The organism is Blattabacterium cuenoti, from assembly GCF_014251955.1.
GTDB classification, from domain to species: domain Bacteria; phylum Bacteroidota; class Bacteroidia; order Flavobacteriales; family Blattabacteriaceae; genus Blattabacterium; species Blattabacterium cuenoti_L.
On record NZ_CP059203.1, the window covers coordinates 131,671 to 180,661 of the forward strand.

The 48,991-nt window shown below is 26.8% G+C and carries 42 protein-coding genes, 1 tRNA gene and 1 pseudogene; 31 read left to right on the forward strand and 13 right to left on the reverse strand.

Features of this window, described 5'->3' with window-relative positions; all coding sequences use genetic code 11:
• Positions 1-77 precede the first annotated feature (77 nt).
• Positions 78-452: a DUF4293 family protein gene (locus tag H0H53_RS00595; protein ID WP_238784284.1), complete on the forward strand. Its 375-nt coding sequence runs from the start codon at positions 78-80 to the stop codon at positions 450-452.
• A gap of 45 nt (positions 453-497) precedes the next feature.
• Entirely contained in the window at positions 498-1,619 is a 1,122-nt protein-coding gene (prfA, locus tag H0H53_RS00600) for a peptide chain release factor 1 (RefSeq protein WP_185870604.1), read from the forward strand.
• 36 nt (positions 1,620-1,655) lie between these two features.
• On the opposite strand, the gene accC is transcribed toward prfA, so the two are convergent.
• The 3 genes from accC to rpmF all read right to left on the reverse strand — a co-directional run bounded on the left by accC (position 1,656) and on the right by rpmF (position 3,770).
• Positions 1,656-3,026 (reverse strand): acetyl-CoA carboxylase biotin carboxylase subunit, encoded by a 1,371-nt coding sequence (accC, locus tag H0H53_RS00605; RefSeq protein WP_185870605.1) that lies wholly within the window; start codon positions 3,024-3,026, stop codon positions 1,656-1,658.
• A gap of 72 nt (positions 3,027-3,098) precedes the next feature.
• A complete protein-coding gene (gene accB / locus H0H53_RS00610; RefSeq protein ID WP_185870606.1) occupies positions 3,099-3,563 on the reverse strand; it encodes an acetyl-CoA carboxylase biotin carboxyl carrier protein in 465 nt (154 codons plus the stop codon).
• A gap of 21 nt (positions 3,564-3,584) precedes the next feature.
• Positions 3,585-3,770, reverse strand: coding sequence for a 50S ribosomal protein L32 (rpmF, locus tag H0H53_RS00615; protein ID WP_185870607.1), 186 nt, complete (start codon positions 3,768-3,770; stop codon positions 3,585-3,587).
• 98 nt (positions 3,771-3,868) lie between these two features.
• On the opposite strand from rpmF, the gene proS reads away from it, so the two are divergent.
• On the forward strand, positions 3,869-5,362 hold the full coding sequence (proS, locus tag H0H53_RS00620) for a proline--tRNA ligase (RefSeq protein ID WP_185870608.1): 1,494 nt from the start codon (positions 3,869-3,871) through the stop codon (positions 5,360-5,362).
• Positions 5,363-5,394: 32 nt separating this feature from the next.
• On the opposite strand, the gene H0H53_RS00625 is transcribed toward proS, so the two are convergent.
• Positions 5,395-6,339, reverse strand: coding sequence for a dihydroorotate oxidase (locus H0H53_RS00625; protein ID WP_185870609.1), 945 nt, complete (start codon positions 6,337-6,339; stop codon positions 5,395-5,397).
• Between the two features lie 85 nt (positions 6,340-6,424).
• On the opposite strand from H0H53_RS00625, the gene pyrF reads away from it, so the two are divergent.
• Together pyrF and H0H53_RS00635 are read left to right on the forward strand one after the other, a co-directional pair.
• The gene (gene pyrF, locus H0H53_RS00630) at positions 6,425-7,789 is read left to right on the forward strand and encodes an orotidine-5'-phosphate decarboxylase (protein ID WP_185870610.1); all 1,365 of its coding nucleotides are present in this window, start codon (positions 6,425-6,427) and stop codon (positions 7,787-7,789) included.
• Positions 7,790-7,980: 191 nt separating this feature from the next.
• A complete protein-coding gene (locus tag H0H53_RS00635; protein WP_185870766.1) occupies positions 7,981-8,565 on the forward strand; it encodes a MarC family protein in 585 nt (194 codons plus the stop codon).
• A gap of 44 nt (positions 8,566-8,609) precedes the next feature.
• Here H0H53_RS00635 and H0H53_RS03055 read toward each other — a convergent pair whose 3' ends face one another.
• The 3 genes from H0H53_RS03055 to fbp are packed head-to-tail and all read right to left on the reverse strand — an operon-like array spanning position 8,610 to position 9,998.
• Positions 8,610-8,759, reverse strand: coding sequence for a hypothetical protein (locus H0H53_RS03055; protein ID WP_238784278.1), 150 nt, complete (start codon positions 8,757-8,759; stop codon positions 8,610-8,612).
• 53 nt (positions 8,760-8,812) lie between these two features.
• A complete protein-coding gene (locus H0H53_RS00645) occupies positions 8,813-9,007 on the reverse strand; it encodes a hypothetical protein (RefSeq protein ID WP_185870611.1) in 195 nt (64 codons plus the stop codon).
• Positions 8,997-9,998, reverse strand: coding sequence for a class 1 fructose-bisphosphatase (gene fbp / locus H0H53_RS00650; RefSeq protein ID WP_185870612.1), 1,002 nt, complete (start codon positions 9,996-9,998; stop codon positions 8,997-8,999). The genes H0H53_RS00645 and fbp overlap by 11 nt, the downstream gene beginning before the upstream one ends.
• A 228-nt stretch (positions 9,999-10,226) precedes the next feature.
• Here fbp and H0H53_RS00655 point away from each other — a divergent pair, with 228 nt between their 5' ends.
• Complete coding sequence (locus H0H53_RS00655; RefSeq protein ID WP_185870613.1) at positions 10,227-10,994, forward strand: lysophospholipid acyltransferase family protein; 768 nt, start codon at positions 10,227-10,229, stop codon at positions 10,992-10,994.
• On the forward strand, positions 10,994-11,488 hold the full coding sequence (locus H0H53_RS00660; RefSeq protein WP_185870614.1) for a ribonuclease HI: 495 nt from the start codon (positions 10,994-10,996) through the stop codon (positions 11,486-11,488). The genes H0H53_RS00655 and H0H53_RS00660 overlap by 1 nt, the downstream gene beginning before the upstream one ends.
• Positions 11,489-11,531: 43 nt before the next feature.
• On the opposite strand, the gene H0H53_RS00665 is transcribed toward H0H53_RS00660, so the two are convergent.
• On the reverse strand, positions 11,532-12,320 hold the full coding sequence (locus H0H53_RS00665) for an RNA methyltransferase (RefSeq protein ID WP_185870615.1): 789 nt from the start codon (positions 12,318-12,320) through the stop codon (positions 11,532-11,534).
• Between the two features lie 23 nt (positions 12,321-12,343).
• Between H0H53_RS00665 and H0H53_RS00670 the strand changes: the two are divergent.
• The 6 genes and pseudogenes from H0H53_RS00670 to thrC all read left to right on the forward strand — a co-directional run bounded on the left by H0H53_RS00670 (position 12,344) and on the right by thrC (position 19,507).
• A pseudogene (locus tag H0H53_RS00670) lies at positions 12,344-12,768 on the forward strand (deoxycytidylate deaminase).
• Positions 12,769-12,899: 131 nt separating this feature from the next.
• Positions 12,900-12,981 (forward strand) — tRNA-Leu (locus H0H53_RS00675).
• A gap of 708 nt (positions 12,982-13,689) precedes the next feature.
• Positions 13,690-14,565, forward strand: coding sequence for an N-acetylmuramoyl-L-alanine amidase (locus H0H53_RS00680; protein ID WP_202983701.1), 876 nt, complete (start codon positions 13,690-13,692; stop codon positions 14,563-14,565).
• Positions 14,566-14,693: 128 nt separating this feature from the next.
• The gene (gene thrA / locus H0H53_RS00685) at positions 14,694-17,141 is read left to right on the forward strand and encodes a bifunctional aspartate kinase/homoserine dehydrogenase I (RefSeq protein ID WP_185870616.1); all 2,448 of its coding nucleotides are present in this window, start codon (positions 14,694-14,696) and stop codon (positions 17,139-17,141) included.
• 11 nt (positions 17,142-17,152) lie between these two features.
• Positions 17,153-18,115, forward strand: coding sequence for a homoserine kinase (locus H0H53_RS00690; protein ID WP_185870617.1), 963 nt, complete (start codon positions 17,153-17,155; stop codon positions 18,113-18,115).
• A 60-nt stretch (positions 18,116-18,175) separates the two neighbouring features.
• Entirely contained in the window at positions 18,176-19,507 is a 1,332-nt protein-coding gene (gene thrC, locus H0H53_RS00695; RefSeq protein WP_185870618.1) for a threonine synthase, read from the forward strand.
• 30 nt (positions 19,508-19,537) lie between these two features.
• Here the strand turns inward: thrC and H0H53_RS00700 are convergent, their stop codons facing one another.
• Complete coding sequence (locus H0H53_RS00700; RefSeq protein ID WP_185870619.1) at positions 19,538-20,335, reverse strand: thymidylate synthase; 798 nt, start codon at positions 20,333-20,335, stop codon at positions 19,538-19,540.
• Between the two features lie 71 nt (positions 20,336-20,406).
• Here H0H53_RS00700 and H0H53_RS00705 point away from each other — a divergent pair, with 71 nt between their 5' ends.
• The 3 genes from H0H53_RS00705 (at position 20,407) to H0H53_RS00715 (ending at position 22,525) form a co-directional block, all read left to right on the forward strand.
• Positions 20,407-21,342, forward strand: a complete 936-nt coding sequence (locus H0H53_RS00705) for a ribose-phosphate diphosphokinase (RefSeq protein WP_185870620.1) — start codon at positions 20,407-20,409, stop codon at positions 21,340-21,342.
• A gap of 51 nt (positions 21,343-21,393) precedes the next feature.
• Positions 21,394-22,029 carry a 50S ribosomal protein L25 gene (locus tag H0H53_RS00710; protein ID WP_317168599.1) on the forward strand — a complete coding sequence of 212 codons (636 nt, stop codon included), beginning with the start codon at positions 21,394-21,396 and terminating at the stop codon, positions 22,027-22,029.
• A gap of 73 nt (positions 22,030-22,102) precedes the next feature.
• A complete protein-coding gene (locus H0H53_RS00715) occupies positions 22,103-22,525 on the forward strand; it encodes a nucleoside deaminase (RefSeq protein ID WP_185870769.1) in 423 nt (140 codons plus the stop codon).
• 16 nt (positions 22,526-22,541) lie between these two features.
• On the opposite strand, the gene H0H53_RS00720 is transcribed toward H0H53_RS00715, so the two are convergent.
• Entirely contained in the window at positions 22,542-23,183 is a 642-nt protein-coding gene (locus H0H53_RS00720) for a DedA family protein (protein ID WP_185870621.1), read from the reverse strand.
• A gap of 261 nt (positions 23,184-23,444) precedes the next feature.
• Here H0H53_RS00720 and aroB point away from each other — a divergent pair, with 261 nt between their 5' ends.
• On the forward strand, positions 23,445-24,548 hold the full coding sequence (gene aroB, locus H0H53_RS00725; protein WP_185870622.1) for a 3-dehydroquinate synthase: 1,104 nt from the start codon (positions 23,445-23,447) through the stop codon (positions 24,546-24,548).
• Between the two features lie 168 nt (positions 24,549-24,716).
• The gene (gene gyrA, locus H0H53_RS00730; protein WP_185870623.1) at positions 24,717-27,179 is read left to right on the forward strand and encodes a DNA gyrase subunit A; all 2,463 of its coding nucleotides are present in this window, start codon (positions 24,717-24,719) and stop codon (positions 27,177-27,179) included.
• On the opposite strand, the gene H0H53_RS00735 is transcribed toward gyrA, so the two are convergent.
• Positions 27,163-29,274: a carboxy terminal-processing peptidase gene (locus H0H53_RS00735; protein WP_185870624.1), complete on the reverse strand. Its 2,112-nt coding sequence runs from the start codon at positions 29,272-29,274 to the stop codon at positions 27,163-27,165. The genes gyrA and H0H53_RS00735 overlap by 17 nt on opposite strands.
• A gap of 55 nt (positions 29,275-29,329) precedes the next feature.
• Between H0H53_RS00735 and surE the strand changes: the two genes are divergently transcribed.
• From surE to guaA, 13 genes are all read left to right on the forward strand, one after another.
• Positions 29,330-30,133 (forward strand): 5'/3'-nucleotidase SurE, encoded by an 804-nt coding sequence (gene surE / locus H0H53_RS00740; protein ID WP_185870625.1) that lies wholly within the window; start codon positions 29,330-29,332, stop codon positions 30,131-30,133.
• Between the two features lie 233 nt (positions 30,134-30,366).
• Positions 30,367-31,344, forward strand: a complete 978-nt coding sequence (gene ruvB, locus H0H53_RS00745) for a Holliday junction branch migration DNA helicase RuvB (protein WP_185870626.1) — start codon at positions 30,367-30,369, stop codon at positions 31,342-31,344.
• Positions 31,345-31,401: 57 nt separating this feature from the next.
• Positions 31,402-32,700 carry an adenylosuccinate synthase gene (locus H0H53_RS00750; RefSeq protein WP_185870627.1) on the forward strand — a complete coding sequence of 433 codons (1,299 nt, stop codon included), beginning with the start codon at positions 31,402-31,404 and terminating at the stop codon, positions 32,698-32,700.
• Positions 32,701-32,713: 13 nt separating this feature from the next.
• On the forward strand, positions 32,714-34,150 hold the full coding sequence (gene purB / locus H0H53_RS00755; protein ID WP_185870628.1) for an adenylosuccinate lyase: 1,437 nt from the start codon (positions 32,714-32,716) through the stop codon (positions 34,148-34,150).
• Between the two features lie 59 nt (positions 34,151-34,209).
• The gene (locus tag H0H53_RS00760) at positions 34,210-38,016 is read left to right on the forward strand and encodes a phosphoribosylformylglycinamidine synthase (RefSeq protein WP_185870629.1); all 3,807 of its coding nucleotides are present in this window, start codon (positions 34,210-34,212) and stop codon (positions 38,014-38,016) included.
• A gap of 18 nt (positions 38,017-38,034) precedes the next feature.
• Entirely contained in the window at positions 38,035-38,526 is a 492-nt protein-coding gene (gene purE / locus H0H53_RS00765) for a 5-(carboxyamino)imidazole ribonucleotide mutase (protein WP_185870630.1), read from the forward strand.
• A gap of 16 nt (positions 38,527-38,542) precedes the next feature.
• The gene (gene purC, locus H0H53_RS00770) at positions 38,543-39,280 is read left to right on the forward strand and encodes a phosphoribosylaminoimidazolesuccinocarboxamide synthase (protein WP_185870631.1); all 738 of its coding nucleotides are present in this window, start codon (positions 38,543-38,545) and stop codon (positions 39,278-39,280) included.
• 134 nt (positions 39,281-39,414) lie between these two features.
• Positions 39,415-40,830 (forward strand): amidophosphoribosyltransferase, encoded by a 1,416-nt coding sequence (gene purF, locus H0H53_RS00775; protein ID WP_185870632.1) that lies wholly within the window; start codon positions 39,415-39,417, stop codon positions 40,828-40,830.
• Between the two features lie 70 nt (positions 40,831-40,900).
• A complete protein-coding gene (purM, locus tag H0H53_RS00780; protein ID WP_185870633.1) occupies positions 40,901-41,893 on the forward strand; it encodes a phosphoribosylformylglycinamidine cyclo-ligase in 993 nt (330 codons plus the stop codon).
• Between the two features lie 19 nt (positions 41,894-41,912).
• The gene (locus tag H0H53_RS00785) at positions 41,913-42,482 is read left to right on the forward strand and encodes a formyltransferase family protein (RefSeq protein ID WP_185870634.1); all 570 of its coding nucleotides are present in this window, start codon (positions 41,913-41,915) and stop codon (positions 42,480-42,482) included.
• Between the two features lie 84 nt (positions 42,483-42,566).
• The gene (purH, locus tag H0H53_RS00790) at positions 42,567-44,084 is read left to right on the forward strand and encodes a bifunctional phosphoribosylaminoimidazolecarboxamide formyltransferase/IMP cyclohydrolase (protein ID WP_185870635.1); all 1,518 of its coding nucleotides are present in this window, start codon (positions 42,567-42,569) and stop codon (positions 44,082-44,084) included.
• A 23-nt stretch (positions 44,085-44,107) separates the two neighbouring features.
• Positions 44,108-45,349, forward strand: a complete 1,242-nt coding sequence (gene purD / locus H0H53_RS00795) for a phosphoribosylamine--glycine ligase (protein WP_185870636.1) — start codon at positions 44,108-44,110, stop codon at positions 45,347-45,349.
• 33 nt (positions 45,350-45,382) lie between these two features.
• Complete coding sequence (guaA, locus tag H0H53_RS00800) at positions 45,383-46,927, forward strand: glutamine-hydrolyzing GMP synthase (protein ID WP_185870637.1); 1,545 nt, start codon at positions 45,383-45,385, stop codon at positions 46,925-46,927.
• Positions 46,928-46,935: 8 nt separating this feature from the next.
• On the opposite strand, the gene accD is transcribed toward guaA, so the two are convergent.
• Positions 46,936-47,775: an acetyl-CoA carboxylase, carboxyltransferase subunit beta gene (accD, locus tag H0H53_RS00805; protein WP_185870638.1), complete on the reverse strand. Its 840-nt coding sequence runs from the start codon at positions 47,773-47,775 to the stop codon at positions 46,936-46,938.
• A gap of 4 nt (positions 47,776-47,779) precedes the next feature.
• Entirely contained in the window at positions 47,780-48,850 is a 1,071-nt protein-coding gene (gene fbaA / locus H0H53_RS00810; protein WP_185870639.1) for a class II fructose-bisphosphate aldolase, read from the reverse strand.
• Positions 48,851-48,991: the final 141 nt, after the last annotated feature.

The window sequence follows — 48,991 nt, forward strand, 5'->3', positions numbered from 1 at the left end:
ATATTAATTTGAACTTCAAAAATTATTAATTAAAATTATATTTTATGTTATATAGAATACAAACTATTTATTTACTTATGTCTATATTGATTTCTTCTTTTTCTTTACATTTTTATCCTTCTTTACAACAGAAAAAAGAAATTCAATATCCATATTCATTTATTGATAAAGTTATTTTTATTTTTTTAATTGTATGTTTAATTTTATCTATTTGTAGTTTTCTCTCTTTTAAGATGAGAAAACTACAAATAGTTCTTAACTCTATAAATATAGTTTTCAATAGTGCTACTTTTATATTGATTCTTTTTTTTTCATTTTATCATAAATCCTTTCTTGTTTTCAGAAAAACGAATCTTTTTCTTATCTTATTTTCTGTATGTATTTTCTATTTTTCTAATAGATCCATAAAAAAAGATATAAAGTTAATTAATTCTATAAATAGAATAAGATAAATAATTGAAGAGAAGAGAAGAACTTGAAACAATAATAAAATAAAAATGAAAAAAACTTCATTGATTAAAAAGTTTGAAGTTTTTGAAAAAGAATTTCATGAAATTTCAAATTCTATTATGCATACCAACATATTATCTAATCAATATAAAATATTATTAAAAAAGTATAAAAAACTGGAAAAAATAGTTAATATTTATAATAGTTACAAAGAAAAGTTAATTTCTCTTCAAGAAGCAAATTCTATTTTAGAGACCGACTCTGATCCTGAAATGAAGGAAATGGCTTATTTAGAAAAACATAAAATTTTAGAAGATTTATCTTTTCTTGAAAAGAAATCGCAAGATATTCTTTTTCCTATTTTTTCTTCTTCTACTACAGATACAGAAGAAAAAAAAACAGAAGATTATAGAAATGCAATTGTAGAATTACGTTCCGGAACAGGAGGAGATGAAGCATGTCTTTTTGTAGAAGATATATTACGAATGTACGTTCTTTATTTCAAACAAGTAGGTTGGAAATATGAAATTATACATGCTCATAAAGGAAGTACTAATAAAGGATATAAAGAAATTATCTTAGATGTCAGGGGGAAAAATGAAAGAAAAGAAGTTTATGGAAATCTAAAATTTGAATCTGGAGTCCATAGAGTACAAAGAATTCCAAAAACAGAATCTCAAGGAAGAGTTCATACATCTGCTATTACAGTGGCAGTTTTACCTGAAGTAGAAGATATAGATGTCAATCTCAATTGTTCTGATATAAAAAAAGAAACATTTCGATCTAGTGGAGCTGGAGGTCAACATGTTAATAAAACAGAATCTGCTGTCAGACTGACTCATATTCCAAGTAAAATAACAGTAGAATGTCAAGAAGGACGTTCACAACATAAAAACTTTGAAAAAGCAATGAATGTTTTACGATCACGTATTTACCAAAATGAAAAGGAAAAAAAATTAAAAGAACGATCCATAAAAAGAAAATGTTTGGTTTCTACAGGAGACCGTTCTGTAAAAATACGAACTTACAATTATCCTAAAAATAGAGTGACAGATCATAGAATTCATAAATCTATTTATGATCTTGTCGGATTTATGAACGGAAATATTCAAAAAATGATTGATCTTTTAAAATTAGATTTAGATGAAAATAATAAAATTCATAAATGATTGATTCTATGTTTACAGATTTTTTATAAAATAAATCTAATTAGATTTTTTAGAATTATAAAAATGAAATGTAAATGTATCTAAAAAATTTGTATGATATTCTCCTTTCAAAAAATCATCATTTTGCATGATCTGTTTATGAAAAGGAATGGTCGTACGAATTCCTTCGATAATAAATTCATCTAATGAACGACGCATTTTTTCAATAGTTTCTTTTCTAGTTTTTGCTGTAGTAATAATTTTTGCAATCATAGAATCATAATAATGTGTAACCCTGTATCCAGCATAAATATGTGTATCTATACGGACTCCTCTTCCTCCTGGAAAATGCATTTGAGTTATTTTTCCGGGCATGGAACGAAAATTTTTATCAGGTTCTTCTGCATTAATTCTACATTCTATTGAATGCATTTTTGGGTAATAATTCTTTCCAGAAAGTTTTTTTCCACTAGCTAAAAAAATTTGTTCTTGTATAAGATCTAACCCTGTTATTTCTTCCGTTATAGGATGTTCTACTTGAATTCTAGGATTCATCTCCATAAAATAAAAATTCTTATTTTTATCTACTAAAAATTCTACAGTTCCTACTCCTTCATAATGAATAAATTCAGCTGCTTTTACGGCTGTTTCTCCCATTTTTTTTCTTAAAGATGGAGTTAAAAATGGAGAAGGGGCTTCTTCCACAAGTTTTTGATTTCTTCTTTGAATAGAACAATCTCTTTCGGATAAATGACATATTTTTCCATATTGATCTCCAATTATTTGTATTTCTATATGTCTTGGATTAAAAATTAATTTTTCTATATACATTTCCTTTTTTCCAAAACATGCTAAAGACTCTTGTTTAGCTTTTTCCCAAGAATTTTTTAAACAATTTTTATCTAAAACAGATCGTATTCCTTTTCCTCCACCTCCAGAAACAGATTTAATTATAATGGGATATCCTATTTTTTCTGCAGTATTTTCTATTTCCTTATAAGAAGAAGATTCATCAAAAAAAGAATCAGATCCAGGTAAACAAGAAATTCCAGCTTTTTTCATAGTATTTTTAGCTGAAATTTTGTTTCCTATTTGAATCATATGATTGGGAAGTGGCCCTATAAACTTGATTCCATGTTTTTTGCACATAGATGAAAAATATGGATTTTCAGATAAAAATCCATATCCAGGATGAATAGCATCTGCATTTGTGATTTCAGCTGCAGATATTAAATTTGGAACATTTAAATACGATTGATATGGAGAAGGAGGCCCTATACATACTGCTTCATCCGCAAAATAAACATGAAGACTCTTTTTATCTGCTGTAGAATAAACAGCTACCGTTTTTATTCCCATTTCTTTAGCTGTTCGTAGAATACGTAAAGCTATTTCTCCTCTATTAGCAATTAATATTTTTTTAAACATAATTTTTAAACAAAAATTGTTTTTTGTATTTTATGAAATGAAAATTCAACAATTGTTATACTACTAACTTAACTATAATAGAGGATTTAATAGAAATAAAGGTTGATCATAATCAACTGGAGAAGCGTTTTCAACAAGAATTTTAACGATTTCCCCATCTACTTCAGATTCTATCTCATTGAATAATTTCATTGCTTCTATAACACAAACTTTTGTTCCTTTTTTGATTTTATCCCCTATTTTAACAAAAGTCTCTTGATCTGGATGAGGTTTACGATAAAATGTTCCAATCATAGGAGATTTAATTGTTAAATACTCATCTGATTCCTTTTGATTTTTTTTATTATTATAAAATCTATCTGAAAAATCAGAAATAGAAGGATGAATTTTATTTTTCTCATTTAAAGATGAGATTGGATTCAAAAATTTTTTTTGATTTTTTACCTGAATTTTAGTATTTCCTATTTGTATTTTGATTTCATGAATGTCAGATCCAGAAATAAATTCTATAAGGGATTGAATATCTTTTAAATTCATAAGAAAACCCAATCAAATGGATTATTTTTTTTTGAATAAAATTTTTCCTCTATAACAAAGTTCATCGTCATTATTCCAATAAGCATGATGATATAAATGTTTTTCTTTGGTTAAAGAACATTTTATTAATAAAGGTTCTTTTATTTTCAAATGAGTCCTTCTTTTATTTTTTCTAGATTTAGATTGTCTTCTTTTAGGATGTGCCATGTGATTTATTATTTTTTTTAAAAATTAAAATTTTATTCTCTATAATGCCAAAAATAATTTTTTTATCTTTATTTTTTGTATGAACTTTTTATTTTTTTATGATTCGTCAATTCACTAAACGGAATAAGGATTATTCTAAATGGTATAATGAAATTGTCATTAAATCTGGGTTAGCAGAATTTTCCGGAGTTCGTGGTTTTATGATTATTAAACCATATGGGATTTCTATATGGGAAATCATAAAAACAAAATTAGATAAAATGTTTAAAGAAACAGGACATAAAAATGTTTATTTTCCTTTACTAATTCCTAAATCTTTTTTTTCAAAAGAAAAACAACATATTAAAAGTTTTTCCAAAGAATGTGCAGTAGTTACGCATTGCAAATTGATAAAAAAAGAAAAAAATAAAAAAGAATTGGTGATAGATCCACAATCTAAATTACAAGAGGAATTAATTATACGACCTACTTCTGAAAGTATTATATGGAAAACTTATAAACGTTGGATTCAATCTTATAGAGATCTTCCGATTCTTTTAAATCAATGGGGAAATGCTGTTAGATGGGAAATGCGAACTCGTTTATTTTTAAGAACTTCTGAATTTTTATGGCAAGAAGGACATACAGCTCATTCTACTAAAAATGAAGCGATAGAAGAAACGAAAAAAATATTAAATATTTACACCCGTTTTTTAGAAAATTTTATGGCTATTCCTGTTTTACAAGGGGTTAAACCCTATATGGACAAATTTTCTGGATCTGAAACCACATATTGTCTTGAAGCTCTTATGCAAGATGGAAAAGCTTTGCAAATAGGAACTTCTCATTTTCTTGGTCAAAACTTCTCAAAAGCTTTTGATGTTAAATTTACCAATATTAATGGAAAAAAAGAACATGTGTGGTCCACATCTTGGGGAATTTCTACAAGATTAATAGGAGGATTAATTATGTCGCATTCTGACGATCGTGGGTTAGTTATTCCTCCAAAAATAGCTCCTATTCAAACTGTTATAATTCCTATCTACAAAAACAGAAAAGAATTAAATCAAATTAGTGAAATTACAGAAAAAATTAAAAATATACTTGAAAAACAAGGAATCAGTGTTCAATATGATGACAGAGATATTTTTACTCCTGGTTGGAAATTTAATGAATACGAAATGAAAGGAATTCCCATAAGAATTAGTATTGGATCATATGAAATAAAACATGAAAAAGCAGAAGTTTTTAGAAGAGATACATACGAAAAAATGGATGTTTCTTGGAATTGTTTAAAAAAATTTATTCCAGAACTCCTTGAAAAAATACAAAATAATATTTATCAAAAAGCTTTACAAAGAACAAATAAAGGGACTCTAACATTAGATCATTATGATGATTTTAAAAAAAAAATCAATGAAACTGGAGGTTTTATTCTCGCTCATTGGGATGGAACAATAAATACAGTGAAAAAAATTCAAGAAGAAACAGAAGCAACTATACGTTGCATTCCAATTCACATTCAAAACAATGTGAATGTGAAAGAAACAGGAAAATGTATTTATTCTGGAAAAACTTCTAATCAACGTGTGATTTTTGCAAAATCTTACTAAACTTTTGTAGTAGTATGAATAATATGAATAAATTAAATCACGTTTAATTGCCCTTTGAAATTTTCTATAGAAAAATAGTTTTTTTTTCGTAAAATGGAAATAAATTCTTTTTTCAGTCTATCAAACACTTGAATCCCTTCTTGAAAAAACTGTGTTCCTACTTGAACAGCAGAAGCTCCACATAAGATATGTTCAAAAACATCTTTTCCGGAACAAATACCCCCACATCCAATTATAGAAATATCTTTTCTAAGATAAATGTAAAACTTACGAATATTAGCTAATGCAAATGGTTTTATAATACTTCCTCCTATTCCTCCAAATCCTTTTTTTGGATGGATGACTGTTGTTTCATGATTTATATCAATAAAAAGACCATTTGGTAAACTATTAATGCAAGTCACAAAACAAATAGGGAATTGATTTAAAATAAAAGCCATTTTTTTTATATGAAAATCTTCAAAATAAGGAGGTAATTTGACTCCTAAAGGTTTTTTATAAAATTTAAATAAATTATCTAGAAAATCAGAAGTTTTATAAAAATCATATCCTAATAATCCTTGATCTTTTTTTTCAATAAGATTTGGACAAGATAAGTTTAATTCTATCGCATTAATATTTGGAGAAAGATTTGCTTTACGGATAAGTTGATAATTTTCTTCTATAGAAAGTCCTGATATAGACAAAAAAAAAGGTTTTTTAGGTTTTTTTTTTTCTAAAAAATTTAAATAAAAATCTATACCAAGATTTGGTAATCCCATAGAATTAATACTCCCCATATTCCATTTAAAATATCTTGGTTCCAAATTTCCTTCTCTTGGAATCATTGTACAGCTTTTTGTGACCACTGCTCCAGAAGAACTCATCATAATTTCAGAAAGTTCTTTTTCCGTACAACAAAGAACCCCTGATGCGTTCATAATGCAAGAGGTGAGTTTGATTCCATTAATATTAGAAGAAATATCTATTTTTTTCATATTCTAAATAGAAATTGTTAATAAATATACGAATTCCAAAAGGATAAAATTTTTAACTTTACAAATACAGGTTTTTTATGATGCTATGGAAGAAAAAGAACAGTTTTTTTTAAAAATTTACAATTTAGGAATTATTAAGTTTGGTGATTTTACTTTAAAAAGTGGAATAATTTCTCCTATATATATCGATTTTCGTCCAATTGCTTCTAGACCAGATTTATTGATTAAATTATCTGATTTACTTCTTCATGAAGTCCCATATCATACATTTGAACTAATTTGTGGAGTTCCATATGCCGCTTTACCTATAGCAACTACTTTATCGTTAAGATCAAATATTCCTTTGATCATTAAAAGAAAAGAAAATAAAGGTTATGGAACAAAACGAATGATAGAAGGTATTTACAAAAAAGGACAAAATTGTCTTCTTATAGAAGATGTGATTACTAGTGGAGATAGTTTATTAAAAACTATCATAGATATTGAAAAAGAAGGATTGATCATAAAAAATATTCTATCTATTCTTGATCGTGAACAAGGTGGAATCGAAAATATAAAAAAAAAAGGATATCACATACGAACTCTGTTTTGTATCGGAGAAGTTTTAAAAATGCTAGAGAAAAAACATCTTTTAAAAAAAAAAGAAATACATATCATTCAATTTTTTCAAAAAAATAATTTTAAAAACTTCCAAGAAAAACGTATTTCTTATGAAGAAAAAAAAGAAAAAATTTCTCATCCTATAGGAAAAAAACTTCTTGATATAACATTAAAAAAAAAAACTAATTTAATCGTTTCAGCAGATTTAATCTATACGACACACATTTTAAAATTGGTAAATTCTATTGGAGATAAAATTTGTGGATTGAAACTTCATGTAGATATTATTAATGATTTTTCTCTTTCATTCATAACATCTCTTAAAAAGATTTCTATAGAAAAGAAATTTTTATTATTTGAAGATAGAAAATTCTGTGACGTTGGTCCAACAAATTCCCTTCAACTACATCATGGGATACACAAAATTTCTTCATGGGCGGATATTATTACTGTACATGTCATTGCGGGAAGTGCAAGTATACAAAATTTGAATGTTCCTTCTAATATGGGATTAATTACTGTATCTGAAATGTCTTCTTATGGAAGATTATTTGATGATAATTATATCAGAAAAGCATTAAATATTTCTTTAAAAAATACAAAAGTAATTGGAACTGTGGCGCAAAGAAAAGTCGATGATCGATTATTATTGTTTACTCCTGGAATCCATTTTTCTGAATCAAAAAAAAATAATAAAGGAAATATATACATTCATCCTAACCAAGCTTTTGAGAAAAATAAAAGCGATTTTATCATAGTTGGAAAAGCAATTTATCAATCAAATAATCCAAAAATAGCAGCAGAAAAATATAGAAATGCAGGATGGAAAGCTTATGAAAAAGGACTTTAAAAAAAACAGATATTATTCAATTAAAAAAAATACATCAAAGTTTTTTTTTGAGAAAAAATTAATGATACTGATTGTATTTTTGTTTAATTTGTTGTATAGATAGAACTTTGTATTTTTTTTATCTTTATCATCAAAAAAAACTCTCATGTTATAAATTGAGTGAAAAAAAAATTTTTGAATAAATTTTGAATATGGAATGGATCAATTCATTAATCAGTTGTTTTATGATTCTTTTTAGCATTATAGATATACTAGGAAATGCTCCTATTATTATGGGATTCAAATCCAAAGGAAACATCATAGAAACTAAAAAAGTAATAGTGACTTCTCTTGTAATTTTTTTATCTTTTTTATTCTTAGGACAACCTATGCTAAAAATTATTGGAGTTGATATTAACTCCTTTTCTGTTGCAGGATCTATCGTATTGTTTCTAATAGGATTAGAAATGATATTAGGAATAGATATTCATAAAGTAACAGAAAACGCACAAACTTCCATTGTTCCAATAGCTTTTCCACTGATAGCTGGACCAGGATCTTTAACTACTTTAATTTCATTAAGAACAACTTATAATGTCTATATCATTCTTTTATCTCTTATTCTCAACATGATAGTCGTTTATTTTGTGATAGATAGATGTGATTTTATAGCAAAAAAAATAGGAAATAACGGTTTGGATGTGTTAAAAAAAATATTTGGAATTATTTTATTGGCATTTGCCGTAAAAATTTTTGGAGCTAATGCAGGTCAATTATTCCAACAACAAGGATTATAATAAAATAATGATCTAATAAAAAAAAATAAAGTAGAAGATTATTATTATTTCAATTCTGTTTCTGTCATTTTTTCTTCTAGTATTTCATAAAATATTTTTTTTATAGATTGATTTATATCTTGAAATTTTGGTAAAAAAATTCCTATATAAACAAAAAGAATCTGATAAATTTTATTGATATGGATATATTCCATTTTCCTTTCTAAAATAGATTTGTTTAAAAAAAATGAAGCTCTTAATAAACGTTTTATTCTATTTCTATGAACAGCTTTTTTAAACTTTTTTTTTTAACTAAAGTTCCAATTAAATTTATTTTTTTTATTCCTTTAAAATTCGTTTTTTTTTCATCAGATAAAAGCACAAAAGCGGAAATAGGAAATTCTGAAAAATACTGACCGTATTTAATTATTGTTGTATAATACACATCTTTTTTATTTTTCATTCTTAATAAATTCTTCTAATTTAGATACCATTTCTACCGGACCACAAATAAACGGGGTTCTCTGATGTAAATTGATTGGTTTTATATCTAAAATACGTTTTTTCCCATCAGATGCTTTTCCACCAGCTTGTTCTGTTAAAAATGCTATAGGATTACATTCGTAAAGCAATCTCAATTTTCCACAAGGAAAATGAACTGTTTTAGGATAAATGTATATTCCTCCTTGTATCATGTTTCTATGAAAATCTCCTACTAAAGATCCAATATATCGTGCTGTATAAGGATAAGGACGCCTTTTCTCTTGACAATATCTTATATAATTTCTAATTCCTTCAGGAAATCTAGCATAATTTCCTTCATTTATAGAATAAATTTTTTCCCTTTTAGGAAAATGAAGATTAGGATGGGATAAATAAAAAGTTCCAACAGAAGGATCCAAAGTAAATCCATGGACTCCATTTCCTGTAGTATATACTAAAATTGTAGAAGATCCATAAATAATATATCCTGCAAGAATTTGTTTATTTCCTTTTTGCAAAAAATCTTCTATTGTTAACTCCATTTGAATAGGAGTCTTTCTAATGTAAACTGAAAATATAGTCCCTATCGGAATATTTACATCTATATTAGAAGATCCATCAAGTGGATCTATTAAAACAACATATTTATTTTGAAATATATTCTCTTTTTCTCCTTTTATAACTATAAAATCTTTACTTTCTTCCGAAGCTATTCCACAAACCACATTTCTACTTTTAAATGACTCAATGAAAGCTCTATGTGCAAAATGATCCAATTTTTGTTGGGGTTCTCCTTGTATATTCGTAAAACCAGAACTACCTATAATCTCTTCTGTCAATCCTGCTTTATTGATTTCCTTATTAATAGATTTAGAAGCTAACTTAATAGAACTAAATAATCGTAATAAGGCCTCTGTGGAATATAAAAATTTATCCCTATTTTCTATAATAAATTCTCCTAATGTATACATGATGATGTAAATCAATAATAATAAAAAAAAATAAATAATAAATCCAACATATTGTGTATGAAATCATAAAAAACAAAACAATTGTTATGTTTCCTTTTCTTATTCTTATTCTTTCTTCTGTCTGATAAGAAGATAAAAAATCAAAATTTTTTGTAGTCAATAAAAACTAAATCAATCGCACATTATGAATTTTATATATTTTTAATAATTTTATCATCTTATTAATTGATGAAAATCATACAAATATTATTAATATTATTATGGAGAGCATGGTTTTTTATAATAAATATTTTTTTAATTCCACTATGGGCTGGCGCATCTATTCCATTTCTTTTTAAAGAAAAATATTATCCAATCGCATATTGGTTTCACCAAATGTGGGCTAGAAGTAATTTGTTTCTCATGGGTTTATGGTATGTATTAGAAAAAGATGAAGAAGTATTAGATAAAAATAAACAATACGTGATTATTAGTAATCATACTTCTATTATGGATATTATGTTGATTTACTCTTTAATGAAAAATCATCCTTTAGTTTTTGTAGGAAAAGCAGAATTAGCCAAACTTCCTTTTTTCGGATTTGTTTATAAAAAAAGTAATATATTAATCAATAGAAATAGTTTATCCAGTTGCATTCAAGTATTTAAAAAAATACAGGAAAAAGTAGATTCTGGAAAAAGTGTTTGTATTTTTCCAGAAGGTGGTGTTCCTAATCCATCTATTTTTTTAGGTCATTTTAAAAGTGGAGCATTTTTTATTGCTATAAAAAAAAAAATATCTATTATTCCATTTACTATAGCTGATATCAAAACAAAATTTCCTAGTTATTCTTTCATAAAAGGGTCTCCTGGAAAAATAAGAATTAAACAACATTATTCTATTTCAACAAAAAATTTATCTTTAAAAGATAAAAATCTTTTAAAAGAAAAATGTTTCAATTTAATTAAAAATCAATTGAAAAAATTTGAACGTGAAAAAATAAAAATAAATCAATAATGATTTTTTATCATAAGAAGAAAAAAACAATTCATATTTACACTGACGGATCTTCTAAAGGAAATCCTGGTCCTGGTGGATATGCCATTTTTATAGAAATGGTTGGAACTTCTTATAGAAAAGTGATTTCTGAAGGATTTCGATATACTACTAATAACAGAATGGAACTCTTAGCAGTAATAGTTGGATTAGAAAAAGTTACAAAAAAAAAACAAGATATAATTGTATTTACAGACTCTAAATATATAGTAAATCCTATTCAAAACAATTGGATTTCCAAATGGAAAAAAAATAATTTTTATAAAAAAAAAAATGTAGATTTATGGACTAGATTTTTGGAAATATTTTCCAAACATTTTATTATATTTCAATGGATTAAATCTCATAACAATCACTATATTAATGATTATTGTGATCAGTTATCTGTGATAGCTTCAAAAAATAAAAATCTAAAAATAGATTATGTATATGAACAACAAAAAAATATCAACTAGTAGTAGTTTTTTTTCATACTAATAGTAGTTTAGTAGAAGAGGATTATTGAGTTGTTCTTTGTCTAATAACTTCATAAATAATAATAGACATGGCATGACTGACATTCAAAGAATCTATATGACCAAACATAGGAATAGTTATAATTTTATGAGCTTTTTTTAACCAAAAATCCGATACTCCTTTGTTTTCAGAACCTAAAATAATTGCTAAATTCGAAGAAAATTGGGTTGTATATAATTTGATGGATTTTTTTTGATGAAATCCTGCAACTACGATTTCTATTTTTTTTTCTTTTAACCAAGAAAAAATTGATTTTGGTTCTTCTATAAAAATTTTTGTTGTAAAAATACTTCCTAAACTAGACCTAATTACATTAGAATTAAAAATATATGTTTTTATATTGCATAATATAATAAAATGAACTCCTGCAGCCTCTGCTATTCTTAAGATAGCTCCTAAATTTCCAGGTTTTTCTATTCCATCTAATATAATAATAAATGGATGATTAGGAATTTTTATCATATTTTTCAATTTTTTTTCAGTAGAATGATTTTTAAATAAAGCAACAATCCCACCTGTATTTTTTCTATAAACTAATTTTTTAAATATTCTTTTGCTGATGAAAAAAACAACATTTCTAAACGATTTAATTATATTGTATTGATGAAATATTTTTTTATATATAAATATTTTTATAGGAAGGTATTTCCCTTTTACAGCCATTTCAAATTCTTTAACTCCTTCTACAAGGAACGTTTCCATAGAATTAGTTTTATAAATTTTTATAAAATTTTTAATGGCTATATTTCGTAAACTATATATTTTTTTCATTTTTAATGAAAATATTTGATATGATGAATTATAATAATCATATTTGTCAATATGATAGAGATTATATGAACATAGCCATGGTATGGTCTCAATTTTCTTATTGTAAAAAAAAAAAGTAGGGGCTATTATAGTTAAAAATCATCGTATTATATCTGATGGATATAACGGAACTCCAAGTGGATTTGATAATATATGTGAAGATAAAAACGGAGAAACAAAATGGTATGTTTTACATGCAGAAGCAAATGCCATATTAAAAATGGCCTCCTCTTCAAAATCTTGCAAAGGAGCTTCTTTATACATAACACATGCTCCCTGTAAAGAATGTAGTAAATTAATTCATCAATCTAAAATTAAAAGAGTTGTATATTTATATACAACAACAAAAAATGATGGATTGAATTTTTTGAAAAAATCTAAAATAGTTATAGAACAACTCATTTTTTAATGAGTTAAAATAACTCAGTTTTTTTGATTTTAATGATTATTTATTGAATTGAATTTCAAACAAAAAAAATATATTTTTTTTCAGTTTTTCATTATTCAAAAATGGACCAATTAACTTCTTTTTTGAAAAGAACCCAGGTGGCGAAATAGGTATACGCGCTGAACTCAAAATTCAGTGATTTTTATCATGCGGGTTCGAATCCCGCTCTGGGTATTTTTTTTATGAAAAAAATATAATTAAAATAAAAAATATCTTTGGAAAAGCGGCAAAATCTCTTATGGATTAGAGAAAATTTTCTCTCCATCTATTTATTATAATAATAATCCATCTATAGAAGAAACATTCTCGTTTTTTGGATCCACTTTTAAATACGTAGTTTCTCCATTTAAGATCATATCTTTTTTAGATAGACATCCTTTTATTATTTGAATTTTCTTCTTTCTTTCATTTTTTTCATCAATGAATCCATTTTTTATTCCAATATTTGCCTTTTCAATTTCATATGGATTTCCTAAACTAAACGGATTTTATCTCCTTTTGTAGAGACATACATTTTTGCATAAGATTCTCTATCTATTTTTTTCATTTTCATCTCGCATTTTTTTTTTTTTCCTTAAAATCCATAAATTTAATGTAACTTCTTTTGTTTCTCCTGGATCAAAACGAACAGACCTTCCTGAAGGAAATATCTAAGTTTAGAGTTCCATTTCTATAAAAATGAAGTGAAGTGCAAGATTGGTTTCATGAAAAACAGAATTGGAAACCACTCTTTCTATAAGAAGATCTACCAGGGGATAAAACAATATCATATCCTATCTATAATAATATCGTATTCTCCTGGAATCATAGAATTTTTATTATTTTTTTTTGTTTTTTCTATTCTTTCAAAGAATTATATTTATTATATAATTGAACTATAAATTGAATCTCAATTGTAAATTCATATACATTTTTATAATAATTCTGTTTTCATCTTGTAATAAAGATTTTTACAAAAAAAAAAATTACACTTATTATGATGCAGTAGCTTATCCTTTTATTATTGATAATAGACATTCTTCAAAAAATTTCAATAAAAGAATTCGTTTTTTAGTTTTACATTATACTGCAGAAAATTTTGAATCCTCTATAAAGACTTTAACAGAAAAAGAAAAAAAAGTGAGTTCTCATTATCTAATTCCAGAGACTCCTATAAATGGGGAAAGAAAAATATTTTTATTAGTTAGTGAAAATTTAAGTGCTTGGCATGCTGGAAAGAGTTATTGGCAAAATAGAACAAATTTAAATGATACTTCTATTGGGATTGAAATGGTCTATTTAGGATATAGATATGAAAATGGGCTTCATAAACGACGAATATGGATTCCGTTTACAAATTATCAAATTAATATTTTGATTCATCTAGCGAATGATATTATTCATAGATATGATATTCAACCAACAGCTATTGTTGGACATTCTGATATTTCTCCTGGAAGAAAAATGGATCCTGGTCCATTATTTCCTTGGAATAAGTTAGCGAATCATGGAATTGGAGCTTGGTTTGATAAAGAAAAAGTTGAAAAAATAAAAAAAAGAATTCATAATAAGAACATTAATATTTTATCTATGCAAAAAAAACTAAAAAAATATGGATATAAAATTAAAGAAACTGGAAAACTTGATATTCAAACAAAAAAAGTTTTATCTGCTTTTCAAATACATTTTAGACCAAATAATTATTCTGGAGAACCAGACGAAGAAACAATCGCTATATTAAATAATTTAATAGAAAAATACTTTTTTTTAAAAAAATAAAATATATTGTTTATTCCATAATAAAAAACATAATAAAAAGAACACTTCCTCTATAAATTATCATTATTTTTGTGTCCTCATTTATCTTTAATGGTGGTAAAATTTTTAAAAAAAAATTAATCTAAAAAATGCAAGTTTTAAAATTTGGGGGAAGTTCCGTCGCTCATTCTGATTCCATAAAACGTATTTGTTCTTTCTTAGAGAAGAAACCAAAAGGAAGGTATGCTATCGTTGTCTCTGCATTAGGAAATATTACCGATCAATTAATTCAATGTGGTCAATTAGCTTCTGAAAGGAAAAACATTTATAAAAATATTCTAGAAGAAATAGAAATTCGTCATCTTAATATTATAAGAGAGTTGTTTCCAATAACTGATCAAAGTTATTTAATCAGTTGGATAAAAAAAAATATTAATGATTTAGAAAGTTTATGTGATGGAATTTTTCAAGTGGAAGAACTTTCAAAACGTTCTTTAGATAAAATAATGAGTTTTGGAGAACTTAGTTCTTCTTTTCTTATTGCAGAAAAATTAAAACAGTCTGGATTAGATGCTATTTGTAAAGACAGTAGAGATTTAATTATCACCGATTCTCAATTTGGATGTGCACAAGTTGATTTTATTACTAGTAATCATCATATTATTCAATTTTTTCGTGAAAAAACATCAAAATATATTGTTTTACCGGGTTTCATAGGTTCTACTTTAGAAAATGAAACAACGACTCTAGGAAGAGGGGGGTCTGATTATACTGCATCTATTTTAGCTGCGGCAATATCTGCCAATATACTTGAAATTTGGACAGATGTAAGTGGAATGATGACAGCTAATCCAAAAATAGTCAATCAATCTTTTCCTATTAAAGAAATTTCTTATGAGGAGGCAATGGAATTATCCCATTTTGGAGCAAAAGTTATTTATCCCCCAACGATACAACCTGCTATGAAAAAACACATTCCCATACAAATTAAAAATACTTTCTCTCCTTTAGATCCGGGAACCTTAATTTATGTAAGAAAAAAAACAAATATCAGTCAACCTGTTACAGGTATTTCTGGAATTCAGAACTTAGCTTTATTAACTCTTGAAGGAAGTGGAATGGTCGGGGTCCCAGGTTATTCCAAACGTTTATTTGAAGCTTTGTCACGTGAAAAAATAAATGTAATTTTTATCACACAAAGTTCTTCAGAACATTCAATTACTACAGGAATACATGAAATGGACATTATCAAAGCAAAAATTGTAATAGATAGTGAATTTGCTCAAGAAATACATCAAAAATGTATTGATCCATTAAAAATAGAAAAAGATCTTTGTATTATTGCCGTAGTAGGAGATAACATGAAAAATCTTCATGGAACAAGTGGAAAAATGTTTTCTTCTTTAGGAAGAAATAGTATTAATGTTAGAGCTATAGCACAAGGCTCTACGGAAAAAAATATATCAGCAGTTATTCAGAAATACGATTTTAAAAAAGCTTTAAATACTTTACATGAAGTCTTTTTTGAAAGTCCTCCAAAGCAAATTAATCTTTTCATTTGTGGAGTTGGAAAAGTAGGAAGTAAATTACTTGAACAAATTGACCAACAAAAGAATTATTTACTTGAAGAATTAAAACTTCAAGTTAGAGTGATTGGATTAGCCAATAGTAAAAAAATGTATTTTAACGAAAATGGAATCAATTTATGTCAATATATTGATCATTTAAATAAAAATGGTCACAAAATGAATATTTCCGATTTTATGGAAAAAGTATGGAAATTTAATCTAAGAAATAGTTTATTTGTAGATAATACAGCGAGTGAAAAAATGGCTATGACTTATGAAAAATTCTTGAAAAATGGAATTGGTGTTATTACTTGTAATAAAATAGCTTGTTCTTCTGATTATGATCATTATAAAAAATTAAAAACTCTTTCTAGACATTTTAAAGCTCCATTTTTTTTTGAAACAAATGTAGGAGCAAGTCTTCCTGTGATTAGCACTCTTAATGATCTTATAAATAGTGGAGATAAAATTAATAAGATAGAAGCTGTATTATCTGGAAGTTTAAATTTCATTTTTAATCATTTTATTGGAAAAAAATCCTTTTTAGAAGTGGTCAAAGAAGCACAACATAAAGGATATACAGAACCGGATCCTAGAATAGATTTGATTGGATTAGATGTAATGCGAAAAATATTGATTTTAGCAAGAGAATGTGGAGCCCCTTTAGAATTATTTGATATTCAACAACAATCATTTCTTCCTCCAAGTTGCTCAAATGCAATTTCTATAGAAAATTTTTATCAAGAATTACATCAACACAGAGATTATTTTTTCAATATAAGAAAAAAAGCAGAAAAAGAAAAAAAACGCTTGCGTTTCATAGCTCGTTATGAAAAGAGAATTGCTTCTGTAGGTTTAGAATCGGTTCAACAAAACCACCCATTTTATCAATTGGAAGGAAAAGATAATATGGTTTTATATAATACATATCGTTATTCTGAACAACCTCTGATTATAAAAGGTGCTGGAGCTGGATCAGAAGTAACTGCATCTGGAGTATTTTCTGATATTATTAAAGCGACTAAGTAAAAATTATGAATATGAAGGGGATTAAAATTTTTTCACCAGCCACTGTCGCGAATTTATCTTGTGGTTTTGATGTTATTGGATTAGCTTTAGAAATTCCAGTAGATGAAATTTTCTTATACAAATCAAATAATCCAGGAATACGTATCAATAAAATAATACATGGAACTTCTTTTTCATTACCTAATGATCCAAAAAAAAACGTTGTTTTTGTTGCTTTACAGTCTTTATTAAAAAAGTATCAACAACAACAAAAATTTGATAGAGAAAAAAAAATAGGATTTGAAATAGAATTAATTAAAAATATACATCCAGGCAGTGGAATAGGTTCTAGTGCGGCTAGTGCTGCTGGGATTGTTTTTGGAGCTAATATTTTATTAGGAAAACCATTTAGTACAATGCAATTGATTCGTTTTGCTATGGAAGGAGAACGTTTAGCAAGTGGAACTGCTCATGCGGATAATGTTGCTCCTGCTATTATGGGAGGAGTAACATTAGTAAGAAGTTATAAACCATTAGATATTACACGATTACATACTCCTAATGAATTATGGATTAGTATTATCCATCCTCAAATTGAAATAAAAACATCGGATGCTAGAGAAATATTAAAACAAAAAATATTGATGACGGATGCAATACGACAGTGGGGAAATATTGGAGCATTAGTTGCAGGATTATATCAAGAAAATTATGAATTGATTAGTAGATCTCTAGAAGATGTTATTGTAGAACCGATTCGTGCTATGTTGATTCCAGCTTTTTATGAATTAAAAATAAGATGTAAAGAAATAGGGGCTTTAGGTGGAGGAATATCTGGATCTGGGCCTTCTGTTTTTATGTTAAGCAAAGGAAATCATACTGCAAAAGCAGTTACTCAGGTCATGAATCATGTTTATTCTCCATTAAAAGTTGATTATAAAACTTATACTTCTCCTATCAATAAACAAGGAGTAAAATGGGATGAAATTTTTTAATGATTCAATTAAAATAAAAAATAAGAAAAAAACATTCAATAAAAAAAGAAAATTTTTTTTATGTTATATCACAGTTTAGAAAACCATAAAAAACTCGTTTCTTTTGAACACGCGGTTTTAAAAGGATTAGCTCCAGATGGTAGTTTATATTTTCCAGAAAAAATTCCTATACTAAAACGTAAGTTTATTCAAAATTTGATAAAATATGATATCTATACCCTTGCAATGGAAATCATCGCTCCTTATCTTGGAAAAGATATTCCTGAAGAATCTATTTATAGTATCATTTATAATACTTTAAATTTTTCTTTTCCACTACAAAGAATTCATGAAAATATCTATGTTTTAGAACTTTTTCATGGACCTACTTTATCGTTCAAAGACGTAGGAGCAAAATTTATGGCAGAATGTTTAAGTTATTTTTCTAAAAAAATAGAAAAACAAGTGACTGTTTTGGTAGCAACCTCTGGAGATACTGGAGGAGCTGTAGCAAAAGGATTTCACAAAAAATCTGGAATAGAAGTTATTATATTATATCCATATAAAGGAGTAAGTTCTCTACAAGAAAAACAGATTACTTCTTTAGGAGATAATATATACGCTTTAGAAATAAAAGGAGATTTTGATGATTGCCAAAATATGGTAAAAAAAGCTTTTTTGGACAAAGAAATTCTGAAAAAATATATATTGACTTCTGCAAATTCTATTAACATAGCAAGATGGCTTCCTCAAATGTTTTATTATTTTTTAGCTTATAGACAAATAGAAGAGGAAAATAAAGAATTAATTTTTTCAGTTCCTAGTGGAAATTTTGGAAATATTTGTGCAGGAATGATGTCTGAAAAAATGGGATTACCTGTAAAGTATTTTATAGCTTCTACAAATAAAAATGATACAATTCCTAGGTTTTTAAAGACTGAAAAATATCATCCCATTTCAGTTCAAAGAACAATATCAAATGCAATGGATATATCCAATCCAAGTAATTTTTCTCGTATATGGTATTTATATAAAAAAAATATGTTTCAATTACGTAAAAAATTATCCTCTTATAGATTTACAGATGAGGAAACGCTAGCTATTATAGAAATGGTTTGGAAAGAACACAAATATATCTTAGAACCGCATGGAGCCATTGGATATTTAGGTCTTAGACAGTATTTGAAAAAAATAAAGGATCCTTTTTTAGGAACTATGGCAGTTTTTTTAGAAACGGCTCATCCTATTAAATTTATAGATCATCTACCACTTTTTTTACGAGAAGAGATTTCTGTTCCTGAACAAGGAAAAATACTTTTAAGTTCAAATTCAAAAAAAATAAAAACAATTCAAATACCCAATGATTATAATATTTTAAAAAACTGGTTAATAGAAAGACAAAGACATCAATAAAATAAAATAATTTTTTTTTCAAAAAATTATTTAAATAGCAATATCTCCTTTAATGTGAGGAAAGGGATTGTAATTTTTTAATTCAAAGTCTTCAAAACGAAATTCAAAAATATTTTTTACTGAAGGATTTAAAATCATCTTAGGTAAGGATCTTGGGCCCCGTTGCATTTGTAATTTAACTTGTTCTATATGATTATTATAGATATGCGCATCTCCTATAGTATGAATTAATTCTCTCGCTTTCAAATTGAGTACTTGAGATATCATTGTAAGTAATAAGGCATAAGAAGCAATATTAAAAGGTAATCCAAGAAAGATATCTGCACTTCTTTGATACAATTGTAACGATAATTGTTTTTTTTCAAATACATAAAATTGAAAAAGCAAATGACAAGGTGGTAATCTCATATCTTGAATCATTCCTACATTCCAAGAAGAAACAATTAAACGTCGTGAATGTGGATTCAACTTGATTTCTTGTAAAACATTCTCTATTTGATCTATAAAAGAACCATTATAAGTAGGCCATTTTCTCCATTGAAATCCATAAATAGGTCCCAGGTCTCCATTTTCATTTGCCCATTCATTCCAAATAGATACTCTATTTTTTTTTAAATAACGTATATTCGTATTTCCTTTCAAAAACCATAACAACTCATAAATAATAGACCTGATACTTAATTTTTTAGTAGTTAAAAGAGGAAATCCTTTTTCTAAATCAAATCTCATTTGATATCCAAATATACTTCTTGTCCCTATCCCAGTACGATCCATTTTTTTTATTCCATTTTTTAATACGTATTTTAATAAACTTAAATATTGTATCATAAAATCTTAATTTTTCATAAGAAAATTTTTTCTTAGAAGTATTTTTGTATTTAAAAAAATAAACAATAACTATGAATCAAAAAGTACTCTTCTTTTCTACAAGAAGCGGATTAAAACTCTCAGAGAGTATAGCTGATCATTATGGTAATTTTTTAGGAAAAATTCGTTTTTTGGAATTTAGTGATGGAGAATATACTCCTTGTTTTGAACAATCTGTTCGTGGATCACGAGTATTTTTGATTGGATCTACTTTTCCTCCAGTGGACAATTTAATGGAATTACTTTTAATGTGTGATGCAGCTCGTAGAGCTTCTGCTCAGAATATAACACTTGTAATTCCATATTTTGGATGGGCAAGACAGGATCACAAAGATAGACCTAGAACTCCTATTGCATCAAAATTGGTAGCTAATCTTATGGTTGCATCAGGTGCAACCCGAGTGATGACTATGGATTTACATGCAGATCAAATTCAAGGATTTTTCGATATTCCTGTAGATCATTTATATGCATCTAGAATCTTTATTGATTATATTAAAAAATTGAACATGGATCAATTAACTATTGCTTCTCCAGACATGGGAGGAGCAAAAAGAGCTAGGAGTTATGCCGGGTATTTAGGAACAGACGTTGTCATTTGTTATAAGGAGAGAAAAAAAGCAAATGAAATAGAGTTTATGAATCTTATTGGAAATGTCAAAGAAAAAAATATCATACTTATAGATGATATGGTGGACACAGCTGGAACTTTAACAGAAGCAGCTAATTTAATCAAAAAACAAGGAGCTAAAAGTGTGCGTGCAATAGCAACTCATCCAGTATTATCTGGAAATTCATATGAAAAAATAAAAAAATCAGTTCTTGAAGAATTGGTTGTAACTGATACTATTCCTATCAAAAAAACTGACAATAATAAAATTAAAGTTTTATCTTGTGCATCTCTATTTGCAGAAGTTATGCAATCTGTACACAATGATGAATCAATAAGCAGTAAATTTATAATTTAATTTTCCAAAAAAATAATCAAAAATATATTACTAAACTAACAAAATATACATATGATGCATCAATATGTCAATATATATGGAAAAAAAAGAAGAATAGGAAAAAAAGCGATACACACTATTCGACTTTCTGGAGGAATTCCTTGTGTTTTATATGGAAAAAATGTAAATATTCCATTTTGGACTTCATTAGAAAAAAATCTAAAAAAATTGGTCTATACATCGGAAGTCTGTTGGGTTTCTATTCAAATAGAAGGATATGATAAAAATATCAATGCAGTTCAAAAAGAAATTCAATTTGATCCTATTAGTGAAAAAATATTACATGTTGATTTTTGTCAAATAGAAGAATCTAAACCGATCACATTGGAAATACCTGTAAAAACTTTTGGAAGACCTATTGGTGTTTCTAAAGGAGGAGAATATCATTCTCCGATTAGAACCCTAAAAGTGAAAGCTATTCCTTCTTATTTTCCAAAATATATAAATTTAGATATCAGTAAATTAGATATAGGAGATAAAATAAAAGTTAAAGATTTGTCTCTTACAAAAGAGTATACCATTTTACATCCTTTAAATACTCTTTTAGCAAGAGTGAACTCATCTCGTGCAATTATTAAAGAAAAAGAAACTCAAGAAGAAAAAGAAATTAAAACTCAAGAAAAAGAAAATAGAAAAATAAAGAAATAATATTCTTATAATAATCAAAAATAAAAATAAGATGAAAGATCTTACTTGTTTTTGTTTAGAAGATATAAATTTTATGAAAATAGCTTTAGAAGAAGCTTTTTCCGCTTTTCATCAAAATGAAGTTCCCATAGGAGCTGCTATCATATACGAAAATACAGTTATAGCTAGAGCTCATAATTTGACTGAAACATTCAGAGATATAACTGCACATGCAGAAATGTTGGTGATTAATTTAGCATCTAATTATTTAGGAAAAAAGTATATACGAGAATGCACTTTATATGTTACTGTAGAACCATGTATTATGTGTGCAGGAGCATTATTTTGGTCTCAAATTGGAAGAGTCGTATGTGGGACAAATAATTATAAAAGAGGATTTTTATATACAGGGATAAAATTGCATCCTAGAACTCAATTTTTATCTGGAATTATGAAAAAAAAATGTAGAAATCTTATGCATCAGTTTTTTCTTTTAAAAAGAAAAAATCATCCATAAAACATACAAATTATGATCAAGATTTTTTGCTTATTTTTAATTTAATGAAAATAGGTAAAGTTGTAGTCAATATAATCAGTAAAATGATCCATTCCAGATGATTTTTTAATTCAGGAAAAGTTTTATCTAGATAATGTCCAGCTAGCATGATAGAAAAAGTCCAAGACAATGCTCCAATAATATTGTAAATCATAAATTTTTTAAAATCAACACGAATAGCTCCTGCGACTATAGGAGCAAAAGTTCGAAACATTGGAAGAAAACGGCTTATGATCAGTGCAGTGGTTTTATATTTATTATAAAATAATTTTGCGATAATCAGATGTTTTTTTTTAAAGAAAAAAGAATCTTTTTTTCTGTATAATAAATTTCCAGATTTATATCCTAACCAGTATCCTTGCATATTTCCAAGAATAGCAACACATGCAACAATTAAAATAATTACAAAAAATGGAACATTATAAAAATTTTTACATAAATCTTTTCCGAAGATTCCAGCAGTGAATAGTAAAGAATCTCCGGGTAAGAAAAAACCTATAAAAAAGCCTGTTTCTGCAAAAACAATTGCTAAAAGAATAAATAACGCTGTGTTCCCAAAATAGAAAAAAATCCATCTAGGATTAAACAAATGCTGAAAAAAATCCCAAAAATCTGACATTTTATTATATTGTGTCCGAATATGATATTCTAACAAAAGGTAAAAGTAAAATAAATGCTTAAAATATTTATTTTTACACAAAAAAAATTATTTATCATCAATATGGAGTATTTTTTCAAGTTTATTAACATCTTAGGATGGAATGCTAATATTTTTTTCATAATAATATTTTTCATGATTTTAATTTTTTTATTGTACCAAATATTTCATTTTATTGATTAATAATTTTAATCAATTTATTTTGTTATTACTTTAGCGAGTATGGATGATCATCATAATAGAAAAATTCTCTTTAATGAAGAGTCTTATAAAAAATTAAAAAATTATTTATTTGATAATCAAATAGATATAGGAAATTTATTTATTTTAGTAGATAATTGTACCAATAAACATTGTCTTCCAATTCTTTTCTCTCATTTGAATTTTTTAAAAAAATCTAAGATTATAAAAATTCAATCAGGAGAAAAAGAAAAAAATATTTCTACATGCATTCAGATATGGAAGAATCTGGAAATTTTTAAGGCAAATAGAAAAAGTTTAATTATTAATTTGGGAGGAGGGGTCATCACAGATATTGGTGGGTTCGTTGCTTCTGTTTTTAAAAGAGGAATTCGTTTTATAAATATTCCTACAACATTATTGGGAATGGTAGACGCTTCTATAGGATGCAAAACAGGAGTCAATTTAGAATCTATTAAAAATGAAATAGGTTCATTTTATTGTCCAGATCTTTTGATTATAGATCCTCATTATTTAAAAACTCTTCCTAAAAAGGAAATTATTTCAGGAATGTCAGAAATGTTCAAACATGGATTAATAGCAGATAAAAACTTTTGGATAAATATGAAAAAATATTATTATCAAATGGATAATAAAAAAAAAAACGAAAATCAATGGAATCATTTAATATATCAATCTATATTGATAAAAAATAAAATCGTGAAAAAAGATCCAAAAGAAAAAGGATTAAGAAAAACACTTAATTTTGGGCACACTATAGGTCATGCTTTAGAGAGTTATTTTATGAATGATTCTTCTCAAGAAAAACTTTTACATGGTCTAGCTATATCTATAGGAATGATATGCGAATCTTGGATATCATATAAAATAAATGGATTATCAATAGATGATTATGAAGAAATTAAATCTATACTTTCTGTATTATTATATCCCAATCCAATAGAAAAAATTTCTAATTTAGAAATTGATATTGATAAAATATTCTTAATTATGGAACATGATAAAAAAAATGAAAAAAATAAAATTCAATTTTCTTTATTAAAGAAAATAGGAATTTGTTCTTACAATTGTCAAGTTCCTTATTCCTTAATCAAGGAAAGTATTTTACAAATACAAAAATTGTAATTGTTTTTGATTCCATTTATTATAAAAAAAAATATGTATTTTCACATATCTTTTCATAATTCATAGTAGTAGTGTGTTATGAGTTTTTTTTCTATTTCTAATATTAGATACTGCTGCTAACTCTCTATATGCTAGATATATATCTATATTATATAATAAAAAAATCAAATGAATGAAGGAAAAAAAGAAAAATTAATTCCTATTAATATTGAAGATGAAATGAAATCATCTTACATAGATTATTCTATGTCTGTTATTGTATCCAGAGCTCTTCCTGATGCTAGGGATGGATTAAAACCTGTCCATAGAAGAGTTTTGTATGGGATGTATCAATTAGGAATCTTTTCTAATAATCCTTATAAAAAGTCAGCTCGTATTGTTGGAGAAGTGTTGGGAAAATATCATCCACATGGAGATATTTCTGTTTATGAGACTATGGTTCGTATGGCACAAAAATGGACGTTTCGTTATCCATTAATAGATGGACAAGGGAATTTTGGATCTTTAGATTCAGATCCTCCTGCTGCAATGCGTTACACAGAAGTCAGAATGAAAAAAATATCTGAAGAGATGTTATTGGATATAAAAAAAGAAACGGTAGATATGCAACTTAATTTTGATGATTCCTTAGAAGAACCTGCTGTATTACCTACACGAATTCCTAATTTGTTGATAAATGGTTCTTCTGGAATTGCAGTTGGAATGGCTACTAATATTCCTCCTCATAATTTAAAAGAAACTATCAAAGCAATTTGTGCTTATATTGATAATAATAATATATCTGTAGAACAGATAATGGAATCTATTAAAGCCCCAGATTTTCCTACAGGAGGAATTATTTACGGATATGATGGAGTTAAAAAAGCATTTCATACAGGAAGAGGACGTATTATTTTACGTGCAAAAGTTCATTTAGAAGAAATTCAAGAAAGACAATGTATTGTTGTCGATGAAATTCCTTATCAAGTGAATAAATCAGAGATGATTACTAAAACAGTTGAATTAATGAAAGAAGGAAAAATGGAAGGAATTTATCAAATTCGTGATGAATCGGATAGAAAAGGATTACGTATAGTATATATTCTTAAACAGAATACGAATCCAAATATACTTCTAAATAATTTATTCAAATATACTTCTTTGCAAACTTATTTTAATGTTAATAACATAGCATTAGTTAAAGGGAAACCTGTTCAATTAAATATAAAAGATCTCATTCAACATTTTGTATCTCATAGACATGATGTAATTATTCGTCGTACTAAACATGAATTGAAAAAATACAAAAATCGTGTTCATACTTTGACAGGATTTTTAACAATATTAGATCATTTAGATAAAATGATTGAATTAATCAAAGAATCTAAAGATCATAATGAAGCTTGTGACAAATTGATTGAAATATTTCAATTATCTAAAATACAGTCTAAATCTATTTTAGATATGCGATTGCAAAGTCTTACATCTTTAGAGCTTGATAAAATTAAAAAAGAATATGAAGAACTAGTTAAAAAGATAGAATTTTTAAAAAATGTTTTAATCCACCATTCTATAAGAATGGAAATTATTAAAAAAGAACTTTTAGATATAAAAAAAAAATATCAAGATGAACGTCGTACAGAAATAGATTATTTGGGATATGAAGCGAGTATAGAAGATTTTATTGAGAATGAACAAGTTGTTCTTACCATTTCCCATGCGGGATATATAAAAAGAACTTCTTTGTCTGAATACAAACGTCAAGGAAGAGGAGGGATAGGAAATAGAGGAGCTAGTGCTAGGGAATACGATTTTTTCAAACATCTTCTCATAGCTACAAATCATCAGTATTTACTTTTTTTTACAGAAAAGGGAAAATGTTTTTGGCTAAGAGTTTATGAAGTTCCAGAAGGATCTAAAATTTCTAAAGGAAGAGCGATACAAAATATAATTCATCTTCAACAAGATGATAAAGTAAATGCTTATATTCTTTCTGGAGATATTACAAATAAAAACTATGTTAAAGATCATTATGTTATGATGGTGACTCAAAAAGGTATTATTAAAAAAACATCTTTGGAAAACTATTCACGTCCCAGAAAATATGGAATTAATGCCATTATCATTCGTAAAGGAGATTCCTTATTAGAAGCGATTTTAATCCAAGGAGATAGTCATGTTTTTATCGCTTTAAAAAGTGGAAGAATCATTCGTTTTTCAGAAAAAAAAGTTCGTTCTACCGGAAGAACTTCTTCTGGAGTAATAGGTATCAATTTTACAAATCCAAAAGATACTGTGATTGGAATGATATGTGTTGAAAAAAATGAAAAAGGACATTTATTGGTAGTCTCTGAAAAAGGATTTGGAAAAAGATCAAATCTTAAAGATTATCGTATTACTAATCGTGGAGGAAAAGGAATAAAAACAATAAATATTACTAAAAAAACAGGGAATCTAATTTCTATCAAACATGTGACAGATGAAGATGATCTCATGATTATTAAAAAATCAGGAATCATCATTCGTATATCTGTATCAGATATACGAGTGATGGGGAGAGCAACTCAAGGAGTTCGATTAATTAATATCAAAAAAAATGATGAAATAGCGGATGTTGCAAAAGTTTATAAAAAACCTATTGCGACTCATTAAAATCTCGTAAAATATTTATACTTTCTGCTATATGTAAATCTTTTAATAAATTTTTTTTCCATTTTTTTTCTTCCAAACTATCAGATTTGGAAATAATTCTGTAGGAAGGATGAAGAATTCGCAATCCATATTCATTTAAGTAATTTTTCAAAATTTGAAAATTTTCGTTTCTTTTTTTTGCTTTTAAATTTTCATAAAAAAATTCTTTCCAATTGAGAGGAACAGATTTTTTCTTTAGAAGTTGGGATTCTATCCGTTTTGTAATTTTATCAGCATTTATTAAAAAATTATGATTTTTTTTCAAACGATTTATGCTTTTTAACTTTATTTTTTCCAAGTTTACTTTTCCTTTCCAAATTTGATAAGAAATAGGATATACATTATCCCATGACATAGGATTTTGTTGATCTTTTTCCATTTTTTTGAAAAAACGACTATTGCTTGGAATAACTATGTCTGAATTGACTCCTTTTAACTGAGTAGAACTTCCATTGATACGATAAAACTTATTTATGGTCATTTTTAATGTTCCCAATTCCCTAAAAAAGGGAAATTTGTTTAATGACAACAAAATTTGGACAGTTCCTTTTCCATATGTTTGAAAACTTCCAACAATAATTCCTCTTTTATAATCAGATATAGCAGCAGCAAGAATTTCTGAAGCAGAAGCGGATAACTCATTGACAAGAAGAACTAGGGGGCCTTCCCAAAGAACTGAATGGATGTTATTTTTTAATATCTTTTTTTTACCAAAAGGTAACCCTACTTGTACAATTGGAACTTTTCCTAAAAATAAACTAGCTATTTCTACTGCAGATTCTAAAGATCCTCCTCCATTATTTCTTATATCTAGAATAATTCCTTGAATCTTTTCTTTTTTGAGTTCTTGAATGATTTTTTTTATATCTTGAGCTGCATTTTTTCCTTTTTTATTTTCAGGATTAAAATAAAATTCTGGTAAATAGATTAATCCATATTTTTTATCCTTATTTTTATTATCCAATATTGTCACGCTTTTTGCGAATATTTCTTTGTTTTCAATAACATCTCTAATAAGAATAACATCTTCTAATGATCCATTTTTTTTTTGAATTGTTAATTTTACTTTGCTTCCTTTTTTCCCTCTTATAAGACGAATAGAATTTTCCAACAACATTCCTATAATATTTTTGGATTCTGAATTTGGATATTTTGCTACTTGAATAATTTTATCTCCTATTTCTATTTTCTTACTTTTCCATGCTGGACCACCTACTATGAGTTTAACAATGGTCGCATATCCTTTATGATCTTGTAATTCTACTCCTATTCCTTCTGTTTGTCCAGAGATATATAAATCAAAATTCTCTTTTTCTTTAGAAGAAAAATAATTAGTATGAGGATCATATTGCGAAATGATAGTATTTACGTACATAGAAAACCAATCTGATTTTTTTTTCATTTTTAATTTTCTAAAAGATTCCTGAATAGTTTCTTCAACTTTTTTTCTGCATTCTTGTTCTTTTTTTAGGAATAATTTTTTCCAAGTATTTGAATTTTTTAAAATGTTTTTTTGTTGATTTTGATTTATCGTTGTTCCTATTTCTATCAGAGTCAAATATTTTAGATATTTTCTCCATTCTTCATACCATTCTTTTTTGTTTTTAGGATAAAAAGGCTTCAGTTCTCCAGGAATAAATATTTCTTTTTTATTAAAATCAAAAGGTTTTTTTAATATTGTTAAACACAAATTTTCCCCTTCTTCTATTCTTTGATAAAAACGTTTCATTGTGATGTTAAAAAAAGTTGGATCTCCATTGATCCAATCATCATCTAGTTTTTCTCTATAAAAAGAAATATCATCCATATCTTTTTGTAAAAAGAAACGTTTTTGACGGTCTAAATTTTCAAAATATTTTCTATATACTTTTTTTGAAAAATCATTATTGACTTGAACAGGATTAGGATATAAAAAATAAAGTGTTTGATATATTTTTTTTAATATAAAACGATGTGTTTTTTGTTCACTTTTTGGAGAACAAAAACTCAATAAAAAAGTAAGAATAAAACCAATTACTATATATTTTAAACTTCTGAATTTAAAATCTGAAATCATATTATTTTTTATTATTATATAAATATAATTTTTATCATTAGTACAAAGAAAAAAAATGAAAACAAAACCAATTATTCTAGTCACAAACGATGATGGAATAATAGCTCCTGGGATTCGAGCTCTTATTCATGCTATGAATTCTTTAGGAGATGTATATGTCGTTGCTCCAAATAAACCTCAATCTGGAATAGGACATGCGATAACTATGGATGCTGTTTTGTATTGTGATTCCGTAAAAATTGATAATGGAATTCAAAAAGAATGGAAATGTTCAGGAACTCCTGTGGATTGCGTCAAATTAGCCATTAATCAAATTCTTCCAAAAAAACCTGATATTTGTGTATCAGGAATTAATCATGGATCGAATTCTTCTATAAATATTATGTATTCTGGAACAATTTCTGCAGTTATAGAAGCTGGAATAGAAGGAATTCCATCAGTGGGGTTTTCACTTTTAGATTTTGATTGGAACGCAAATTTTGAACATTCAAAAGAATATGTATGTCAAATTGTAAAGAAAATTCTTCATAATCCTACTCCAAAAAAAATTATTAGTCTTAATGTTAATATTCCAAAATTGAGAAAAGAACAAATCAAAGGAATTAAAATATGTAGACAAGCAGAAGCTAAATGGAAAGAAAGTTTTGATCGTCGTTATAATCCAAAAGGAAGATCTTATTATTGGTTAGTAGGAGATTTTGTTCATTTTGATAAAAAATTAGAAGATACTGATGAGTGGGCATTAAAAAATGGATATATTTCTATTGTACCTATTAAATTTGATTTAACAGATTACACTCTATTAAATATTTTAAAATCATGGAATTTTATATTGTTTTATCTCGTTTTGTATTCTTAATTCAAAAAAAATTCTTTGATTGGATAAAAAATAATCGATATTATACATAGAAGAAAATTGCAATGTTACTACTATATATTTTTTTATATATATTCTGTGTACTTAGTTTAGTGTTGCATCACAACATTATTTTAAACTATTGGGAGTAGTAGTAGTAATGATGAAATATGAACATGAATCAATAATAAAAATAAAAATAAGAATAAATAAAAATAATAATAAATCATGATATTGTGTCATCTCTTTTAGAAGAAGCTACTTTGAATCCAAAAAAATTTCAAGATTTTTTTGGACAACATGATGTTTTAGAAAATTTAAAAATTTTTATTCAGGCAACTAAAAAAAGAAAAGAGGCCTTAGATCATATTTTATTTCATGGACCTCCAGGATTGGGAAAAACAACTTTAGCTCATATTGTAGCTAATGAATTATGTGTTAATATTACTGTAACTTCAGGTTCAGTTTTGGATAAACCTGGAGATTTAGCAGGATTATTGATTCATATGAACTCAAATGATGTTTTATTTATTGATGAAATCCATCGTCTTTCTTCAATAGTTGAAGAATATCTATATTCAGCAATGGAAAATTATAAGATAGATATTATAATAGATTCTGGATCTAATGCTAGATCTTTACAAATTGATTTATCTCCTTTTACTTTAATAGGATCAACAACAAGATCTGGATTATTAACAGCTCCGATGCGTTCCAGATTTGGAATAAATTGCCGTCTTACCTATTATCAAAAAGAATTATTAAAACATATTGTACAGAGAAGTGCAAAAATATTAAATATTCCAATCACGGAAGAGGCTTCTTATGAAATAGCGAATAGAAGTCGTGGAACTCCACGTGTTGCGAATTTTTTACTTCGTAGAGTTCGTGATTTTGCTCAAATAAAAGGAAACGGAATTATAGATATTAACATTTGTGATTTAGGATTAAAAGCTTTGAATGTGGATAAACATGGATTAGACGAAATGGATAATAGAATATTGACATATATTATTGATCATTTTAAAGGAGGCCCTGTAGGAATCAATACGATAGCAACAGCTGTTAGTGAAAATTCAGAAACTATAGAAGAAGTTTATGAACCTTTTCTTATTCAAGAAGGATATTTAATAAGAACACCTAGAGGAAGAAAAACAACAATGTTAGCTTATAAACATATTAAACAAAATTTTTCTAAAAAAATAGAAAAATAATGAAAAAATGTCATATATTTTTATGATTATCATCAAATAAATAATAAAAGAAATATTATGCCTTCAAATGTAATTGTCGGCCTCCAATGGGGTGACGAGGGAAAAGGAAAAATCACAGACTTACTTTCTAAGAATTCGGATTATGTAATCCGTTATCAGGGGGGGAACAATTCAGGTCATTCTATTCATATTAATAAAAAACATTTAATACTTCATCTAATTCCATCTGGAGTTGTATATCCGTATATTAAATGTATTATTGGTCCAGGAGTGGTAATTGATCCGAAATATCTATTGATAGAAATAAAAAAAATAGAATCTATAGGGATAAATACATCTAAAGTGTTTTTAGCAAAACGTGCGCATATCACTATGCCTTATCATCGTTTGTTAGATAAATACAAAGAGGAATCTTTAGGAGATCAATCTATTGGAACAACACATTGTGGAATTGGTCCTACTTATGAAGATAAAATAGCAAGGGTTGGAATTCGTGTATTAGATTTCTTAAATCTAAAAATTTTTCATAAAAAATTAAAAGATAATCTTGATTACAAAAATCAAATTATAACAAAAATATATAAAAGAGAACCTCTTTCTTTTGAATCTATATATGAAGAATATATAGAATATGCTAAATCCCTTTTACCTAGAATTATTGATTCTGTTCATGAGATTCATGATGCTTTTCAGAAAGAAAAAAAAATTCTATTTGAAGGAGCTCAAGCAATGCTTTTAGATATCAATTATGGAACATATCCATATGTAACTCCTTCTTCTACTTCTACAGGAGGAGTCTGTATAGGATCCGGAATTCCTCCTATTTTTTTGAAAAATTTTATTGGAATAGCAAAAGCTTATTGTACGCGTGTAGGATATGGGCCTTTTCCTACAGAAATTAAGAGTCATATCAGTGATATGATTCGTCAAAAAGGAAATGAATATGGAGCGACTACAAAACGTCCAAGACGATGTGGATGGTTGGATCTTTTATCTTTGAAATATTCTTGTATGATTAATGGAATTAATTATTTAATAATTACAAAACTAGATGTTTTAAGCGAATTAAAATTTATAAAAGTGTGTATAGGATACAAAAGCAATGGAAAAGAAATACAATATTTTCCAGCCAATATAGTAGAAGAAGATATAGAAATAATTTATGTAGATTTTCCAGGTTGGAAAAAAGATATTTCACATATTAAAGAATATGAAGATTTACCAAAAAATTGCAAAAAATATATTACCTTTATTGAGAATTTTCTAAATTTAGAAATTTTATTAATTTCTATTGGATCTGAAAGAAATCAAAATATTATAAAAAATAAATCTTCCTTTTTTAAAATTTTTTCCTAAAAAAAATCTTTTTGTGAAAGAATATCAAAATCCTTTAGTAGAAAGATATAGCAGTAAAGAAATGTTGTATAATTTTTCTCCTAAAAAAAAATTTACTACTTGGAGAACCCTTTGGTTAGCTTTAGCAGAAGGACAAAAAGAATTAGGGTTAAATATCAATGAAGAACAAATCAATGATTTAAAAAAACATTTACATGATATAGATTGGGAAAGAGTTTCTTTTTATGAAAAAAAATTCCGTCATGATGTTATGGCGCATTTATATGCTTTTGGAGAAAAAGCCATTTTAGCTAAACCGATTCTTCATTTAGGAGCAACAAGCGCTTTTCTAGTAGACAATACAGATCTTATTTTAATTCGTGATGGATTAGAAATGATCTTGAATAAATTGATTCATATTTTATTTCGTCTTAGAAATTTTACTTTAGAATATCATAATCTACCTACATTAGCCTTTACTCATTATCAACCAGCTCAATTAACTACTGTAGGAAAACGTTCATCTTTATGGATGAACAGTTTACTTTTAGATGTAGAAGAATTAGAATTTAGATTAAAAAATATTTGTTTTCGAGGAGTCAAAGGAACTGTGGGAACAGCTGCTAGTTTTAAAGAATTATTTAATGGAGATTTACAAAAAGTAAAAAATTTGGAGAAAAAATTATCCAATAAATTTGGATTCAAAAAGATTTTCTCTGTTACAGGTCAAACTTATGACAGAAAAGTAGATACACAAATCTTAAATCTATTATCCAATATTTCTCAATCTTCTCATAAATTCAGTAATGATTTACGTCTTTTACAAAATTTAAAAGAAATAGAAGAGCCATTTGAAAAAGAACAAATTGGATCCAGTGCAATGGCTTATAAAAAAAATCCGATTCTTAGTGAACGGATAGCGTCTTTAGCAAAATATGTGATTTCATTATCAAATAGTTCAGCAATGGTTGCAGCAACTCAATGGTTAGAAAGAACTTTAGATGATTCAGCAAATAGAAGATTAGTTATTCCACAATCTTTTTTAGCAACAGATGCTATCTTAATGATTTGGAATAACATATTAGAAAATATTGTTGTGTATCCTAAAATGATTAAAAAACATATAGATCAAGAACTTCCGTTTTTAGTTACGGAATCAATTATTGTCGAAAGCGTAAAAAAGGGATCGAATAGACAAGAAATTCATGAAAGAATACGAATTCATTCTATGAATACAAATGAAAAAATAAAATTGGAAGGAAAAGAAAATGATTTTATTAAACGTATTTTAGACGATAAAAAAATACCAATTGATGAAAAAAAAATGAATCAAATACTTGATCATAAAAAATTTATAGGATTTTCTTCAGAACAAGCTTTAGAATTTATTGATAAACAAATAAATCCAGTGTTGGATAAATTTCATCATTTTATTGATGAATCGAATAACAACATGGATCTTAAAGTTTAGATAATTTATATATTATATATATATTCTATTCTTTTTTGATCATTTATAGAAATGAAGAAATGAATTTAAGGATTTATATACAGAAAAAAGTTCCTTTTGATATTTATTCTAGAAAATTATCTAGGGAATTGAAAGAAATGAAGATCTCATTATCTAAAGTAGTTGTTTATCAAACATATGATATTTTTCATATCAAAAAAGAAATTTTTTTAGATAGTTTGTATAAAATTTTTGTAGATCCTGTCACAGATTTTTTATGTAAAAAAATACATCTAAAAAATCCACATTTTTTTATAGAATATCTACCAGGAAAATATGACAGACGTGCAGATGCAGCTATGCAATGCCTAAAAATTATAGACCCTCTATCTCCCGTTTTTATAAAGACAGGTCAGTTAATCAAATTAATAGGAATGACTCATGAGGAGGATTTTTATAAAATTAAAAAATATTGTATTAATCCCATTCTTTGTCAAGAAAAAAATATTCATGAGAAAATAATTTCTTATCCTTTTTTTATTACTTGCTCTTGCTGTAATAAAAAAAATAGGACTAGTAGCAAAAGAAATAAAGAGAAAAAAAATCATTCCAAAATTATAGATGGTTTTATTCATTCTACTTATGAAGAAATAAAAAATATTCATCATACATGGGGTTTTTCTATAGAATTGAGTGATTTACTTTTCATAAAACAATACTTTATTAAAGAAAACCGTGATCCAACAGAAATAGAATTACGTATTTTAGATGCTTATTGGTCTGATCACTGTCGTCATACTACATTTTTTACGAAATTAGTCGATATAACTTTCTATGGAAAATTAAAAAAAACATATCAGAATATTTTTAATGAATATTTAAGAAATCGTAATTTAATAGGAAAATCAAAATATCCTATCAGTTTAATGGATTTATCTAGTCTTCCATCTCAAATTCTTTCTAAAAAAGGAATATTAGAAGAAAATTATGTTTTATCTAAAGAACATAATGCTTGTGTTATTATGGTTGATGTGGATATTATTAACAACAATAATAATAGAAAAAAAAAGGAAAAATGGTATTTATTATTTAAAAATGAAACACATAATTTTCCTACGGAAATTGATCCTTTTGGAGGAGCTTCCACTTGTATAGGTGGAGCGATTAGAGATCCTTTATCTGGAAGAGCTTTTGTTTATCAATCTATTAGATTAAGCGGGGCGGCAGATCCAACTATTCCAAAAACCTTAAATGGAAAATTACCACAACGTAAAATATGTTGTGAAGCAGCTTATGGGTATAGTTCTTATGGAAATCAAGTCGGAGTGGCAACAACTCATATTCATGAAATATACCACGAAGGATACAGAGCTAAAAGAATGGAAGTAGGAATGGTAATTGGAGCTGTTTCAGTTGATGCTGTTAAACAAAAAAATCCAAAAAAAGGAGATGTCATTTTGTTAGTGGGAGGATTAACAGGAAGAGATGGAATAGGAGGAGCAACATCCTCTTCTAAAGAAGAAGATCAATATAATTCAAAAAAAAATCAATTGAACAATCATCATAATATTCAAGGAAATCCAATTATAGAAAGACAACTACAAAGATTTTTTAGAAAAAAAAAAGTTGTATCCTTGATAAAAAAATGCAATGATTTTGGTGCAGGAGGAGCTGCAGTCGCTATTGGAGAATTGAGTGATAGTTTAATTCTTGATTTAGATAAAATTCCAATTAAACAAAATGATTTAAAAGCTATAGAAATAGCATTATCAGAATCTCAAGAACGTATGGCCGTTGTATTAAACCCTTCTGATGTAAAAACATTTATAAATTTGGCTCGTGAAGAAAATCTTATCTCAGTTCCCATAGCTAAAGTAACTGATAACAAACGAATAATCCTATATCATCAGAAAAAAGAACTTTTTAATTTAAAAAGTTCTTTTTTAAACACAGGAGGATCTAATAAAAAAAAAGTTGTTCATGTTAGTTCTCCTAATTCTATTTCTCCTTTTAAAAAATCAAAAAATATTTTTTTCAGTAAAAAAACATTTTTAAACACTCTTTCTTTATTAAATATTGCATCTCAAAAAAGCCTTGTAGAAATGTTTGATAGTACTGTAGGAGGAACTACAGTATTAATGCCTTTTGGAGGAAAATATCAGATGACCCCTTCTGAAGGAAGTGTTCAAAAAATACCTGTATTACATGGAAAGACAACTACGGTTAGTTTAGCTTCTTGGGGGTTTCATCCAGATATCTCTATTTGGAGTCCTCTTCATGGAGGGGTTTATGCTATTGTAGAATGTATTTCTAAAATTGTTTCTATGGGAGGGCATTATAAAAAAACTTATTTAAGTTTTCAAGAATATTATCAAAAATTAGGAAATGATCCAAAAAATTGGGGCAAACCATTTTCTGCTTTATTAGGGGCTTACCATGCACAGATGGAATTCGGAATCGCATCTATTGGAGGAAAAGATAGTATGTCTGGAACGTATAAAAATATACATGTTCCTCCAACATTAATAGCTTTTGGGGTCACAACAAGTTCATGTTTGAATATCATATCCCCTGAATTGAAAAAAATAGGAAATAAAATCTATTTGTATCATCATAGTTTTCTGGATGATAATGAGATGCCAGATTTTGATTCTATGAAAGAAGCATATAATCAAATTTATGAAGGAATTTGTTCTGGTAAAATTGTTTCTGTAAAAACTGTAAAAGATGGAGGAATATCCGTTGCTATTGCAAAAATGGCTTTTGGAAATCGTTTAGGGGTTTCTATCAATTGTAAAAATCATTTGTTTGAAATGAGTATAGGATCATTAATAATAGAATCCTCATCTTTTCTTTCAAAAAATTTTATTTTAATAGGAGAAGTTGTTTCAACTAAAAATTTAAATTTTAACGGAATACAGATTGATATAGATGAAGCGATAGAGATTTGGATGAAACCTTTATCTACTATTTTTTCCGTTAGAAAAAATAAACATAAAAAAATCATTTTACAAAAAAATAGACCAGTAGAAAAATTCTTAGAAGATCCATCAAAAAAAAAAATAAAATGGAAATCTTCTAAAAAAAAAGTAGGAGTTCCACGTGTATTTATTCCAATATTTCCTGGAACAAATAGTGAATTTGAATCCATTCATGCATTTGAAAAAGAAGGAGCAATAGTAAAAACTTATGTATTTAGAAATTTAAGTAATAAAGAGATTATTGAATCTTTATATCAAATGGAAAAACAGATAAAATCTGTACAAATATTTATGTTATGTGGAGGATTTAGTGCTGGAGATGAACCTGATGGATCTGCAAAATTTATTACGTCTATATTACATAATCAAAACATAAAAGATGCTGTTTCTCAATTTATTGATCATGATGGGTTAATTTTAGGAATTTGTAACGGATTTCAGGCTTTAATCAAATCAGGATTATTACCTTATGGAAAAATAACATTACGTAACTCTAAATCTCCTACATTGACTTATAATGAAATAGGAAAACATATATCACAATGTGTTCATATAAAAGTGATTTCTGATCAATCTCCATGGTTAAATGGAATGAAAAATAAAATATATACACTTCCAGTATCTCATGGGGAAGGTAGATTTTATGCAAGTGAAAAAATAATTAATGTTTTATTCAAAACAAATCAAATTGCAACACAATATGTCGATTTACAAGGAAATCCTACTTTAGAAAGTTCATATAATCCTAATGGATCTTCTGGGGCAATAGAAGGAGTCTTAAGTAAAGATGGAAGAATTTATGGAAGAATGACACATCCAGAACGTTACGGTCATGGATTATTAAAAAATATCCCAAATATTAATGAACATTCTATTTTTAGAAATGCTGTACAATATTTTTTATAAGATAAAATTAAAATCAATATGAAAATTGCCATATTTTGTGGAAGCGTATCAGATAAGTTAATTATGCAAGCATCAGCTAGAATCCTAGATAAATTTAATATAAGTTACAAAACTTATGTGATTTCAGCACATAGATTACCAGATATTTTATCAAAAACTATCAAAAAAATAGAATCTATAGAAAAAGGAGTAGAATTAATTATTGCAGGGGCTGGTTTATCCGCTCATTTACCAGGATTCATCGCTTCAAAAACGGTTTTACCGGTTATAGGAGTTCCAATTCATCATCAAAAAAACGGATTGTTAGGGGGAATAGATGCTCTTTTTTCTATAGTACAAATGCCTAAAGATGTTCCTGTTGCTACAGTAGGGATAAATAATGCATATAACGCTGCTTTATTAGCTATTCATATTTTATCCATAAAATATCAAGATATAAAAAAATCATTGATAAAATTTAGAATGGATGTAAAAGAAAAATTAGTTAATGAAATCGATCAATATTTATAATAAAAATAAGTTGATTATGAATAATAAAATAACTAAAAAAAAGTTTTTATTAGAAGGAAAAACAAAAAAAATCTATTCTACAGAGAATCCCTATGAAATTATCCTTCACTACAAAGATAATATAACGACTTTTGATGGATTAAAAAAAGAATTATTACAGGATAAAGGAATTTTAAATAATGAAATAACAACACTTATCTTTAAGTTTCTTAATTCTTGTGGAATTAAAACTCATTTTATTCGTAAAATCAATAATAGAGAACAATTGTGTGTTAAAGTGGATATGATTCCATTGGAGTTTGTAGTTCGTAATATTATTTCTGGAAGTATGTCTAAACGTTTAGGAGTAAAAGAAGGAACTCATACAAAGAATAATAATACGATTCTTGAGATTTTTTATAAAAACGATGCATTAAATGACCCATTAATTAATGATCATCATGCCGTTTTTTTAGGAGTTATTTCTTATGAAGAATTAAATACGATTAATAAAATTATATTAAATATTAATAATATTCTGAAAAAATATTTTTTAGAAAAAAATATTTTTTTAGTAGATTTTAAAATAGAATTTGGAAAAAATGAAAAAAATCAAATTTTACTTTCTGATGAAATCAGCCCTGATACTTGCCGTTTTTGGGATAAAAAAACAATGAAAAAACTTGATAAAGATTTATTTAGAATAGGGGTGGTTAGTGAAGAAGTTGTTCTTGATACTTATATGGAAGTATTAAAAAGGTTAAATGTTGGTTAATCTAATTAAATAAATTATTCTTATGGGAAGAAGAAAAAGATATTCTTTTTACAGAAAAAAAAGTATCCCCTATTTTCATCAATAAGAGTAGTCTAGTCATAATACATAATAAGAAGAACTAAGAATAAAATATTATGATTTATTCTGATAAATTTCATGAGGAATGCGGTGTTTTTGGTATTTATTCTCCTCAGAAAATAGATACTTTTTCTTTAATTCAATTTGGATTATTTGCATTACAACACCGGGGGCAGGAAGCTTGTGGATTTTCTGTTTTACGAGATGGATTTATCTTATCCCATAAAAGTGAAGGTCTTGTTTTAGATTCTTTTCGAGAAATTGCAAATTCTCAATGTTATCATGGAAATGCTGTTATTGGGCATACACGTTATTCTACAGAAGGAGGACAGAGTAAAAAAAATATTCAACCATTCTTTGGAGAAGATTCTCATGGAAGAAGTACTATTTCTATAGTACATAATGGGAATTTAATTAATGCTAAAACAATTCGAAAAAATTTAGAATCAAAAGGAATCACTTTTATTTCCGAATATTCGGATTCCGAAGTGATTTTGCGTTTAATCCAAAAATATTTACATGAATATGATAATATACTCGAAATGGCTATTCAAAAAACAACTCTTGATATTCAAGGAGCCTATTCTGTTATAGTTCTTATGAATAATAAAATTGCGGCATTTAGAGATCCAAATGGAATTCGTCCTTTATGTTATGGAATGCTCAATGAAAAAACTTATATATTTAGTTCAGAAACTTGTGGAATAGATTCTGTAGGGGGTTATTATATAAGAGATCTTTTTCCAGGAGAAATGGCTATCGTAGATCAAAAAAAGTCAATACGATTTTCTCTACTTACAAAAAAAAAATACACAAAAAGAAGAAGAAGAACATGTTCTTTTGAGTATATTTATTTTTCTCGTCCTGATTCTTTAATTGAAAATATGAATGTTTATGAATTACGTGAAAAAAGTGGAGAAAAACTTTATGAACAATATCCAGTAGAAGCAGATGTCGTTATTGGGGTTCCAGATTCTGGAGTTCCAGCATCTATTGGATTTTCCAAAGCCTCTGGAATTCCTTTCAAACCAATATTAGTTAAAAACAAATATATTGGAAGATCTTTTATTCTACCGAAACAAGAAATACGTGAACGTATAGTCAATCTAAAATTAAATCCTATATTAGATGAAATTAAGGGGAAACGTATTGTTATTGTTGATGATTCCATTGTTCGTGGAACTACGAGTCGTAGGTTAGTTTCTATATTAAGAAAAGCAGGAGCTAGAGAAATTCATTTTAGAAGTGCTTCTCCACCTATTATCGCTCCGTGTTTTTTAGGTGTAGATACACCAAGTAAAAAAGATTTGATTTCACATAATATGAATAAGGAAAAAATAGCTGAAATTTTAGATGTAGATAGTTTAGAATTTTTAAATATGAAAAATCTAATCGAGATACTTGGAAGTAAAAATTACTGTTTTGGTTGTTTTACTGGAAATTATCCTGTTGTTCATAAAAAAAATGATTGATTTTGTATCTATCTATCTTATTCTTTTGTCAATTCTTCTTTTCCAAAACCAATAATAATTGGAATAAATAATGAAAGAAAATTATCGTACTAAAATTAACAATATTTTAAAAGAAACTTATACTCATAAAGTAATTAGTTCATTGGATCATTTTTCTGCTTTTTATAAAATGTCTGAATGTGTTGGATATAATAAAAAATATAAAGAGCCTATTTTGGTTTCTGGTGTTGATGGTGTAGGAACTAAACTACGTTTAGCCATTAATTATAAAAAATATGATATTATTGGAAAAGATTGTTTTGCCATGTGTGCAAATGATGTTTTGTGTCATGGAGCAAAACCTTTATTTTTTTTAGACTATTTGGCTTGCGGAAAACTTGATTCTAATATTGCAGAAAAAATTCTACAAGGAATAGCTTCATATTGTAAGAAAACAACTACATGTCTTATTGGAGGAGAAACTGCAGAAATGCCTGGTATTTATCAATTTAACGATTATGATATTGCTGGTTTTTGTGTAGGAATTGTAGATAAAGAGAACATTATAGATGGGAAAAAGAGAATTCAGGAAGATGATGTTTTAATTGGACTTCCTTCTTCAGGAGTCCATAGTAATGGATTTTCTTTAATTAGAAATATTTTTTGTGAAGAAGATTTTGCAAAAGATTTTCAAAAAAAACCGTTTTATGAGACTCTTTTAATTCCAACTAGAATTTATCATTTTCCTATTCATATTTTATTAGAAAAATTTTTGATACATGGATTAGCTCATATAACTGGAGGAGGAATAAACGAAAATTTATTACGAATTCTTCCAGAAAATTTTTCAGCTGTGGTAGAAAGAAACAAGATACCGATTCAGCCTGTTTTTAATTTTATTCAAAAAATAGGAAATTTGTCAGATAAAATCATGTGGAATACTTTTAATATGGGAGTAGGAATGATTATAATAGTTTCTGTTCAAGATCAATCTTCTGTCTTGCATAAATTATGTGTTTTAGGAGAAGATCCTTTTGTTTTTGGTCATATTGTAAAAGGAAATAAAAAAGTACTTTTGACATAAAAAAAATATTTTCAATTTCATGAAAAAACTAGCTATTTTAGTTTCTGGAAGAGGAACAAATATGCAGCATATTTTTCAAGCTATTTCCAATGGAAAGCTTTCTAATTTTAAAGTAGATTTAGTCATTTCTGATAGACAATGCATAGCTATTCAATATGCGGAGGCGTTAAAAGAAAATATTCAGACTATTTCTTTAGAAAAAGTAAAAAAAAGATTTTTATCTAAAGAAATTCATAATTTTTTATTGGAAAAGATTCCAGATATTATAGTTCTTTCAGGATTCCTATCCATACTTGATGCAGAATTTTGTGAAAAATGGAACGGTAAAATTATCAATATTCATCCCTCTCTTTTACCTAAATATGGAGGAAAAGGAATGTATGGAATGAGAGTCCATCAAGAAGTTATCAAGAATAAAGAAAAAATATCCGGGGCGACAGTTCATTATGTCACAAAATCTATTGATTCAGGAAATATCATTTTAAAAAAATCATGTAGAATTTCTTCACAAGAAACTCCTATTTCTTTATCTAAAAAAATATCTATCATAGAAGAAGAGATCCTTATTAAATCTCTTAATTCCTTTTAACGGTTTTTTTTCATATAAAAAATAAATTTTCTACTTTTTTACACAATAATTAAATATATTTAAATAATCAATTTCAATATTATAATGAAAAAAGCATTGATTAGTGTTTATGAAAAAGATGGAAAATTATTTGATTTTGTCAACTTTCTAAATAGAAAAGGATATCAAATTATTTCTACTGGTGGTACTTTTCAATATTTGAAAAAACATGGAATAAATCATGTTCTAAAAATATCAGAGATAACATCTTTTCCTGAGATTTTAGATGGAAGAATCAAAACTATTCATCCTAATATTTATGGAGGAATTTTGGCCAATCGTTTTATTGAAGAACATATGAATTCTATTCTTTTTCACAATATTTCTCCCATTGATATTGTATTGGTTAATTTTTATCCTTTTTTTGAAAAAATACATTTAAAATCTTTTAATTCATTGATTGAATTTATAGATATAGGGGGCCCTTCTATGCTTCGTGCAGCCGCAAAAAATTTTTTACATGTTACGGCAATTACAGATAAAAATGATTATATTTTAGTAAAAAATGAAATAGAATATAATGGAATGACTTCATTAAAATTGAGAAAAAAATTAGCTGGGAAAGTGTTTAATCTCACTTCTGCATATGATTCTGCTATTTCTCAATATCTTCTTGAAGAAGATTTTCCTACCTATTTCCATTCTTCTTATAAAAAAAAAATGAATCTCCGTTATGGAGAAAATCCTCATCAACAAGCAGCATATTATGTTAGTACGATTCATCAAGGTGCAATGCGAAATTTTCATCAATTACATGGAAAAGAACTTTCATTTAATAATTTACGAGATATGGATATCGCTTGGAAAGTTGTATCACAATTCTCTGAACCAGCTTGTTGTACAGTAAAACATTCTACCCCTTGTGGGGTCGCATTAGGAAAGAATATAATTGAAGCATTTCAAAAAACTTATTATGCCGATGATATTTCTTTTTTTGGAGGAATAATGGCAGTGAATGTTCCAATTACAAAAGAATTAGCAAATGAGATAAAAAACATTTTTTTAGAAGTAATTTTGTCTCCTAGTTATGAAACAGATGTTTTAAATATTTTAAAAATAAAAAAAAATATGAGAGTTATCAGAATAAATGAGCCAATTTCTGATACATTAGAATATGTTAAAATAGATGGGGGGGTCTTAGTCCAACAAGTGGATCGTTTTTTGTCTAAGAATTATAAAATAGTTACCAAGAAAAAATTTTCTGATAAAGAACTTATGTCTTTATTTTTTGCTCAAAAAGTAGTTAAATACGTAAAATCCAATGCAATTGTTGTCGCAAAAGGAACACAAACTTTAGGAATTTCCGGGGGGCAAACAAATAGAATTTGGGCAGCTCGTCAAGCTATAGAGAGAGCTTTAGAAAAAAGTAAAAGAGATTTAGTGCTTGTTTCTGATGCTTTTTTCCCTTTTAGAGATGTAGTCGATGAAGCGGCTCGTTCTGGTGGGGGAATTCGTGCGATCATTCAACCAGGAGGTTCTATACGTGATGAAGAATCTGTAAAAGCTTGTGATGAATATGGAATAGCTATGGCTTTCACAGGAAAAAGACATTTTAAACATTAATTAAAAATAAAACATGATAATGCATGAAAGTTTTAATTCTTGGAAGCGGAGGACGTGAACACGCTATTGGTAAAAAATTATTGAAAGATTTATATTCTATTGATCTTTATTTTTATCCTGGAAATGGAGGTACAGATCAAATAGGAAAAAATATTGAAAAAATTCAGACTCCATCAGAATTATGTTTTTTTGCAAAAAAATCTGCAATAGATTTAACTATTGTAGGTTCTGAAGTTTTTCTATTGGAAAAAATTGTAGATATTTTTCAAAATTTTGGATTAAAAATAATAGGACCACATTATCTTGCATCTAGACTTGAAGGAGACCGTGTTTTTGCTAAATATTTTATGAATAAATATGGAGTACGTACTCCTAAATACGAAATTTTTTCTTGCTATCAAAAAGCTATGGATTTTTTAGAAAAAACTACTTATTCCGTAGCTATTAAAACTAGAGGAATTGCTGCAGGAAAAGGGGTTTTGTTAGTCAAGAATAAAAATGAAGCCAAAAAGGCTTTGAATTCTATCATGAAAGATAAAAAATTTGGTAAATCTGGAAATCAAGTAATCATAGAAGAATTCTTGCAAGGAAATGAAGCTTCTATTATATCTATATTTAATGGAAAAAATATTATTCCTTTTTTATCTTCTAAAGATTATAAAAAAATAGGAGAAAAAGAAACAGGGTTGAATACAGGAGGAATGGGAACAATTGTCCCTAATCCACATATGACAAATGATGTCTGGATAGATTTTAAGAAAAATATATTAGAACCAACTTTGGAAGGATTATTTTTGGAAAAATTAACTTTTTTTGGATTTATTTATTTTGGATTAATGATTACTTCGAATGGGGTTTATTTATTAGAATATAATACTCGTTTAGGAGATCCTGAAATTCAAACTTTATTTCCATTAATGAAAAGTAATTTTCTTCAGATAATACAATCTTCCCTTTTTCAACAAAAAGACATCATCAATATACACTGGAAAAAATTGTGTTCTTGTTGTGTTGTTTTGTCTTCAAAAGGATATCCAGAAAAATACGAAAGTGGAAAAATTATAGAGGGACTTCATTCCTTAAAAGAACCTTTTTATATTGCTGGAGCAAAAAAAGAAAAGGGAAAATGGATAACGTCAAGTGGACGTGTTCTCAATATAATAGGAGTAGGAAAATCTATTGATGAAGCAAGAAAAATAGCTTATGATAAAGTAAAAAAAATTCATTTTGAAAATTTATATTTTAGAAAAGATATTGGTTTATAATTAGTTATTTAAAAACTCATCTAAAAAATTTTAATGAAAAAAGATTCTATTCTCATATTAGATTTTGGTTCGCAATATAGCCAAATGATAGTAAGAAGAATTCGAGAAATAGGCGTATATGCAATATTATGTTCTTATGATATTTCGATTCATAATATTTTATCAAAAAAACCAAAAGGAATCCTTTTATCAGGAAGTCCCTTTTCTGTTTATGACAAAAACTCTCCTTTAATATCTAAAGAAATATTCCAATTAAATATTCCTATATTTGGAATTTGTTATGGAATGCAACTGATTTCTTTTCTTTTTGGAGGAAAAATAGAAAAATCAAAATACAGAGAATATGGAAAATCCTATTTTATTATAGATCATTTCAAAAACGATTTATTATTTGGAATTCCTAAAAGATCAGTTGTTTGGATGAGTCATTTTGATGAAATAAAAGATTTACCAAAAGAATTCAAAGCGATAGGTCATACTTCATCTTGTTCTATTGCAGCTATAATTCATAAAACTAAAGATATTTATGCAGTACAATTTCATCCAGAAGTAGATAATACAAAATTTGGAATCTCTATGTTAAAGAATTTTATTCTTCATATTTGTAAATGTAATCCAAATTGGAAATTAAATAAGTTTGTACAAAATACTGTCAAAAAAATAAAAAAACGTGTATCTAATAAAAAAGTTATTCTAGGATTTTCAGGAGGTGTGGACTCTTTTGTATCAGCTTATATCATTCATAAAGCCATTGGAAATGCTTTGAATTGTATTTTCGTTGATACAGGATTTCTTCTAAAAAAAGAAAAAGAAAAAATATTTTCTCATTGTCAAAAAATGAATTTTTCTATTAAAATAATAGATGCAAAAAAACGTTTTTTATCTATTTTAACTGGAATTGTGGATCCTGAAAAAAAAAGAAAAATTATAGGAAATGAATTTGCATCCATTTTTCAAATGGAATCAGAAAAAATTAAAAATGTAGAATTTTTAGCACAAGGAACTATATATTCAGATGTTATTGAGTCCTCAATTTCTTCAAAATTAAGAAAAAATTTTTTTATTAAATCTCATCATAATGTAGGAGGATTACCTCAATTAAAAAAATTGAAACTTATTGAACCGTTAAAAGAATTATTTAAAGATGAAGTTAGAAAAATAGGGATAGAATTAGGAATTCCAAAAAAAATTTTATATAGTCATCCATTTCCTGGACCTGGGTTAAGCATTCGCATTCTTGGAGAAGTCAATAAAAAAAAGATTTCTATTCTCAAAGAATCGGAAAGTATTCTTTCACAAGAGTTAAAAAAATCAAATCTTTATGATTTTGTTAATCAAGCATTTATTATATTATTGCCAGTAAAATCCGTAGGAATAAAAGGAGATAAACGAACATACGAATATACAGCTGTATTACGTGTTATAAAAACAGAAGATTTTATGACGGCTACTTTTTCACGTTTGCCTTACGATTTTTTAGAAAAAATTTCTAATAGAATTATTAATGAAGTTGATGGAATTAACCGTTTGGTATATGACATCACATCCAAACCTCCAGCTACTATTGAATGGGAATAATTTTTTTTTTATATCATCATAGAAATAAGATTGGATATATTTTTTTTTAATTCCGTTCTAGAAGAAATTAAATCTATAAAACCATGTTCCAAAAGAAATTCTGCAGTTTGAAACCCCTTAGGAAGATCTTTTCCTATAGTTTCTTTAATCACTCTAGGTCCAGCAAATCCTATAAGAGCACCTGGTTCTGCTATGTTAATATCTCCAAGTAAAGCATAAGAAGCTGTCACTCCTCCTGTAGTAGGATCTGTAAGAACGGATATATAAGGAATTCTTGCATCACGTAATTGAGTAAATCTAGCTATAGTTTTTGCCATTTGCATTAGAGAAAAGGCAGATTCCATAATCCTAGCTCCACCAGATTTAGATATTAATACATATGGAAATTTTTTTTCAATACAGTATTTTATTGCTCTAGATATTTTTTCACCTACTACAGATCCCATAGATCCTCCTATAAATGAAAAATCCATACAGGAAATCACTAAATTTATTCCTTTCATTTTTCCCACTCCAGTTCTGATCGCATCATATAAATTAGTTTTTTTTATTGCTTCTTGAATTCTGTCTGTATATTTTTTACAATCTATCCATTTGACAGGATCCTGACTCGTCATTTTAACATTCATTTCTAAAAATTTTCCATGATCAAAAAGAATTTCAAAATATTCTTTGCTATGAACTCTGACATGATACCCATCTTCTGGACTTACATAAGCATTTTTTTTTAATTCTTCTGTATCTATAATTTTTCCACTAGGTGTTCTATACCAAAGACCTTTTGGTAAATTTTTTCTATCTTCTATAGGGGTTAGAATATTTTTTTTTTTTCTTAAAAACCAAGCCATGGTTTCATAAAGTATTAATGTTATTCATTAATTCAAAATATTTTTTAAGAAAAATCTTAAATGATTTTTCTCCTTCTCTAAGCCATGTTCTAGGATCATAATATTTTTTGTTTGGAAGATATTTTCCTTCTGGATTCCCTATTTGTTTTTCTAAATATTTTTTATATTTGTTCATATAATCTCTAACTCCACATGTAAAAGCATATTGTAAATCGGTATCTACATTCATTTTAATTACCCCATAACCAATCGCTTCTTGAATTTCTCTTTTGGAAGATCCTGATCCTCCATGAAAAACCAAAAAAACTGGTTTTTCTCTAGTATGAAATTTATTTTGTATATATTTTTGAGTTTTTTGTAATATTTCAGGACGTAAAATAACATTTCCTGGTCTATAAACTCCGTGAACATTTCCAAATGAAGCAGCAATAATGAAAAAATTATTATTTATTTTGATTAATTTTTCATAAGCATATGAAACTTCTTTTGGCTGAGTATAAAGTTTATTATTTTCTATATTGGAATTATCTATTCCGTCTTCTTCTCCTCCCGTAACACCAAGTTCTATTTCAAGAGTCATTTGAATCTTATTCATTCTTTCAAAATATTTTTCGCAAATTCTAATATTTTCTTCTAAAGATTCTTGAGAAAAATCTAACATATGTGAACTAAACAATGTTTTTCCGAAATGTTTATAATGTATTTCGTTAGCATTTAATAGTCCATCTATCCATGGTAAATTGTTTTTGGAACAATGATCTGTATGAAGAATAACAGTTGATTTATAAGCTTTCGCTAATTCATGAACATGTTTAGCGAAAGCTATTGAACCTTTTATTGCTGCTACTTGTTCTCGGTTTTTTAATCCTTTTCCTGCGTAAAATAGAGCTCCACCATTGGATAACTGAATGATGACAGGAGAATTGACTTCTGCAGCGACTTCCAATACTGCATTTATAGTATTAGATCCAATAACATTGACAGCAGGGATAGCAAAAATATTTTCCTTAGCGTATTCAAATATTTCTTTTACAAGATTTCCAGTTGCTACTCCATAAGGGAATTTTTGAGACATATATTTTTTTTATTTAATTTAAGGATAAACAAATATGAAAAAGAAAATAAGAAAAAAGAATCTTCCTATGAAAGATCAATCAAATAAGATAAGATGTCTGTAATTTTTATATTTATTTAAACTAATACTAAATCCTAATCA

Excerpts from the sequence above, each read along its gene's own strand:
- H0H53_RS00595 (WP_238784284.1), top strand. The coding sequence starts at position 78 with ATGTCTATATTGATTTCTTCTTTTTCTTTACATTTTTATCCTTCTTTA.
- prfA (WP_185870604.1), top strand. The coding sequence starts at position 498 with ATGAAAAAAACTTCATTGATTAAAAAGTTTGAAGTTTTTGAAAAAGAA.
- accC (WP_185870605.1), bottom strand. The coding sequence starts at position 3,026 with ATGTTTAAAAAAATATTAATTGCTAATAGAGGAGAAATAGCTTTACGT.
- accB (WP_185870606.1), bottom strand. The coding sequence starts at position 3,563 with ATGAATTTAAAAGATATTCAATCCCTTATAGAATTTATTTCTGGATCT.
- rpmF (WP_185870607.1), bottom strand. The coding sequence starts at position 3,770 with ATGGCACATCCTAAAAGAAGACAATCTAAATCTAGAAAAAATAAAAGA.
- proS (WP_185870608.1), top strand. The coding sequence starts at position 3,869 with ATGATTCGTCAATTCACTAAACGGAATAAGGATTATTCTAAATGGTAT.
- H0H53_RS00625 (WP_185870609.1), bottom strand. The coding sequence starts at position 6,339 with ATGAAAAAAATAGATATTTCTTCTAATATTAATGGAATCAAACTCACC.
- pyrF (WP_185870610.1), top strand. The coding sequence starts at position 6,425 with ATGGAAGAAAAAGAACAGTTTTTTTTAAAAATTTACAATTTAGGAATT.
- H0H53_RS00635 (WP_185870766.1), top strand. The coding sequence starts at position 7,981 with ATGGAATGGATCAATTCATTAATCAGTTGTTTTATGATTCTTTTTAGC.
- H0H53_RS03055 (WP_238784278.1), bottom strand. The coding sequence starts at position 8,759 with ATGGAATATATCCATATCAATAAAATTTATCAGATTCTTTTTGTTTAT.
- H0H53_RS00645 (WP_185870611.1), bottom strand. The coding sequence starts at position 9,007 with ATGAAAAATAAAAAAGATGTGTATTATACAACAATAATTAAATACGGT.
- fbp (WP_185870612.1), bottom strand. The coding sequence starts at position 9,998 with ATGTATACATTAGGAGAATTTATTATAGAAAATAGGGATAAATTTTTA.
- H0H53_RS00655 (WP_185870613.1), top strand. The coding sequence starts at position 10,227 with ATGAAAATCATACAAATATTATTAATATTATTATGGAGAGCATGGTTT.
- H0H53_RS00660 (WP_185870614.1), top strand. The coding sequence starts at position 10,994 with ATGATTTTTTATCATAAGAAGAAAAAAACAATTCATATTTACACTGAC.
- H0H53_RS00665 (WP_185870615.1), bottom strand. The coding sequence starts at position 12,320 with ATGAAAAAAATATATAGTTTACGAAATATAGCCATTAAAAATTTTATA.
- thrA (WP_185870616.1), top strand. The coding sequence starts at position 14,694 with ATGCAAGTTTTAAAATTTGGGGGAAGTTCCGTCGCTCATTCTGATTCC.
- H0H53_RS00690 (WP_185870617.1), top strand. The coding sequence starts at position 17,153 with ATGAAGGGGATTAAAATTTTTTCACCAGCCACTGTCGCGAATTTATCT.
- thrC (WP_185870618.1), top strand. The coding sequence starts at position 18,176 with ATGTTATATCACAGTTTAGAAAACCATAAAAAACTCGTTTCTTTTGAA.
- H0H53_RS00700 (WP_185870619.1), bottom strand. The coding sequence starts at position 20,335 with ATGATACAATATTTAAGTTTATTAAAATACGTATTAAAAAATGGAATA.
- H0H53_RS00705 (WP_185870620.1), top strand. The coding sequence starts at position 20,407 with ATGAATCAAAAAGTACTCTTCTTTTCTACAAGAAGCGGATTAAAACTC.
- H0H53_RS00710 (WP_317168599.1), top strand. The coding sequence starts at position 21,394 with ATGATGCATCAATATGTCAATATATATGGAAAAAAAAGAAGAATAGGA.
- H0H53_RS00715 (WP_185870769.1), top strand. The coding sequence starts at position 22,103 with ATGAAAATAGCTTTAGAAGAAGCTTTTTCCGCTTTTCATCAAAATGAA.
- H0H53_RS00720 (WP_185870621.1), bottom strand. The coding sequence starts at position 23,183 with ATGTCAGATTTTTGGGATTTTTTTCAGCATTTGTTTAATCCTAGATGG.
- aroB (WP_185870622.1), top strand. The coding sequence starts at position 23,445 with ATGGATGATCATCATAATAGAAAAATTCTCTTTAATGAAGAGTCTTAT.
- gyrA (WP_185870623.1), top strand. The coding sequence starts at position 24,717 with ATGAATGAAGGAAAAAAAGAAAAATTAATTCCTATTAATATTGAAGAT.
- H0H53_RS00735 (WP_185870624.1), bottom strand. The coding sequence starts at position 29,274 with ATGATTTCAGATTTTAAATTCAGAAGTTTAAAATATATAGTAATTGGT.
- surE (WP_185870625.1), top strand. The coding sequence starts at position 29,330 with ATGAAAACAAAACCAATTATTCTAGTCACAAACGATGATGGAATAATA.
- H0H53_RS00750 (WP_185870627.1), top strand. The coding sequence starts at position 31,402 with ATGCCTTCAAATGTAATTGTCGGCCTCCAATGGGGTGACGAGGGAAAA.
- H0H53_RS00760 (WP_185870629.1), top strand. The coding sequence starts at position 34,210 with ATGAATTTAAGGATTTATATACAGAAAAAAGTTCCTTTTGATATTTAT.
- purE (WP_185870630.1), top strand. The coding sequence starts at position 38,035 with ATGAAAATTGCCATATTTTGTGGAAGCGTATCAGATAAGTTAATTATG.
- purC (WP_185870631.1), top strand. The coding sequence starts at position 38,543 with ATGAATAATAAAATAACTAAAAAAAAGTTTTTATTAGAAGGAAAAACA.
- purF (WP_185870632.1), top strand. The coding sequence starts at position 39,415 with ATGATTTATTCTGATAAATTTCATGAGGAATGCGGTGTTTTTGGTATT.
- purM (WP_185870633.1), top strand. The coding sequence starts at position 40,901 with ATGAAAGAAAATTATCGTACTAAAATTAACAATATTTTAAAAGAAACT.
- H0H53_RS00785 (WP_185870634.1), top strand. The coding sequence starts at position 41,913 with ATGAAAAAACTAGCTATTTTAGTTTCTGGAAGAGGAACAAATATGCAG.
- purH (WP_185870635.1), top strand. The coding sequence starts at position 42,567 with ATGAAAAAAGCATTGATTAGTGTTTATGAAAAAGATGGAAAATTATTT.
- purD (WP_185870636.1), top strand. The coding sequence starts at position 44,108 with ATGAAAGTTTTAATTCTTGGAAGCGGAGGACGTGAACACGCTATTGGT.
- guaA (WP_185870637.1), top strand. The coding sequence starts at position 45,383 with ATGAAAAAAGATTCTATTCTCATATTAGATTTTGGTTCGCAATATAGC.
- accD (WP_185870638.1), bottom strand. The coding sequence starts at position 47,775 with ATGGCTTGGTTTTTAAGAAAAAAAAAAAATATTCTAACCCCTATAGAA.
- fbaA (WP_185870639.1), bottom strand. The coding sequence starts at position 48,850 with ATGTCTCAAAAATTCCCTTATGGAGTAGCAACTGGAAATCTTGTAAAA.